The 41,364-nt window shown below is 72.6% G+C and carries 29 protein-coding genes, 4 tRNA genes and 3 pseudogenes; 14 read left to right on the top strand and 22 right to left on the bottom strand.

The window, feature by feature from the left end:
- Nucleotides 1–46: 46 nt before the first annotated feature.
- The 8 genes from ACFWA9_RS20335 to ACFWA9_RS20300 form a co-directional block, all read right to left on the bottom strand.
- On the bottom strand, nt 47–3,817 hold the full coding sequence (locus ACFWA9_RS20335; protein WP_380388672.1) for a hypothetical protein: 3,771 nt from the start codon (nt 3,815–3,817) through the stop codon (nt 47–49).
- Nucleotides 3,818–4,558: 741 nt separating this feature from the next.
- Nucleotides 4,559–4,638, bottom strand: a tRNA-Tyr gene (locus ACFWA9_RS20330).
- A 1-nt stretch (nt 4,639) separates the two neighbouring features.
- Nucleotides 4,640–4,734 (bottom strand) — tRNA-Ser (locus tag ACFWA9_RS20325).
- A gap of 22 nt (nt 4,735–4,756) precedes the next feature.
- Nucleotides 4,757–4,841: transfer RNA gene (locus ACFWA9_RS20320), tRNA-Ser, on the bottom strand.
- 10 nt (nt 4,842–4,851) lie between these two features.
- Nucleotides 4,852–4,924: transfer RNA gene (locus ACFWA9_RS20315), tRNA-Gln, on the bottom strand.
- Between the two features lie 757 nt (nt 4,925–5,681).
- The gene (locus tag ACFWA9_RS20310) at nt 5,682–6,806 is read right to left on the bottom strand and encodes a hypothetical protein (RefSeq protein WP_380388670.1); all 1,125 of its coding nucleotides are present in this window, start codon (nt 6,804–6,806) and stop codon (nt 5,682–5,684) included.
- A gap of 649 nt (nt 6,807–7,455) precedes the next feature.
- A complete protein-coding gene (locus ACFWA9_RS20305) occupies nt 7,456–8,067 on the bottom strand; it encodes an SMI1/KNR4 family protein (protein ID WP_380388668.1) in 612 nt (203 codons plus the stop codon).
- Nucleotides 8,068–8,390: 323 nt separating this feature from the next.
- Nucleotides 8,391–9,098 (bottom strand): hypothetical protein, encoded by a 708-nt coding sequence (locus ACFWA9_RS20300; RefSeq protein WP_380388667.1) that lies wholly within the window; start codon nt 9,096–9,098, stop codon nt 8,391–8,393.
- A gap of 209 nt (nt 9,099–9,307) precedes the next feature.
- Between ACFWA9_RS20300 and ACFWA9_RS20295 the strand changes: the two are divergent.
- Nucleotides 9,308–9,870, top strand: a pseudogene (locus ACFWA9_RS20295) (IS5 family transposase); the annotation flags it as partial.
- A gap of 30 nt (nt 9,871–9,900) precedes the next feature.
- Here ACFWA9_RS20295 and ACFWA9_RS20290 read toward each other — a convergent pair.
- Nucleotides 9,901–10,311 (bottom strand): RidA family protein, encoded by a 411-nt coding sequence (locus ACFWA9_RS20290; protein WP_352294406.1) that lies wholly within the window; start codon nt 10,309–10,311, stop codon nt 9,901–9,903.
- 383 nt (nt 10,312–10,694) lie between these two features.
- On the opposite strand from ACFWA9_RS20290, the gene ACFWA9_RS20285 reads away from it, so the two are divergent.
- The 3 genes from ACFWA9_RS20285 to ACFWA9_RS20275 all read left to right on the top strand — a co-directional run bounded on the left by ACFWA9_RS20285 (nt 10,695) and on the right by ACFWA9_RS20275 (nt 19,880).
- Nucleotides 10,695–11,756, top strand: a complete 1,062-nt coding sequence (locus ACFWA9_RS20285; RefSeq protein ID WP_380388665.1) for a cupin domain-containing protein — start codon at nt 10,695–10,697, stop codon at nt 11,754–11,756.
- Between the two features lie 151 nt (nt 11,757–11,907).
- On the top strand, nt 11,908–16,839 hold the full coding sequence (locus tag ACFWA9_RS20280) for a hypothetical protein (RefSeq protein ID WP_380388664.1): 4,932 nt from the start codon (nt 11,908–11,910) through the stop codon (nt 16,837–16,839).
- Complete coding sequence (locus ACFWA9_RS20275; RefSeq protein WP_380388662.1) at nt 16,836–19,880, top strand: hypothetical protein; 3,045 nt, start codon at nt 16,836–16,838, stop codon at nt 19,878–19,880. The genes ACFWA9_RS20280 and ACFWA9_RS20275 overlap by 4 nt, the downstream gene beginning before the upstream one ends.
- A 79-nt stretch (nt 19,881–19,959) precedes the next feature.
- On the opposite strand, the gene ACFWA9_RS20270 is transcribed toward ACFWA9_RS20275, so the two are convergent.
- The 3 genes from ACFWA9_RS20270 to ACFWA9_RS20260 all read right to left on the bottom strand — a co-directional run bounded on the left by ACFWA9_RS20270 (nt 19,960) and on the right by ACFWA9_RS20260 (nt 20,938).
- The gene (locus ACFWA9_RS20270) at nt 19,960–20,211 is read right to left on the bottom strand and encodes a pyrimidine/purine nucleoside phosphorylase (protein WP_380388660.1); all 252 of its coding nucleotides are present in this window, start codon (nt 20,209–20,211) and stop codon (nt 19,960–19,962) included.
- A 216-nt stretch (nt 20,212–20,427) separates the two neighbouring features.
- A complete protein-coding gene (locus ACFWA9_RS20265; protein WP_380388658.1) occupies nt 20,428–20,571 on the bottom strand; it encodes a hypothetical protein in 144 nt (47 codons plus the stop codon).
- A gap of 64 nt (nt 20,572–20,635) precedes the next feature.
- Entirely contained in the window at nt 20,636–20,938 is a 303-nt protein-coding gene (locus tag ACFWA9_RS20260; RefSeq protein WP_380388656.1) for a hypothetical protein, read from the bottom strand.
- 457 nt (nt 20,939–21,395) lie between these two features.
- Between ACFWA9_RS20260 and ACFWA9_RS20255 the strand changes: the two genes are divergently transcribed.
- From ACFWA9_RS20255 to ACFWA9_RS20215, 9 genes are all read left to right on the top strand, one after another.
- A complete protein-coding gene (locus ACFWA9_RS20255; protein ID WP_380388654.1) occupies nt 21,396–21,536 on the top strand; it encodes a hypothetical protein in 141 nt (46 codons plus the stop codon).
- A gap of 217 nt (nt 21,537–21,753) precedes the next feature.
- Nucleotides 21,754–22,185 carry a hypothetical protein gene (locus ACFWA9_RS20250; RefSeq protein WP_352294418.1) on the top strand — a complete coding sequence of 144 codons (432 nt, stop codon included), beginning with the start codon at nt 21,754–21,756 and terminating at the stop codon, nt 22,183–22,185.
- A gap of 40 nt (nt 22,186–22,225) precedes the next feature.
- Nucleotides 22,226–22,741, top strand: coding sequence for a hypothetical protein (locus tag ACFWA9_RS20245; protein WP_380388652.1), 516 nt, complete (start codon nt 22,226–22,228; stop codon nt 22,739–22,741).
- 43 nt (nt 22,742–22,784) lie between these two features.
- Nucleotides 22,785–24,665, top strand: coding sequence for a BTAD domain-containing putative transcriptional regulator (locus ACFWA9_RS20240; RefSeq protein ID WP_380388650.1), 1,881 nt, complete (start codon nt 22,785–22,787; stop codon nt 24,663–24,665).
- Between the two features lie 81 nt (nt 24,666–24,746).
- Complete coding sequence (locus ACFWA9_RS20235) at nt 24,747–26,210, top strand: hypothetical protein (protein WP_380388648.1); 1,464 nt, start codon at nt 24,747–24,749, stop codon at nt 26,208–26,210.
- An 85-nt stretch (nt 26,211–26,295) separates the two neighbouring features.
- Complete coding sequence (locus ACFWA9_RS20230; RefSeq protein ID WP_380388646.1) at nt 26,296–28,326, top strand: glycoside hydrolase domain-containing protein; 2,031 nt, start codon at nt 26,296–26,298, stop codon at nt 28,324–28,326.
- 1,113 nt (nt 28,327–29,439) lie between these two features.
- The gene (locus ACFWA9_RS20225) at nt 29,440–29,652 is read left to right on the top strand and encodes a DUF6199 family natural product biosynthesis protein (RefSeq protein WP_380388644.1); all 213 of its coding nucleotides are present in this window, start codon (nt 29,440–29,442) and stop codon (nt 29,650–29,652) included.
- A complete protein-coding gene (locus ACFWA9_RS20220) occupies nt 29,649–29,861 on the top strand; it encodes a hypothetical protein (RefSeq protein WP_380388642.1) in 213 nt (70 codons plus the stop codon). The genes ACFWA9_RS20225 and ACFWA9_RS20220 overlap by 4 nt, the downstream gene beginning before the upstream one ends.
- Before the next feature lie 449 nt (nt 29,862–30,310).
- Nucleotides 30,311–31,504 carry a mechanosensitive ion channel family protein gene (locus ACFWA9_RS20215; RefSeq protein ID WP_352294430.1) on the top strand — a complete coding sequence of 398 codons (1,194 nt, stop codon included), beginning with the start codon at nt 30,311–30,313 and terminating at the stop codon, nt 31,502–31,504.
- Nucleotides 31,505–31,729: 225 nt separating this feature from the next.
- Here the strand turns inward: ACFWA9_RS20215 and ACFWA9_RS20210 are convergent, their stop codons facing one another.
- The 10 genes and pseudogenes from ACFWA9_RS20210 to ACFWA9_RS20165 form a co-directional block, all read right to left on the bottom strand.
- Nucleotides 31,730–32,425 (bottom strand): FadR/GntR family transcriptional regulator, encoded by a 696-nt coding sequence (locus ACFWA9_RS20210; RefSeq protein ID WP_329485073.1) that lies wholly within the window; start codon nt 32,423–32,425, stop codon nt 31,730–31,732.
- Nucleotides 32,426–32,565: 140 nt separating this feature from the next.
- Nucleotides 32,566–33,447, bottom strand: a complete 882-nt coding sequence (locus tag ACFWA9_RS20205) for an amidohydrolase family protein (RefSeq protein WP_352294432.1) — start codon at nt 33,445–33,447, stop codon at nt 32,566–32,568.
- Entirely contained in the window at nt 33,444–33,755 is a 312-nt protein-coding gene (locus ACFWA9_RS20200; protein WP_329485071.1) for an L-rhamnose mutarotase, read from the bottom strand. The genes ACFWA9_RS20205 and ACFWA9_RS20200 overlap by 4 nt, the downstream gene beginning before the upstream one ends.
- A complete protein-coding gene (locus ACFWA9_RS20195; protein ID WP_380388639.1) occupies nt 33,752–34,408 on the bottom strand; it encodes a lactate utilization protein C in 657 nt (218 codons plus the stop codon). Before ACFWA9_RS20195 ends, ACFWA9_RS20200 begins: the two co-directional genes overlap by 4 nt.
- Nucleotides 34,405–35,856, bottom strand: a pseudogene (locus ACFWA9_RS20190) (lactate utilization protein B). The gene ACFWA9_RS20195 and the pseudogene ACFWA9_RS20190 overlap by 4 nt, the downstream one beginning before the upstream one ends.
- Nucleotides 35,853–36,593, bottom strand: a complete 741-nt coding sequence (locus tag ACFWA9_RS20185) for a (Fe-S)-binding protein (protein ID WP_380388637.1) — start codon at nt 36,591–36,593, stop codon at nt 35,853–35,855. Before ACFWA9_RS20185 ends, ACFWA9_RS20190 begins: the two are co-directional and overlap by 4 nt.
- Nucleotides 36,593–37,591 (bottom strand): aldo/keto reductase, encoded by a 999-nt coding sequence (locus ACFWA9_RS20180; RefSeq protein WP_380388635.1) that lies wholly within the window; start codon nt 37,589–37,591, stop codon nt 36,593–36,595. The genes ACFWA9_RS20185 and ACFWA9_RS20180 overlap by 1 nt, the downstream gene beginning before the upstream one ends.
- Nucleotides 37,588–38,349 carry an SDR family NAD(P)-dependent oxidoreductase gene (locus ACFWA9_RS20175; protein ID WP_380388633.1) on the bottom strand — a complete coding sequence of 254 codons (762 nt, stop codon included), beginning with the start codon at nt 38,347–38,349 and terminating at the stop codon, nt 37,588–37,590. Before ACFWA9_RS20175 ends, ACFWA9_RS20180 begins: the two co-directional genes overlap by 4 nt.
- Nucleotides 38,346–39,689: an L-fuconate dehydratase gene (locus ACFWA9_RS20170; protein ID WP_329485064.1), complete on the bottom strand. Its 1,344-nt coding sequence runs from the start codon at nt 39,687–39,689 to the stop codon at nt 38,346–38,348. Before ACFWA9_RS20170 ends, ACFWA9_RS20175 begins: the two co-directional genes overlap by 4 nt.
- 11 nt (nt 39,690–39,700) lie before the next feature.
- Entirely contained in the window at nt 39,701–40,552 is an 852-nt protein-coding gene (locus ACFWA9_RS20165) for a fumarylacetoacetate hydrolase family protein (RefSeq protein WP_352294444.1), read from the bottom strand.
- A 510-nt stretch (nt 40,553–41,062) separates the two neighbouring features.
- Between ACFWA9_RS20165 and ACFWA9_RS20160 the strand changes: the two are divergent.
- Nucleotides 41,063–41,364: pseudogene (locus ACFWA9_RS20160) on the top strand (sugar ABC transporter substrate-binding protein); the annotation flags it as partial.

The following is a 41,364-nucleotide window of genomic DNA, read 5'->3' as shown; positions in this document are numbered from 1 at the left end:
CCGCCCGGAGGCCCGGGCGGCGCGCCAGCGATTACGTGACGACAGGTCAGGCCGAGAAGGAGCCGATCAGGTCGGCGACGACGTGGGTGGCGCCCCACTGGTTGGCGAAGGACACCCTCCCGTCCACCACCGGAACCATCACCAGCGTGGAGACCACCTCTCCCGGCCGGTAGTTGATGTTCGAGGCGTCCGGGCGGCCCGTCCCGTGCGGGTAGACCGTCAGGAAGCTCGTGTCGGTCGGCCACACGACGGTGACGTTCAGCAGTACCGAGGTCACCCCGGTCAGCGGCACGCCCTCGACCCCGGCCACCTTCAGACTGACCACGTCGCCGTCCCCGCCCAGGGCGCCGGCGCGGGCGCCGGTGCCGTCACGGGTGTCCAGCAGCCGCACGAGGTTCGACGGCGAGAACGTCGCGCCCGTCTCGCCGTAGTACCCGACGATGTCGACCCCCAGGTCCACCTCGCCCCAAGCGTTGTACAGGTCGACCTTGCCGTCCGCCCCGACCGGGACGGTCACCAGGTTCGACGCGTTCTGCCCCGCCGCGAAGTTGACGCCCGACGCGTCCGGCACCGGCTCACCGTGCGGATAGACGGTGAGGTAGCCGGTCCGGGTCGGGTCGACGGCCGTCACGCTCATCACGACCGCCGTCACGCCGCGGGCCGGGACGCCGGCGACCCCGGTCACCTTCAGCGGCACCACGCCGCCCCAGCCGACCCGGCCGGCGGGCGCGCCAACACCCGAGACGGTGTTCAGGATCCGTGTCGGGTCGACCGGGCTGAGCAGCGAGCCCGCGCCCCCGTCGGTGTAGTACCCGACGACGTCCACACCGAGGTCGACCTCGCCCCAGGCGTTGCGCAGATCTACCTTGCCCTTGGCCAGCGGGACCGTCACCAGGTTGGTGACGTTCTGGCCGGCGGCGAAGCTGACCGTCGGCAGGTCCGGCACCGACTGGCCGCTCGGGTACACCGAGATGGCGCTGTCGCGGGTGGGGTTGACGGCCGTCACGTTCATCACGACCGCCGTCGCACCGTTGGCGGGGACCCCGCCCGCACCGGCGACCTGCAGGGACACCACGCCGCCCTGATCGACCCGGCCGGCGGGCGCGCCGACGCCGAGTACGGTGTTGAGGATCCGTGACGGCGGCACCGGGACGAACCTGCCCTTGGTCGGCACCGGGGCGGGAGTCACCGTGAAGGCCTTGGTCAGGGTGGGCCCGCCGCTCCCGGCGCCGTCCAGCACCACGTCGTACGTCCCCGGCTGGAGCGCCGCGGTGGAGGCCAGGGCGTGCAGTTCCGTCCCGCCCGGGTTCACTGAGAGCGGCTTCATGGGGTACTGGGAGTCGCCCCCGCTACCGGTCAGCCGGAGCTTGGTGCCCAGGGTGAGGCCGTACCCGCGCACGGTGACCTGCACCTGCGTCCCGGCGGTGCCGGTGGCGGGGCTGATCGAGTTCAGCGCGAGGATGTTCGGCTGGCCTCCGCAGGCGCCCGAACGGCGGTCGCACGTCCCCTGGAAGCTGTACTCGACGGGCGTCGCGGCCTTGCCGGGGGAGACCACGAGGAGGGCCTGTCCGGCGGCGGCGCCGAGGTTGGCCCGGCACTGGCCGGCGAACTCGCCGTAGTTGACGTCGCACCAGTAGCTGGGGTTGGACTCCTCCCATGCCTGTGGCCCCAGCAGGTCCAGGAGCGGCTGTTCCATCGACGGTGCGGAGGACGTCCCGGCGACGTTGAAGGCCTGCGACGGCTGCATGTCGACCACCGCGCAGTACGCCGGCGAGGACTCCGTGAGCACCCCGCCGCGCAGGGAGAAGCCCGCCACCGAGACCGGGTGGGCGGTGCACTCCGGCGCCCACCCGGCCGCTGTACCGACCTTCCAGGTGTCCACGTCGCTGTGGATCGGGGCACCCTTGTAGCCGGCCGCGAGCACGACCAGCGTGTACGAGGTCGAGCCGGTGACCTTGCAGTAGTAGCCGAACTGCACGCAGACGGTCCGGCCGCTGGCGTCGGCCACCTGGAGCTGCACGGTGGCGTCGTACCGGCCGGCGGTCGACCGGGCGCTCAGCCAGAGCTTGTCGGTGGCGGCGGCGTCGAGCCGGATGCAGCGGGCGTCCAGCGTCGCGTTCAGGTCCAGTGGGAGTGACCGGCCGCCGACCGTGGTGGCGTTCGGGGTGAGGCAGGTCGCGGTCGGTGAGATGTCCCGCCGGGCCACCTTGTAGGTCTCACCGTGGGCACCGGCCAGCAGCATCGTGTAGGGCGCCCCGGCGTTGAAGGCGCAGCTGAAGGCCACGCCCTCGCAGACCACGTCGCCCTGCGGGTCGACCACCTTCAGCGAGGCTCCGCCCGTGTTGGTGGTGTTCGTGTAGTCGATGCTCTCGGCGGTGCTGTGCTGGTCGACGGGCAGAGCGAAGCAGGTCTGTGGCAGGGCCTGGGTGGTTGTGACCTCCGTGCCCCAGCCGCCGTCGAAGGCGCTGCGCGGCCAGGCCGTGCAGCCGGCCGTCTCGCCGGTGCGGTGTACCAGCAACTGGAAGGCCTGGTCGGGCGCGCCGTTCGGCAGGACGCGGAACGGCGCCGTTCCGGTCAGCTTGCAGACCGTGGCGCCGTACGCGAACGGGTTCTCGCACTGCTTGACGCCGGCCGCGTCGAGCACCGTGAAGTTGGCCCCGGCCACGTCCCCGGGGGGCCGGTTGAGCAGGTAGAGGCCGGTGCCGGTGGCGGTGGGAAGGATGAGACAGGGGGCCTGGCCCGATGCGCCGACGGTGCCGGCGACGGGACCGGACACCATTCCCGTGTCGCCGGCCGCGGTGCAGCCCCGGGTCTCCCTGTCCGAGCGAAGGACCATGCCGAAGGCCTGGCCGACGGCGGTACCCGGGTCGACCACCCAGGTGTAGTCGCCGGGGGACAGCTCGCAGTTCGCCCCCGGCGCGCAGCTGACGTTCAGCCAGGTCCGGTCGGGTGCGAACAGCTCACCGGTGAGGCGGCGGCCGTCGGTGGTGAATGCCGCGAAGGCGTACGGTGCCTGCTCGGTGATGCGCAGCGTGCGGCAGCGAGCGACCGGGCTCGGGTCCGGGGAGGTACCGAAGGACTGCGGCTCCACGACCGCGCAGTCCTGCGTGCTGGCGAGCCGCGCCATGGTGAGGTCGTACGTCTGCGCGGAGCCGTAGCCGTCCTGCGCCATGATCCGGAACGGGGCCTGACCGGCCGTCGTGCAGTCCAGCCGGGAGGAGTCCCAGTTGCTGGTGCCGGAGCAAATCCGGCGGCCCGTGGCGTCGTAGACGGACCGGGTCACGTGGTAGTCCGCGACGTGGGTGCGCAACTGGTCCCCGACCGCGAGATCGGCGGCGAGGAAGCAGTCGCCGGCGGATCCGGTCGGCAGCGAGCCGTGGAAGACGGTCGGTGCGGCGAGTGAGAGGTCGTCGGCGCTCACCGCCCGGCAGGCACCGGGCGCCAGGAGCGTCCGGTACGAGACCGAGAGGCCGACCGGGAAGGAGTACTCCTCGCTGACCCGCAGTGTGTAGGTGCCCGCCTGCGTCGTGGCGCAGCTCAGCATCGCTCCGTACTGGGAGTCGCTCAGCCTGTCGCAGGCCACCTCGGCGCCGTCCGGCCCGAGCAGGGCCTTGCTCAGCGAGCCCGAGGTCGCGAGGACCCGGACGAACAGCAGGTCGGGGGCCTGGGGCAGCGTGAACGAGAACGACACCGGCGTCGTGGGTTCGAGAGTGCAGGCGGCGACCGCACCGGCGGTGAGGGTCGTCGGGCACTGGCCGCTCGGGTCGGCCTGTTTCAGCTCCCGGGCGGCGGCCTGGGCCTCGGCCTGCGGGTCCACCGTCGGCAGGGCTGTCGGGCCCTCGGTGGGTGCCGCGTTCGGAGCGGTCGGGCTGGGCGCCGTCGGGTCCGGAGCGGTCGGGCTCCTGCCGGCGCTCGCCTGTGGCGCCGCGGTGGCTGTCGGCGGCGCCACAGCGGCTGCGGGACCGCTCTGGCCCACCAGTGCGACCAGAACGGCGAACAACAGGGCGGCCGGTGCGGTAGGGCCCGCACTTCTCCGTCCCCGTCGCGTGTGGCTGCCCGATGGCAGCAGTTTCATGGTTCCCCCCTCGTCCGATGCCCCCGATTCCTGTGATGATCACCGGAGTTCGTGGGCAGGCGGATTCTAGCCAGCGGTGCAGCCGTTCGACTACGCGCGGGTGCACGGAGGCACCGGCGAGTGGACCTTTCCGGTGGCACCCCGTCCGTCGTCTGCCGCGTTGTCCGCCTCACCGGCCTGCGGGCTGGGGGTGGAGGGCAGGGCGGCGGGCGGAGCACTCCTCACGCCCTGAACCGCCGCGGTCCCCACGCTCCGCACCGCGGCCCCGGAAGCGCCGACCGAATTCCTCAGAGAACGCTGCGTTCCGTCGCGGCCGCACTTCTCGCCCGACGGGTCCACGGACCAGTGGCGGGCCGGGCGTGCGTGAGCCGAGTGGAGCGACTGTGGGTGTGAGCGACTCGGGCGTACACCGTCCGGCACGGGTCCCCGGCGGTGGGGTGGTGTCCCTGCTTCCGGCCTCGCTCCGGGGACGTCGACGGAAGGTGGGCGAGGACGGATTCGAACCGTCACAGCCGAAGCGGGGGTGTTACAGACCCGTGGGCTCTCCCATGCCCAGCTCGCCCTTGGCGGAGGAAGTGGGGGTCGAACCCACACGGGTGCTCGCGCACCCCAACGGTTTTCAAGACCGAGGCTGGCGCCACTCGTCGGCTGGCTCCTCCAGTGAACCGCTCGGGTGTCGCGCGGAGAGTGCGCGGATCGAACGCGCGCGGGCGTGAACCCGACGACGGCTTAGCAAGCCGCTGCCTTACCACTCGGCCAACCCTCCAGGACCTGCGCTGCCGGACGAGGATTCGAACCCCGAACCTCCTGAACCAGAGTCAGGCGTGCTGCCAGTTGCACCATCCGGCACTACGAGGCGACATGAGAAGAGCCGCCCTGGCGGGGGAGAGCCCCCGAGGACGGCCAGGCACTTCGGGTGCCGGTCTACCGCGCGGAGGGATCTCCCTGGCTCTGCTGCGAGCTTGAGGAACGCTGATACGACTGGCTGCTGCTCATGACGTACGTTCCTCTCCGGGTGATGTCTGGCTGATGCGCCTACTCTGCGGCACGGCCGAGCGTGCGAGCAACCGGATTCTTGACCCGAAGGATTGTGGCCAGGTCGGACGTGGTGCCCGAGAACGGCGGCCCCGTCCGGCCATTGGTGCTCCGCACGGCAATGCGGAGGCCGCGGAGGTAGTCGGTTCGGCCGGCCCTGCCCGAGGGCGAGTTCGTTCGACAAGCCCGCTCGCCCCGGCACCGATGCCCCCAGCCTCCCCCCGTCGACGCTTACCTCTTCCACACCCCGTGGCACAGCCAGCACCTACCCGACGACACCACCGGCCTCCACCGCCCGGACCATGCTCTGCGCCTCGCAGTCGACCACCTGGACACGGTCCGCGAGGACGACCGCTTCGGCTTCCTCGTCCTGCCGACCGAGACTCTCGCCCGAGCGGTTGCACGACCTGGTCTGCCCATGGACCGAGGCCGGCCGACGGGGTGCCCGCTCGACGCGGCTGCCGGCCTGCCTTGTCCTCGGCGAGGTCCGCGGCCTTGTCATTCTCGAATGGGCCGATGTCCCAGGTACCCATGACGATCTCCTCGCGACCCGGGCGCCTTGCCCGGAGGTTCATGGAGTGGCGGGCGTGACCTCAGTGGGTGCGCGGTCCCGGGCTTCCCCGAGCAGCCGTTCCATGTGTGCGGTGCGGGCCAGTCCGGGGCAGAGTCGGTGGGCGCGGCGGAGGGCGTCCTGGGCCCGGTCGAACTGTCCGGCGTGGGTGAGTGCGCCGGCGAGTGTGCATGCCGCCTCGGCCCGCCAGAGGCGTTCGGGGTGTCGGTTCTGCTGGCGTCTGGCGGTGGTGACGGCGTCGTCGGTCCGGTCCTCGAAGCGTGCGAGGTCGGCGCTGGCGGGAACCATGAGGTCGACCTTGGCCTTGGGGGCGTCGATCGCGTCCATCGCGCTGCTCAGGCGGGGCAGGTAGCTCTCACGCGGGAGCGTCCCCGCGTCCGCCGCGCCGGCGATTGCGCTGCTGACCAGCAGGATTTCGCTGTGGCGGCCGTCGGACCAGCCCTGTGCTGTGGCCGCGCGGCCCCACTGCTCCGCCTCGGCGTAGCGGCCCTCGGCGAGGGCGAGCAGTCCGCGGTCCAGATCCGGCCGGTCCTGCTCGGTCAGTTCCGGTACGGCGGCGCGCAGGTCCGCGACACGACCCTGGAGGACGGCGGTCGTGGCCCGGACGTCGGCGGAGGAGCTGAGCGGGAGCGACGACGGCTTGAAGGGGACCACGAGGAGGATTCGGCCGGTGCCCAAGGGGCCGCGCAGGGTGGATGCCACCCGTACGAGTGTCGCGCCGATCGCGGCCGCGCCCACGGGCCAGGCGCTCGTGCCCAGGAGCCAGGCCCCGGCCGCGAGTTGGAGGACGACCGACAGGGCGGTTCCGAGCCACACGCGCAGCCTCGCCAGCGGGGCCCGGCACGCGAACCAGGCGACGTCCAGCGGTCCCGGGATCTTCCTCAACTGGACGAGGGTCTCGCCGATCACGACTTCGGCCAGGATCTGGCCGCGCCCGAGACTGACGTAGGCGATCTTCTTGCTCTGCAGGCGGGCGGTGGCCAGGACCCATGCCTGGGTGGCCAGCGCGGACAGCACCAGGCCCGCCAGGGCGAGAAGCTGGACCCGCAGGGTGGCGGGCCTGTCGTCGGCGAACAGGGCGGTGGCCGACAGGGCGGCGAGCGTGGACCAGAGGACGTTCTTCACGGCGACAGCCTCCGGCACCAGGCGGCCGCTGTGAAGATCACGTGACCCACCTGTGATCACGAATTTCCGCAGGTCCGAACGCCGAGACCGGGGCCGCCCAGCCCGGGATCCGTAGACAAGAGCAGGAGACTCAAGTCCTCCAGCCGGGTGGCGCCATCGGAAGGCGGTCGGTCAGACCCGGGCACTGCCCTGTGCCACCGGATCGATACGGCTCCAGGACCGCCCTGTTCGACGCCGAGGCCGAGGCGCTGCCGCGGTTCGACCGACCCAACCCAACCCGGCCCGGACCGACGACGCGCACGGCCATCTACGAGCCCGAGGACCTCCTCGGGTGCCGTCGGCCTGCTCAACTGATCCCGCCGGCGGTCGCGAGAGTTCAACCCGGGAGGCATGTCAGAGAGCCGAGCAAGAAGGCTTGCCTGCTGGCCGATCAGGCAACCCCGGCCGTGCTGCGGCTGGTGCCCTCTCGTCTGCGGCTCCCCGTCCCCTGCGGCGACCTCGTGCTCCTGTCCATGCGTCATAACGCGATGACCGTCGCTTTCGGCAACGGGCGGCAAGGCTTCACCGGGCCAGCAGCGTCGTTCACAACCATGCCGTGAGTGCGGGTCCAGTGGCGTATCGCCTCGTCCTCCGGTTGGGGCGCGTCGCGCTAGGCTCGCACGGGCGCGCCGGGGCCACGCCAGTCACCGGTGGTGATTCCTTCCAACTCGTCCGCCGCCTGCTGGAAGAAGGCGGACAGCGACGCGTAGACGCCTTCGTCGGGCAGGTCGTACTCGGCCCACCTGCCGACCGTCCCGTTGGCCGTATCCAGGAACGTCCCGTAGAGGCCGTCGCGCTCCGCCGTGATCGGCACCCACTCCGGGCGCCACGACGGGCAGTCCGGATCGTCGGAGGGTTCCATTCGCTCCACGGCGAGCCGGTGGAGGTAGACCCGCTCGATGTCCGCCAAGCCGAGCAGGAGATGACCGCCGGGAACGGGTACGTCGCAGCCCCGCTCCACCAGGGTCTCGCGGGGCTCGCCCCGCCAGCCGGTGTCCAGGTCGTGTGCGAGGAGCCATTGCCGCAGCTCCGGCGGCAGTGCCAGACCCATGCGCACCTCGGCCCGGCCGATGGCCTCCGAGTCCCCCGGCCCGCCGAGGACGGCGACGACCCCGGGGTCGTAGCGTTCGAGCCACGCGGTGAACCGTGCCCAGGCCGCCCGCAAGTCTCCTGAACCGTCCACCTGAGTTCCCTTCAGTTGCATCGACAGCTGATCACGCATGGGAAGACCGTAGACGAAGCCACCGACAAGGACGTTCGGCCTGGAACAAGGCTGAGCAAGCGACCGGGCAGAACTGCCTCCCGGCGTCGGGCGTCCCACCGGCCGGAACGGGGTGGGTCAGTGCCGGACGCCGGCAGCCGTTGACACCGCGGCAATCCGACGGTAGGCGCCAACGGTCGACTGTGAGGCGACTTGTATCACCAGCCACACAGGGTTGCCCTGTTTGCCGATCTTGATCTTCAACGTTGCGCGGCGAGATGGGCTTGGAGCGTGGGTTCGCGTTTGTGGCTCAGCCCACATGCTCTCGCCCTGGTGGAACGGCTTCAAATAGCAGGCCCCGGGTTGCGCGGCCGAGGTGCGGGCTGGTCCGGCATGGGCTTCCACGGCTGCACGGCCGGGTCCGGGTCCGAGGACGGTGAGGCGCCCATGGCACGAAGGCGCGCGAGGTTGGCGGCCTGTCGTTCCTTCTCGGCCGTACTGCCGTACGGCATGGAGGGGGCTCGGGGCGGCGGTGCGGGGTAGCGGCCGGCTGCCAGCCTCAAGCCGTGACCGCACTGATCCTGGGTCTGGATGATGTGCGAACGGGACGGCGGCTCAGGCCAGATGGTGATCTCGTAGTCCTCGACGGGTTCGCTGACAACGCTGTCGGGTGCGGTGTCCCGGCCGCGGGCCTTGACGAGGAGGCGGTACCAGCCCGGGCCCTGCGCGCTTAGAACGGGAAGTCCGGGCACCGGGCCGTCGGACAGCGAGTCGACGCGCAGATTCCCGCGCGGGGCGTGGACGCTGGCCTCGACGACCTCGCTCCAGCGTGGGTCCGGGCCTTTCCCGTCGTCGGGGCGGGCGGTGAGAACGGTGACGTACGCACACGCCGGCCCGGTGTGGATACCGGTGTGGATACGGGCACCTGAGGTCATGGTGATGACCAGACCGTTGGAGTAGTCGTCTTCAGGGCCGACCGGGATAAGGCCGGTGTCCAGCAGGCCGAAGGATCGATCGGAAACGTGCACGAGGACCGGGGTGGCGGTCGGCACGGGGCGCTCCTCTCGCAACTGGCTCCAGATGAGGGATTCAGCGGGCCACCCGCCGGACTGTGGGCCCGAACCGTGCCAAGGCTTCGGACCGGGCCCTCGGGGCGGGTCAGGCTACAACCCGCGCCGTGAAGGGTCGCCGTCAAGTACCCGCTCCCACCGGTAGAACTGCGACATGGTTCCGCCCTGTGAGTTCTGGTTGTTCACCGTGGAACTCCACCTCCTGCCGGGCCCACCGGCATGCCGCCGGGGCCCGCAGAACAGCGCCGCGAGTGCGGGGAAAGGCGCACGCGCTGTTCTGCGGGCCCCGGGGCAGCCTGGCCTGCAAGATCCACCTCGCGAGTGAAGGCGGGCGCCGCCCTCTGGCCATGTTGATCACTCCAGGCCAGTGGGGCGCCGCCCCACAGTTCGTCCCGGTCGTGCAACGCATTCGGGTCAGTCGCCTGGGCGGCCGGCATCCGCGGACCCGGCCCGACCACCTCGGCAGCGACAAGGCGTACTCGTCCCGCCGCATCCGTCGCGACTTGTGACGACGCCAGATCAAGCACACCATCCCCGAACCGAAGAACCAGCGGGCCAACCGCCGACGCCGCGGCAGCAGGGCGTCCGGCCCGCCGCCTTCGACAAGGCGATTCCCAAGCGCAGGAACGAAGTTGAATGGACGATCAGCGCGTTGAAGAACTTCCGGGCGGTGGCCACGGGGTTCGACAAGAGGGCCCACATCTTTCACGGCACCGTGACCGGCGCGGCAATGCGCCTGTGGCTTGGCTCCTGAACTCGCCGAAGAGCCTGTAAGTACCCAGGATCACCGGACGAGTCCGATGGCCTCAATCTCGATCATCCACTCAGGGTTGGCGAGTGAGGAGACCTCCACGAACGACTCCGCGAGGTGGGGCTTGTCCGGGAAGTGCTCCGCGCGCAACTTGGCGAAGATGTCCTGCTGCGCGATGTCGGTGACGAACACGGTCGCCTTGACTACCTCGCCGAGGCTGGAGCCCGCGTTGGTGAGGACAGTCGACAGATTCGCGAGCGCCTGACGGGCTTGCGTCTCGAAGTCCCCCGCGCCGACCGTGGCCCCCTGGGCATCAATCGGCGCCTGCCCCGACGTGAAGACCAAGTTCCCGACTCGGACGCCGAGCGATATACCGGCCGACTCGTACCAGTCGGGTTCCGCGGAGACACGCACGCGCTCGGCGGCAGGCTGTGTAACGGACATGCTGACACTCCCTCAAAGCTGCACACATATGGAGCCGGGCAGTTGTGCTCACCCCGGCTTGATCGACAGCCGAGAGATCCTGGGATTCATTCCCGAGGGCTCGCAAGTTCGCCTCCGCACAGCTCCGGATCCTCCTCGATGCCGATCGCTTACAGCAGGTCGATCTCCTTCAGCGCCCGACCCCGTTCCGCGTCGTCCGGCCGGGAGGCGATTCCCTGGCCGCTCATGACCGCAGCCGGGGGAACCACGACGACAACGACGTCAACGACTCGGGAAAGGCGGATTGGTACAACTACCCCAACACCAACGTGTTCCGGGACGACAATGACTGACATCCCCACGACCGGCCCGGCACGAGTGCCACAGACGAGGAGCCACGCGATATGGCGACAGCAACCGGCGAACAGGCGACGCGGACGCGTGGCGGGAGGCTCGTGTCCGCGCTCTCCTGGATGCTCGATCCGGTCGAGCGGGAGACCTTCGAAGAGGAGTTCTGGGAGAGTCGGAGCCTGCACGTCAGTCACGCGGATCCGCACTACTTCTCCGAACTCCTGACCCTGGACGACGTGGACCGACTGCTCGCGCTGGTCGACGCCAATCTGGACACCGTTCGGATCATCAGGGACGGTCAGGAGATCTCGGTCTCCGAACTGGTCGCGTCGAACGGTTCCACCGGCCGGACCACCGCGGTCGAAGCCGTGTACCAGCACTACCGCACCGGATCCACGATCGTGCTGAATTCCCTGGACCGACGGTGGGAGCCGTTGGGCCGGTTCGCGGCGGAACTCGGCGCGGAGATCAGCGCGCGGCCCCAGATGAACGTCTATCTCACCCCGGGAGGCAACGAGCGGGGGTTCGCCCCCCACTACGACACCCACGACGTGTTCATCCTTCAGGTCCACGGGTCCAAGCGGTGGTCGTTGTACGGGAGCGCGCACGAGTTGCCGCTGCGGAGCCAGCCGTACAACCATGCCGATCCGCTGCCGGAGGAGGCCGAACAGGAGCTGGAGCTGACGGCCGGGGACCTGCTCTACCTCCCGCGCGGCACGGTCCATGCGGGGACCTCGATGGACTCCGCCTCGGTCCACGTCACCATCGGTGTCCACCCGTTGCTGTGGGCATCGGTCCTCCAGGACGCGGTCGGGCAGGTGCTCGCCGACGACGTCCGGTTCCGGACCGCGCTCCCGCTGGGCTTCGCCAGGAGCGGCCCCCTCCAGCGGCGGACCGAGGACACCCTCGGTGAGCTGGTCGAGCTGCTGGCGTCGAGGCTCGCGCCGGCGACCATGACGGCCGAGGCCGTGAAGCACGCCGCCGCCATCGGGCCGACCAGCCTGCGTCACCATCTGAGCGACCTGGAGGCGCTCTCCTCCCTCCGGCCCACCACCACCGCGAAGAGTCCGCCTCTCAAGGTCGAGCGCATCGCCTACGGCCCGGGGCGCGCGTGACCCGCCGTGGCCGGGCGGGATCCGCCCTCCCAGGGGGTTGCATTGCCGCGAGGGCGGGTCGACGCTGGAAGGGAACCCGTCGGGCAGGCCCGATCGCACCGCGCCCCGGCCGGTCGGCGGCCGGGGCCCGATCAGCAGAGTGAGAGCCACCATGACCGCGCTGGTGGACGTGTTACGCGCCGCACATCTGATCACGCAGCTCCCGCTCCCCGCGGGCGGGGAACTGTCGGCCCTCTCGGCCACCACCGCCTCCACGGCAGCGCCCTTCGACGTCGAGCTGACGATCGGCGGCTTCCGCGGGACCGTCCACGGAGTGACCGCGAGCGGCGGCCCGGCCTCGGCCCGGCTCACCCTCCCGCTCACCGGGGTCGTGTTCGCCGGGCAGGCCGACGGAACGGCGCTGTCCCTCACGGTGGCCGGTCCTGCCGTCGCCACGGTGGACATCGACCCGAAGGGCGTCCACTGGGCGCTCACCGGGCCGGTCGACGGGACCGCGACGCTCACCCCGGCCCCGGCCGTCGTACACGCGGCGCCGGGCGGCACCACCGTGTCGCTCGGGCTGACCACGGCGGCGCTGCGCATCGCCGACGGCGCGCCCGCGTTCGAGCTGGCCGGCACCGTCACGGTCGGCGGCCTGCCGTCGGCCGGGCCGGTGCCGCTGGACTTCGCGCTGACCGTCGGCCGGCCGGGCTTCGCCGGCGGCGTGAACGCGACGACGGGCCCGGTGGACTACAGCCTCTGCTGGAGCGGAGCCGGCGGGCCGTTCCCCGACTCGATCGACGTCAGCACGCCGTTCAACCCGCCGCCGACCGTCGTCGCGGGCGTCGCGCCGGCCACCGCCGGCCGGTCGGTGGTCCGGGCCCGGTTGGTGCACGACGCCGGCGGCTACCACGGGACGGTCGCGGTGGAGTCCGGCGAGGACGGCGTGCTGTGGGACGCCGACCCCTATCTCGCGGCCGCGGCGGTGCTGGTCACCGCCACCGTCGGTGGCACGGCGCCGGTGGCGAAGGACCACGACGTCGCCGGTCTCGCCGCGCTGGCCGCCGAGGCCCGGCTTCTCGTCGGGGGCACCGGGGCCGGCACCGGGATCCTCCCCGAGGGCGCCGGGAGCCACGGCCGGACCACGGTGACCGCGGTCCGGTTCGACCCCGCCACCCCCGGCCTCGCCAGGATCGACTACCGCGCGGAACTCGACTGCCGGATCCGGTCGACGATCCTGACGGCGGGCACCGTGTCGCCCATGCGGGTCGCGGTCCGCGACGCCCTCCTGGAGTACGGCTCCGGCGCGCCCCTGCTGAGCTTCGAGGGCGCGTCGATCGACGTCTGCGACACCGGGCGCTGGGAGGTGTCCCAGCCCTCCGGCCTGCTCCAGGTGACCGGCGTGCGCTCCGGCCACGGCTCGTCCTTCTTCGAACTGGACCTCCGCCTGACCTTCGACCTCGGCCCGGTCCACTCGGCCGGCGGCGTCCTGCGGGTCTCGCTCGACGACCACCGGGTGTCGCTCCAGGGGTTCTCGCTGTCCCTGGACGTGCCGGATCTGGTCTCCGGCGAGGGCCGGATCGCCTTCGGCGACGACGGGGCCTTCTCCGCGACGCTGCGGGTCGGGATCACCCCGCTGAACCTCGCCGCCGACGCCGGGCTGACCACCGAATCGCTGGACGGCACCCGCTCGATCCTCGCGGTGCTGGGAGTGACCCTGCCGGCGCCGGTGCCGCTCGCCGACAGCGGGCTGGGCCTGTTCGGCATCGAGGCGGTCCTCGGGCTCAACCGCGTCCCGACGATCGGCGGGACTGTCGAGCAGCGGCTGGACTGGCAGCCGGACGCGGCGCACACCGTCAAGCGGCTCGGAACGCACCTGTTCGGGGCCGGTGTCGCCGTCGGCACCCTGCCCGACCTCGGCCTGGCGTTCTCCGCGCTCGGCCGGGTCGTCGTACGCACCCCCGACCTCGGCCTGCTCGTCGCCCTCGACGCCACCGTCCTCTCCACGCCCCGCGACGTGACCCGGGAACCCGACACCACCACGACCGCCCGGCTGACCGGCCTGCTGTCCGTCGGCGCCGAGGAGCTCTACGCGGGCGTTGCCGGCCACTACCGCGTCCCGCCCGACGACCCCGAGCACCCCGGGGCGTGGCACCTGCTCCAGGTCGACGTCCCCGCGGAGGCCCGCTACGTCCGGGGGGCCGGTGACAGCGACTGGTTCGTCCATCTCGGGGCCGCGCCCGGTTACGGCACGCCGGTCCGGGCGACGCTGCTGCCCGAACTCTTCGCGGTCGGGGCCGAGGCCTTCCTGATGCTGCGGGGCAACGGGTTCCCGAAGCCGCTGCCGGGGCTGCCGGCCACCCCGGCCGCGGGGTTCGCGGCCGCGGCCGGGTTCTCCTTCCGTGCCAAGTACGGTGTGCCGCCGGTGTGGGCCGAGCTGTCGGCCGGCGCGGTGGCCGCGGTCGCCAGCGCGCCGGTGTTCGTGGCCGGCGCGGCGGACGTCCGCGGCTCGCTGCACCTGGGGCCGTTCAGCCTCGGCCTGAACAGCACCCTGACGCTGCGACTGGGCCCCGGTGAAGCGAAGTTCGCCGAGCTCAAAGCCTGTGGATCGATCGACCTGTGGCTGTTCGAGCTCAGCGGCTGTGTGCACCTGACGTTCGGTGACAGCGAACTGGTCGAGCCCGATCCACCGGCGGACCCGCTGGTCTCGGCGACCGTGGCCGACTTCGCCGGGGCCGCCGCCACCGACGGCACGATGACCCCGACCTCGGACGGCGCGCCCGCGATGTGGCCCGACGGCGTCCTCCTGCTCGGCTTCGCGCCCGGCCCCGCCTACACCGGACCGCCCGGCGAACCGTTCCACCGGGCCCTCGACCAGACCTCCGCCCCACCCGGCCCCGGCACCGGAGCCGCCCCGGACGGCACGATAGGATCACCCGGCTACCCCGGCCACTGGACGCTGACCGGCCTGACCCTCCAGCGGCTGGACAACGGCGTCGGCGTGCCCCTGACCTCCCGACTGCCCGCCTGCTGGCAGCTTCCGCCCGGCGTGGCGCCGAACACGCCGACCACCGGCCGGGTGCTGGCCCTGCTGACCGACGAACCGGCGCTCTGGACGCGGCACCTGCTCAATGGCGGTGCGAAGGACCTCGCTGACCCGGTCGCGCGGTTCCGGCGCGACTGCGCCGGCGACTGGTCCGCGGCCCCCGGCTGGGCCGTGGGCGGCCGGGCCGTCCCGGACGGCGTCTCCTGGCGGCTCCCGTCACTCGCCGACGGGCCGTCCACGCCGGGGCCGACCCCCGCGACCACCGCCACCGTCCGGGCCACCGCGAGCACCGTGGTCACGGCGCTGGCACCGTTGGACCCCGTCCCGGCCGTCCCCTCGTCGGCGCCGGTGCTGGCGCCGGGCACCGCCCTGGTCCCGGGCGGGCCGCCCGACACCGGCCCGGTGCCCGTCTCCTTCCCGTCGACGTTCCCGCCGACCGAGTTCCCCGGCCTGCTGCCGCTCGCCGACCTGGTGGTCGTCCCGTTCGAGGGCGAGGGCCCGCGGCCGGCCCGGACGACCCTCGCCCTGGACTCGCCGCTGGTGCCGCGGGAGCGGACCGGCGTCGCGCCGACGCTAGTCCTCCGGTACACCGCGGAGTCCTTCCGGGGCGTCGAGGTCTTCACCGAGCGGCCGGGCAACCGGGCCCGGGTGGAGTGGACGCTGACGGACACCCAGAAGACGTCCGGCGGTCTCCTGGGTGTCTTCGAGTACCGGCCCGGCGACGGCTCTCCCGCGCCCGTGGCCACCGTGACGGTCCGCCACGGGCTGGTCCCGGCCGCCCGCCCAGTCGGTCCGCTGCTGGCCGTGGTGGCGATCGGCGGCGTCACCACCGTGGCCGCCGACGCCGTCGACCACGCCCGGGCCGCCGGCAAGGCCTCGATCGCCGAACGGAAGAAGTCACGCGCCCTCGCGCTCGGCAACCTGTTCGTCGAGGACGCCACCTACCGGCTGGACGTCACCTGGGCGGGCTCGCTCGACGGCAGCCCGCAGACCTCCGGCGGTACCGAGAGCCGCTGCTTCCGGATCGCCAAGCACCAGGCGACGCGCCCGTCGGAGGCTACGCTCCACAGCGACGTCAGCACCTTCCACCCGGCCATGCTGGGCCGGTACCTCAAGGGCTACTCGGCCGGCGGGGACGCCCCGGTGTTCTACGAGGACCGGCTCGTCGCCACCTTCTCCACCGACACGGTCTCCACCGTCGCCCGCCTGTACGGCTACCTCATCGGTCTCGAAGTCGCCCGGACCGACCCGCCGCCCAGCTGGGCGCAGCCGCAGGACCCGCCGCCCAGCTGGGCGCAGAACCAGGACCCGCGCCTCAAGCAGCTGCTGACCGGTGGCCTGGCCCCGTCGGCGCGGTTCGGGCTGATGGATCCGGCCGATCGGCACGGCGTGACCGACACCGTCCTGTCGGCCTGCGCATGGCCCGTCACCGCCGCCGATCTGGCGGTGCAGGCGGTCCTGGTCCCCGACGCCTGCTACGACCTGGCCGCCGTGGCCGAACTCCGAACGGACACGGCCCAGCCCGACCGGGTGCGGACCCCCCTGCCGCACGTCTCCTTCCGGACCAGCCACTGGGCCGACGCGCCCGGAATGTTCGAGGACCTCGGCTTCGGCGGCCCGGTGGACGCCGTGCAGCACCTCGTCGTCCACACCGCCCCCACCGACCCGGGCGAGGACAGCGACGGCGCCCTGCGCGCCGCCCTCGACCGGGCCGGTGCCGACCCGGGCCCACTGGACACCTGGGCCCGCACCACCGTGCTGTGGGTGCCCGACGGCGCGGGCGGACACGCCGTCGGCGGGGTGCTGCTGGAGGCCGCCGAACCCCTGGTGCGCGCGGGTCGGCTGAAGGACCCCGTCCTCACCGGGTTCGTCACCCGCACCGACCGCGCCACCACCGCGGCGCTGTGCGTGCCGCCCGCCCCCGTCCCGGCCGGTCCGCTCACCCTCACCTGGCAGGAACGCGCACCGGAGAAGGCCGACTGGGTCAGCCACTTGGCGACCCTCGTTCTCCCCGCGCCTGCCACGGTGCCGACGCTCGCCCTGGAGGTGTGGCCATGACCACGGGACCGGCCTGGGTCAGCCCCGCGCTGCTCGCCGCGGAGTGCGTGAGCGTCCCGCAGGACGAGGCGAGCGGCGCGGGGCTGCCGCCCGGCGTGCACCTGCGGGTGTTCCCCTCCCCGCTGATCGGCTTCCCGGTCTGCCCGTTCACCGTCTGGCGGGCCGGGAGCGCGACGCTGTCCGCCGACCCCTTGCCCGCGGAGTTGCCCGACGGCTCCCGGTGCTTCACCGGCACGGGCGCGCAGGGCCTGCTGGTCGGCGCGTGGGGCGGCCCCGACCGCACCGTCACCCTCGTGGACGCCGCCGGACGCCCGGGGCCCGGGTGCACCGGGCGGCCCCCGTTCACCCGCCGCCCGTTCGTGGCCCGGGTGCCGCTGCCGGGGCTGCGCTACCAGGGGCCGGGCACCGACCTGGGCCTGGCGTCCTACCGGTCCGGGCCGCGGGTCGAGGGCGCGGTGGTCACACCCCCGGCCTGGCTGGGCGCCCCGCCGGTCGACGCGATCGGCGCCGCTCTGCCGGAGGGCCTCTGGTGGTGCGGTGCCGATCGCGCGTACCACTCCGCGGACAGCGAGGCCCGGGTGCGCCGCGGGGTTCCCGACAGCGCCGCGCCGCCGTACGACCCGGCGCCGGAGGACCCGGTGGAGCGCGCCGCCGCCGCGGCCCGGCACCTGGAGGCCGACATCGGCAGACTCTGGGCGCGGGACGCCCATGCGTCACCGCCCTCGCTCGCGCCGCTCACCTCGCTGTCGCTGTCCGGCGCGGGCGCTGACCAGAAGGAGGTCACGGTCGACGCCGACCTCTCGCTCCCGCTCTGGGCGGCCGCCACCGACCCGGCCGTGGCCCGCTGGTGGGGCTTCGCCACCACCCTGGACGCGGACCCGGTGCCGCTCGTCGGCCGGGAGCTGGTCGGCTGCTTCGCCGTCGCCGCGCTCTTCGCGATCGCGCCGACGGAGCGCAACGCCCTGCTGCTGCGGCTGCTGCCGGACGCGGCGGATCCGATGGAGCAGGCGTTCAGAAAGGCCCTGTACCAGGCCCACACGGCGAAGGACCTGCTCGGAAAGGCCAAGGAACTGGAGGCGGGCGGACAACGGCTGGTCAGCCTCTGGACGATCGCCGTCGCGACGCCGCCCCCCGACCCGCCCGACCCGCCCGAGGTCGACGCCGTGGCCGACCTCACCCGGTGGAACCCGGCCCAGGACGCGGCCGGCGCACCCGACGGCACCCGGACGGTCTCCCTCACCGTACGGAACGCCGTGGCCGGCCCGCTCGCGGTCAGGCGCGAGCCCGGCACGTGGCTCAACCCGGTAACCGACGACACCGGGCCCGATCGGCAACCGATCATCGCGGCGTCCGCCGGACCGGGCACCGGGGCCGCCCTCGTCACCGACACCGACTGCCCGGCGGGCAGCGCGCGCTGGCTGGTCGCCACGGCCGACCCGTGGGGCCGCTGGTCGGACTTCGGCAGCTCGGGCGACGTCCAGCAGCCCACCCGGCCCGACCCGGCCGTTCCCGCGGCCGCCCTCGACTACGCCCAGGCACTCGCCGTCCCCACCGACGACGCCCCCGCGAGCCCGGGCACCGTCACCGTCCGGGCGACCCTCAACGCACCCCTGGCCGGCGGCGCCCCGATCAGCTCGGTAGAAGCCGAACTCACCGGCACGCCAAGCCCGTTCATCCTGCGCAAGCTGGCCGACGGGCTGTGGACGGCCGACGTCGCCGCACCGCCGACCACCCCCGGTACCAGCCTGGAGCTCTCCTGCACCGTCACCGCCACCTACCAGGACGGCACCACGACCTCCACGCCCGCCGGCCTGACCGTCCACGACCCGCGCCCCTACACCAGCCCCCTGCGCGGCGAGGTGATCCTCTTCAGCGGCGACCGCCGGCCGGACGGCTTCGCCGAGCTGGACCTCTGGACCGACCGGCCGGCCGGCGCTCCGGCCGGCACCACCTGGCGGCTGTACACGGGCGAGGAACAGAGCCCGGGCACCGCCGGAGCCGCCGGACAACCCCGCTGGCAGCGCGCCGAGAGGCTCCGGGACGACACCGCCGCCGGACAGACCCCGATGGCCCGGGCCACCGAGGCGACGGTGACCGAGACCGACGGACGGCTGCGGATCCGCTGCCCGCTCCCCGGGCGGCTGGAGTCGCTGCGGGCCCTGCAGCTCGCACCGGTGAGCGCCGCCGGGCTGGAGGCGCCCCGGGACCGGCGGGGCGGCTGCGTCGTCGCCGTCCCCCTGACCGACGCGCCCCCCGCCCCGCTGCTCACCGCCGCCCTCGACCCGGACGGCCGCACCGTCCGGCTGAGGGTGTCGGTCGCCTTCCCCGGTGACCGGTCGGCCGGCGGGGGGACCGCGCCGCCGATCGCCCGACGGCTCGGTCCGGGCGGGGAGGCCGCCCCGCTCGTCCGGGTGCGCCGGTCCGCAGCCGGTGGCGCGCCCGCCGCCTGGCCGGTGCTCGCCACGGTCGACATGCGCCCGGAGCCGCCCGACAACCCGGCCGACGGCTGGCGGTGGACCGGCGAACTCGCCGACACCCTGCCGCCCGGCACCCCGGCCTGGGCGCCGCTGCGCTACACCTGCCAGGCGGCCTGGCCCGCCGAGCCCACCTACCGGCCGGGCGCCGAGCCGGTCGCCGGCGCGTTCGCCCAGACCTTCGGGGCGCCCGCCACGGTCGCCCGGCCGGGTGTGTGGAGCCCGCCCTCCGAGCCCCGCGGGGTAGCCGCGCCCCAGCCGCTCCCGGCCGTCGTACCCGTCTACACCACGCACGGCGACGGCACCGCGAGTCTCGCCGTCACGGTGCCGGCCACGCACCCGGCCGCGGCGCCCTGGACGCTGTCCGCCGCCACCACGGCGGCCGGGCCGGCTGACCCGACTGGCCCGACGCCGTCCACCCCGCCGTCCATCGCCGGTGCCGGGCCCGAACTGCGCCTCGACGCCCTTCCCGGCCAACCGCCGCCGGAGCAGTGGCTGGTGGCCCTCACCACCCCGGACGGCCGCACCCTCCCCATGGTCACCGGCACCGGCGCCGCGCCGGCCTGACGCCGCCGCGACGGGCGTGTTCCCCCCGTGCCCGGCGCGGCGCCCGTGCTGGGCGCACCGGCGGGCCGCGCGGCCGGAATCAGTCGCGGTACTCGCAGAGGTAGGCGGTCTCGACGTCGGCCTTGACCTGGAACGCGCTGTCGGCCGGTACGTCGAACCGCTCGCTGGCCTCGAACGTCTCCCACTGCTCGGAGCCGGGCAGCCGGACGGTCAGGGCGCCGGAGACCACGTGCATGATCTCGCGCTTCGCGGTGCCGAACCCGTACGCGCCGGGCGCCATGACGCCGACGGTCGCCGGCCCGTCCGCGGCGGTGAAGGCGATCGACGTCACCGTGCCGTCGAACTACTCGTTGACCTTGAACATGGGCGTCCTCTGGGGGATGAGCAGGGGGGGACCGGCCCGCCCGTAGCGGGCCGGTCCGCGGGTGGGGGGAAGGGTAGCGGTGGGGAGTTCGTCGTTGGGGACCGGTCCGAATGACGGTCTGCCGGTCGGGGCCGAGCCGCTTCGGCCGGGCGGGGCCCGCGGTGGTCACGCGGGGGTGGGACGTCACTGCCAGACGCGGTAGACCGCCTCCCGTGCCTGGCCGAGGTACTGGTGGTAGGTGCCCAGGTGCCAGGCCGCCCACGAGGCCCAGCCCCGGCCGGTGCCGCCGTTGTCGATCTTGAAGGCCTTTCGTGCCGACCGGCCCATGTCCTGCCAGCTCTCGGCGGTGACGATCCCGGCGTCGTGGCCGTGGACCTCGGGGTACCAGTGCTCATTGATCTGCCGGGCACCGAGCTCCTTGGGGCCCGGGTCGGGGTCGGTGGGGGAGGTCGGTGTGGACGGCCAGCCGGTCGCAGCCGGACTCGGCCATGGCGATAGCCGCCGCGGAGATCGCGTCGTCGTTGCGGCCCTCGCCGGACTTGTCCTTCGCGAAGCCCGCCCACTGGGCCTCGCGGGCGTAGGCGTCGATGCCGCTCTGGTCACCGGCGGCGTCGGCGGTGAAGGTGGTCGAGGTGAGGCTGAGGGCCAGGACGGCGACCGAACCGGTCAGCAGAGCGCGGGTCTCGCGCAGCACGGGGGTTCTCCCTTTCGGTGCCGGCCCGGAATCGGGCCGGCACAGGGAAGGACGCTGGGCAGCGCGCGTAGACAGGCCGTCAACAAGTGATGGACGGCCGGGTCGTCCAGGGCGATGCCACCGGCCGCGAGCCCGGCGATCCACCCCTCCGGCACGCTGGCGACCGGCACGGCGACCACAGGGCCGACGGGTTGGCGACCGGCGGCCGCGCTGCTCCCTCGCGGCCGCTGGGCGAGCGGGCCGGGAGCCTCATCGATGACAAGCCGCTCAGGGTGAACGGAACGATCACCTCCGCGATCCCCCGAAAGCGCGGCAGGGACTACCAGGTCACCTACCGGGTGGGCGATCGCGACTACTCGACGGCAACCCTCGGCCTCAAGCGCGTCGCACATCCGGCCGTCGGGGTGAGCGCCCCGCTGGAGGTGGCCGCCGGCGACCCGGCGACAGCGCGCGTGGTGTGGGCGACCCCTACCCGGACGAGGACCTGCCCGCCACCTGCCTGCTCGCCCCACTGGGCGCCGCGGCCGCCCTGCTGATCCTGTTCCGGTGCGCTCTCCTCGGCGCCCGGCGCGGCAGCAAGCCGGCCACACCCGCCTGAGCTCGTTGTTCAACCCCACTGGTCAGTCGACCTGCTGATCCGCGGTTCTTCCCGGGACAGCGAAGGTGGCCGTTCTCCACGCTTCGAGATGTCGAGTCACGAAGAAGCCGGAGAACGGCCGCTGCCCATGCGGCGGACTCCGCGTACGGAAGGAGCCCCGACGGCTCGGGGTCTCAAATCGATTGCCTCGGTACCCGGCACGGTGTGATATGTGGGTATGAGCAGAATGGCGCAGGTCATCGTGTTGGCGCGGTACGAGGACGAGGTGATGGAGCCGCTGACGCGGCCGGACGAGGCCCGCACCTGGCACGGCTGCTTCGTGCGGATTCCCTGGTTTGTTGGGGGTTGGCACATCGAGTTCGAGCGGTGGAACCGGCGCCGCGGGGTACTCAAGGACCTGGAGTCCCTGCCGTGGAACGAGCCCGCCTGCGTGCAGGTCATGCTCCACGACGAGGACGACGACCTGTTCGGTCTGTGGATGTTCCGCGACGGGGTCCTCGTCGAGGTGGGCATCCCCGGCACCCAGCGGGTGCACATTGCTGCCCCGCCGTGGGAAGTGGACCCCGGCTTCCTGGTCCAGACCGGCCTGGGCAGGGGCGAGGACCGGCACTCACCAGAGCACGTACAAGACCCGCGGTCGTGCTGGTGACCCGGTCCCGACCGGGGCCGGGCAGTCGCTGAAGTCGCCATTGCTGATCCTGCCCGGGGCTGGACGGGTTTCATCTGCCTCCGAACATGATCGACCGGACAGGCCCTGGCTAGAAGAACACGGCCCATGGCTCGACGGCGAAGGTGAAATCCCCATCACCCACGGCACGTTGGTCCGCCTCCCGGTCGAGCACCGGCCTGGCGAACGCGAAGCGAAGCCGCTGTGGCTGTGCTCCTCGGCCACCGGCATCGACACCGCACACGTGGACCGGATACGGCGCACCTTCCTGCGCGGATTCGACATTGAGCCCGCGTTTCGCCTGCTCAAGGGCGCCCTCGGCTGGATCGCGCCGCACTTCCGCGCACCGGACACCGCCGACCTGTGGACCCGGCTGGTCGTCGTCGCCCACACCCAGTCTCGCCTGGCCCGCCCGCTGGCCGCAGACCTGCGCCGCGCCTGGCGTGCGTGCAGCCAGGGTGGTGATCCTCACACGAGAACGCGTTGCCGCTCCGGCGGCCGCCGGGATACCAAGGAGGTTGGTATCATTGACCCGTGACGGAGAGGCAGCCACCGCCTTGCGCTTTGCGATCCTCGGCCCTTTGGAACTCCGTCAGGAAACCACCGCTACCGCCTTCCAGGGCGCGCGAACCGGGGCGCTGCTCGCCGCTCTGCTGGTCGATCCCAACCGGCCCCTCTCGGTGCACCGTCTCGCCTCCGCCGTCTGGGACGGTGCCGCGCCCGCCTCGGCGGCCTCGTCCCTGGCCAACCACGTCGCCCGGCTGCGACGACTGCTCGGCCCGGACGGGCGGACCCGGCTGCGCACCGTACCGCCTGGCTACGAGCTCACCGTCGGCCCGGGCGAACTCGACGCCGCCGAGTTCTCGGGCGAACTCCGGCAGGCCCGTGCGGCCCGGCTCAAGGGGGACTGGCAGCAGGTGGCCGACCGCACAGGGGCCGCGCTCGGTCTGTGGCGCGGTACCCCGCTGAGCAACCTGGGCCCGCTCGGCCCGGACCTGCGGGCCGAGGTTCACCGCCTCGGCGAGGCCCGACTGGAGGCCCTGGAGTGGTACCACGAGGCCGAGTTGGAACTCGGTCGCCACCAGGGCCTGGTCTCCGGGCTCACTCGGCTGGCCCACGAGCACCCGCTCCGCGAGACCTTCCACGGCCAGCTGATGCGGGCCCTGCACCGGAGCGGCCTGCGCGCCGAGGCCCTGGCGGCCTACCAGGGACTGCGCTCCGCCCTGGTGGACCAGCTCGGGATCGACCCCGGACCCGCCCTCCAGCGGATCCATCAGGAGGTCCTCCAGACCAGCGGCACCATACCCCGCCCGCGGCGGTCCGCCGCGGCGGAGGCACCCGCCGAATCACGCCACAGCCGGACACGGCCCTCCCAAATTCCACCGTGCCCCTCGCACTTCACCGGACGCGAATCCGAGGTCGCGGGCCTGTGCGCGGCCCTCACCACACCTGCCGAGCAGGGGAGGGTCGCTGTGGTGAGCGGCATGGCCGGCGCCGGCAAGACGGCCCTCGCGCTGCGCACCGCCCAGCTCCTGCAGGAGCAATTCCCCGACGGACAGTTGTACGTCAACCTGCTCGGCTCCACGACCGGCCGGTGGCCGCTCCACCCTGCGCAGGCGCTCGCCGCCCTGCTGCACGACCTCGGCCACCCGCCGGGGCGGATCCCGGAGGACGTCGACGCCGCGGCCGCACTGCTGCGCAGCACGCTCGTAGAGCGCCGCGCCCTGCTCGTCCTGGACAGCGCGGCCTGCGCGGCCCAGGTCCGCCCCCTGCTGCCCTCCGGCCCCGGGTGCGCCGTCCTCGTCACGAGCCGGCTCTCACTGACGGCGCTGGACAGCGCGGCCAAGCTCCGGCTGGGACCGCTTCCGTTGCCGGACGCCCTCGACCTCATCGGCCGTGCGTCCGGCCGTGCGCACGGCGAGCTGGACTCGCCCGCAGCAGCACGGCTGGTGGAACTCTGCACGCGGCTCCCGCTCGCCCTGCGGATCGCGGCGGCCCGGCTGGCGGCCCGCCGCGCCCTGGGTATCACCGCGCTGGTCGAGGAGCTCACCCTGCTCGACGAGCGCCTGGACGGGCTGGAGCACGACGACCTCAGCGTGCGGCAGTCGCTGCGCGTCACCTATGACTGGCTCTGCGAAAACGGCCGTCCGCTGGACAACGCCGCCGCCGCCGCCCTGTTGCGGATGGGCTCGGTCGACCTGCCGGCCTACACCGCACCGGCGGTCGCCCGTCTGCTGGACACCGACGACAACCACGCCGACCGGGTGCTCAACCGGCTCGCCGAGGTGGCCCTGGCGGAGGAATGTGGCCGCGGCCGCTACACGACGCACGAACTGGTCCGGGCCTTCGCCCGCGAGCTCGCCCGGGAGCGCGCGGCAGTCGCGGGCGCCGGTTCGAGCACCGTCCTGGCCGTGCCCGGCGCCCTGGCGGCCACTGTACCGGCGGGCGTGATCGCGCGGTGATCGGGCGGTGATCGGGCTCTCGGAGGATCACGGTGTGCGCCCCCAGAGGCGCTTCCCGATTCTCCGAGGAGCCGACACTCCATGCTCAAGCTCATCTTCGCCCGTCCGTTCTCCCGCTCCACCGTCGGGGGAGTCGCGTCGATCGTGATCGGCGCGTCCCTGCTCGCCGCCACCCCGGCGGCCGCCGATACGGTCGTCTCCTACGGTGAGCAGGTCACCTCAACCGGCTCCATCGGCCGCTGGGCGGCGCCGGGCGGCCCGGTGACCCGGCAGCAGGCGATCGCCCGGGCTCAGGACTGGGCCGACCAGCGGGTGCCGTACAGTCCGAACGGCCTCACCCCGCCCTACGGCTGGTGGGCCGACGAGGCCACCGGCGGCCGCTACCGTGAGGACTGCTCGGGGCTCATCTCGATGGCCTGGCAGCTCACCAGCAGCCTGACCACGAGCAGCCTGCCGAACGTGTCCACCAAGGTCACCGACAAGTCCACCCTCCTGCCGGGCGACGCCCTCAACGACGATGGCGACGGACACGCGGTGCTGTTCGCGGGTTGGATCGACAAGTCCGCAGGGACGTTCAAGTACTACGCCGAGCACCGGCGGGGCGTGCCCACCTCGCTGGAGCAGGCCAACGTCTACAGCGGCTCCATCGACGGCCACCCGGCGGGCAACTACGTGGGGCTGCGGTACAAGAAGATCACCGGCTCCGGCGGCACCGGCACCATGCGGGTGGATACGGTGGCCGGCGGCAGCGTTTACGACAATCAGCGGAACTCGGACGGTTCCTGGGACGGGGTGGCACTGCTGGACGGCAACGGCGGTATCACCCAGGTCGCCACCGCGGCGCTCACCGACGGTACGTTCCATGTCCAGACCCTGGCCGGCGGCAAGGTCTTCGACAACCAGCGCAACCGCGACGGCTCGTGGACGGGCGCGAACCTGGTGGACGGCAGCGGCGGCATCTCGGCCGTCTCCTCCGTCGGGCTGACCGACGGGACCCTGCACGTCCAGACCCTGGCCGGCGGCAAGGTCTTCGACAACCAGCGCAACCGCGACGGCTCGTGGACGGGCGCGAACCTGGTGGACGGCAGCGGCAGCATCTCGGCCGTCTCCTCCGCGCGCCTCAGCGACGGGACCCTGCACGTCCAGACCATCGCTGACGGCAAGGTCTTCGACAACCAGCGCAACCCCGACGGCACTTGGACCGGCGCCAACCTCCTCGACGGCAACGGCCACATCGCCGCCGTCTCCGCCGCCGGCCTCCCCGACGGGACCCTCCACGTCCAGACCGTCGTCAGCGGCAACGTGTACGACAACCAGCGCAACACCGACGGCACTTGGACCGGCGCCAACACCCTCGACCAGAACGGCCACATCGCCGCCGTCTCCGCCGCCGGCCTCCCCGACGGGACCCTCCACGTCCAGACCCTCGTCAGCGGCAACGTGTACGACAACCAGCGCAACACCGACGGCTCCTGGACCGGCGCCAACACCCTCGACCAGAACGGCGCCATCACCGCCGTCTCCGCCGCCGGCCTCGGATCCTGACCACACCTCACGCCCGCTGACGATCGGCCGGTCCGGCACGGGCCGACCGGCCGATCGTCCTGCGCCACCAGATGGGAAATCCACTGTGCTGAACCGATCCCTCCAACTCCCCGTCAGGGCACTCGCGGTCTTCGGCGTCTGCGCGGCGATGGCCGGCCCGGCGGCGGGTGCCGCCGCGGCCGCCGGCCCAGCCACGACATCCGTGACCTACCAGGGACACCGGTTCCAGGTGCCCGCCGACTGGCCCGTCGTCGACCTCCGGGAGAATCCGTCCGCCTGTGTGCGCTTCGACCGCCACGCCGTCTACCTCGGTACGCCCGGGGCGGCCCAGGACTGCCCGAGTCGGCTCACCGGCCGGACGGAGGCGCTGCTGATCGAGCCGAAGGCCGATACCGGCATCACCACGGGCACCACCGACAACCCGTCGGCCCGCGAACTCTCCGCGACCGCGCCGGGCATCAGGGTCACCGCCGGCTACGCCGCCGACCCAGCCCGAATGCAGGACATCCTGCGGCGAGCAGGCCTGCACCCGGCCGCCTCGGGCCGGACCACGAGCCCCACCGCCGCACCGGCGCTCGCCCCCGCCCTCACACCGGCCGCCCTCCCGAGAACCATCACCGACTTCGTCGGCAAGGGGTTCGAGACCTGCGCCGCACCGAGTTCGGGCGCCATGGACACGTGGATCAACGCGTCGCCCTACCGGGCAGTGGGGATCTACATCGGTGGCGCCCGGAGCTGCGCCCAGCCGAACCTGACGGCCGGGTGGGTCCAGCACCAAGCCTCGGCCGGCTGGCGGTTCATGCCGATCTACGCGGGCGTCCAGGCTTGGAGCATCAGCAATCCGGCCGCCCAGGGCGCGGCCTCCGCGGACGAGGCGATCGCCCAGGCTGCCGCACTCGGGTTCGGCCCAGGCTCGACGCTCTACGACGACATGGAGAACTACGACTCCTCCCGCTACAGCGGTGCCGTGCTCAGCTACCTCGCGGCCTGGACCGAGCGGCTTCACGCCCGCGGCTACCTCTCCGGCGTCTACTCCAGCGCCTCCTCCGGCATCGCCGACCTGGCGCGGAACGCTGCCCGGTACACCATGCCGGACGTGATCTGGACCGCCCGCTGGAACGAGAACCCGGACACCAGCGATCCCGTCGTCCCCGCCTCGCTCTGGGCCAACCACCAGCGGATCCATCAGTACCGGGGCGACAAGTCGGAGAGCTACGGCGGTGTGACGATGAACATCGACGCCGACTACCTCGACGTCGGCGTCTCCCGCGGTCCGAAGCCCACCACCGTGATGCGGGTGGATACGGTGGCCGGCGGCAGCGTTTACGACAATCAGCGGAACTCGGACGGTTCCTGGGACGGGGTGGCACTGCTGGACGGCAACGGCGGTATCACCCAGGTCGCCACCGCGGCGCTCACCGACGGTACGTTCCATGTCCAGACCCTGGCCGGCGGCAAGGTCTTCGACAATCAGCGCAACCGCGACGGCTCGTGGACGGGCGCGAACCTGGTGGATGGCAGCGGCGGCATCTCGGCCGTCTCCTCCGTCGGGCTGACCGACGGGACGTTGCACGTCCAGACCGTCGCTGACGGCAAGGTCTTCGACAACCAGCGCAATTCCGATGGGAGCTGGACCGGCGCCAATCTGGTGGACGGCAGCGGCAGCATCTCGGCCGTCTCCTCCGCGCGCCTCAGCGACGGGACCCTGCACGTCCAGACCATCGCTGACGGCAAGGTCTTCGACAACCAGCGCAACCGCGACGGCACTTGGACCGGCGCCAACCTCCTCGACGGCAACGGCCACATCGCCGCCGTCTCGGCCGCCGGCCTCCCCGACGGGACCCTCCACGTCCAGACCCTCGTCAGCGGCAACGTGTACGACAACCAGCGCAACACCGACGGCACTTGGACCGGCGCCAACACCCTCGACCAGAACGGGCACATCGCCGCCGTCTCCGCCGCCGGCCTCGCCGACGGGACCCTGCACGTCCAGACCGTCGTCAGCGGCAACGTGTACGACAACCAGCGCAACCGCGACGGCTCCTGGACCGGCGCCAGCCTGCTGGACGGCAATGGCGACATCTCCGCGCTCTCCGCCGCAGCGGTCACCAGCTGATCCACTTCCTCGGCCGGTCAGTACCCCGGGTGCTGAGCAGGCTACCCGTGCGTCCGAGGGCCAACAGGCGGCCTGCGTGGCCTCGCGGCTCCGATGTATCGCGAACCGGAGTGGATGGCCGCGTCCGTACGTCGTCGCACCGGCACTCGCGTGGCCGTGAGGAAAGCTGCTCCGCGGCAACTCACGCGAACCGCCCGGGACGAGAGGGGTCAGTCATCCGCGGACGACTGACCCCTTTCCACGAAGTCCGGCGGGGCAGAGACCATGGGCGAGCGAACGGGAACATGGCCGAGCGTTCCTGCCACTCACTGTGCCCGGGCGGGGGCTGCGGGGCACCTGGCTGGTGCTGACCCGGGCCGTCTCGGCGGTCCTTGGCACCGGAAGGTAGGCCTGGGAGACGGTCAATCAAGAGGAGCCGGGGCCGTCCTGTGCGGTTGGCGTCGGCCTGCTGAGAGCGCTGAACCGACGGTTGATACGCCGCTCAGACGGCCGGTCAAGTTCTCGCCCGCAAACGGTTCGCTCAGGTCCAGGGCATGTGGACGGCCGTCCCGCAGTAGAGCGGCGGTCGAAACTTGTTGCCCTTGCTGCGGTTGGAGGCGGCGGAGACGGCGATCAGCTGGGAGTGGGTAAGGTCGGTGGCGTAGGCGCGGGGCTTGGCGGTGGTCGAGGTGTCGGCTCCGATTGGCGGGGAGCGTCATTTCGGGCGTGCGATATTCCTTCGCTGAAGCCTCGGCGGAACCGTGTATCGGCCAGGCTCCACGTCGCCGGCCACCGGGTCGGTCACGGGGGCAGGGGGGACGACGTGACCACGGAGCGGGACGAGCCCGCCGGCGGAGGCGGTCGACCGGGGACGCGGTTGCCCTGGTCGGCCGTCTGGTAGGGGACCGAGGGAGGAGCCAGCCGGTGGTGCCGTCCGAGGTCGGTGCGGGGCGGGGGTCAGTGTGAGCCCGGAGCCGATGTCGCCGCCGAGGTCGCCCACCGCGATGCCGGACAGCCGGGTGGTGGCGCACCGCGGGTTGCAGACCCTGGTTCAGGCGAGGCTGTGAGGGCAGCCGCTGGATGAGCGGGTGTCAGGTGAGAGGAACGCCCGCGGTGGCCAGACGAGGAGGACGGATGTTCATCATGGTGGCGTGCGCGGTGTTCGCGATGGGGCTTCTTCAGGTACTGCGGCCACAGCTCCTGTGGGGGATGAACCGGCGGCTCCAGCGGGGGTGGGTGAAGGACCCTGATGCCGGTGAGCCCACGCCCAGGGGTTACCTGATGCAGCGTGTGGTCGGGATCGCGTTCCTCGCCATTGCCGTATGGATGCTGGTCTCCCACCTGTGACGACGAAGCGCAACACCGTGGAGCGTGCGATCAACAGCTTGCTGCGGGCCCGCCGCGACCTGGTCGGCGCGGGCGTGGAGGAACTGCTGCGGGTGAACCTCTCCATCGGTGGCGCCCCTTCCCCGGCTCGGACTCTCGGACGTGCGGCTCGGGAGGTCGACGTCAAACGGGAGGAGTTGGTCCTGGTGCTTGCCGAGGACGCGAACTGACCACAGCAGCCTCCTGCTCGCCGCGCCTGCGGGGATGGCCCCGCGGCGGCGGCCGCACACCGGCACGCACGCCCCGGGTCTCAGCACCGCCGCGGAGCGGCGGGCGGGTCGTCCCCGGCGGGCCGAGCGCTCGAGCTGGCGCCGGCGTAGCGACCTTCCGCCGACCGTTTCCCATGGCAAGGGGGAGCCCCCGGGCCCGACCGGCGCTCGGTTCTGGTGATCGTCGGCCGTTCGTCGGGCGGGCAGGGCGCGGTCGACCGGCTGCACGTCGGGCTGCTCGTAGCTGCGGCCTGCCCATGGGGCAGGATGGCAGTCCGTTCGGAATGCGTACATCCGCTCCGACGTGGCTATGAACAGAACGATCTGACAGGCAACAGGGTGACGACACAACACATACAGCGGCCGGCGACGGCCCGTTCCCTCCCTCCCCACGCAGTGGAAGCGGCGCGGTGACCCGGGACCTGGTCCTGCACGACTGGGTGGTGGCCGGCATCACGCTGGCCTCCGGCTGCACGGCCGGTCTCCTGCTGCGGGCCCTGATGAAATGGCTGGGCAAACACGCGACCAGGACCAAATGGAGCGGTGACGACGTCATCGTCGACGCGCTGCGCACCATCGTTCCCTGGGCAGCCGTGCTCGCCGGGGTCGCGGTGGCCGCTTCGGCGCTTCCGCTCACCGCGCGGACTGGGGGACTGGTCGATCAGTCGCTGATGGCCGTGTTCATCGTCATCGCGACGCTCAGCGCGGCCCGGGTGGTGGCCGGGCTGGTGCAGTCCGTGGCCGCCTCTCGAACGGGTGTCGCGGCATCCGCGTCCATCTTCGTCAACATCACCCGGATCGTGGTGCTGTCGATGGGCGTCCTCGTGGCCCTGGAGACCCTCGGGGTGTCCATCGCCCCGCTGGTCACCGCCCTCGGCGTGGGCGGTCTCGCGGTCGCGCTGGCGTTGCAGGACACCCTCGCCAACCTCTTCGCGGGTGTGCACATCCTCGCTTCCAAGACGGTCCAGCCGGGTGACTACATCCGGCTCACCAGCGGGGAGGAGGGGTACGTCGTCGACATCAACTGGCGCAACAGCGTGGTGCGCAACCTGTCGAACAACCTGGTGATCATCCCCAACGGCCGCCTGGCGCGGACGAACATGACGAACTACTCGCAGCCCGAGCAGAAGCTGTCGATCCTGGTCCAGGTCGGGGTCGGATACGACAGCGACCTGGAGCACGTGGAGAGAGTCACCCTCGACGTCGTCGACAGTGTGATGGCTGACATCAGCGGCGGCGTGCCCGACCACGAGGCCGCCGTCCGCTTCCACACCTTCGCGGACTCAAGGATCAACTTCACGGTGATCCTGGGTGTCGGCGAGTTCAGCGACCAGTACCGGATCAAGCACGAGTTCATCAAGCGCCTCCACCAGCGGTACCGGACGGAAGGCATCTCGATCCCCGCGCCTACGCGGACGGTCTCGCTCCAGCAGGACGGGACGGGCGCCCCGTCCTACCTCCCCCCGGTGCCGCACCAGCGGGACCCGTCACGTGGCGACGGCGGCCTCCTCCGGCTTGAGGGGGTGCAGGAGGACGTGGACTCGCTCGTCGCCGATCCGGTGGTGCGGCGCCCGGTGCTCGGCCGTGAGGTGCTCGACCAGTAGGTCCTCCACCCCGGAGTCTGCGGCGAGGACCGTACGGGCCGGCAACCGCGCAAGGGCGATCCGTTCACCACCGGGGAACGACGCCAGGCACTCGCCGGCAGCCGTGACAGGCCCGTGGTGGACGGCTCTGTTCGCAGGACGGACACGCCTGTCGCACGGGCCCGCGTGGGGTGGCCGGCGGATCGGCGGACAGGGGGATCGGCGGCCGGGCGGATCGGCGGCCCGTCAGCCGAGTGCGGACCCGGGGGCGCCGAGGATGTTGCGTAGCCACTGCTCGACGCCGGCCACGTGGATCGTGGCCCAGGCGTGCGCGACGTCGGGGCGACGGCCGGCGATGGCGTCGAAGATGGCGCGGTGCTGCTCGCGGGTCCGGGCGACGGCGCCCTCCTCGGTGAGGCCGCGCCAGGTCCGGGCCCGCGCGGTCGGGCCGGACAGCCCGTCGATGAGCGAGCAGAGCACGGAGTTGCCCGAGCCTGCCGCGATCCGGCGGTGGAACTCGACGTCGTTGTCGATCAGCTCCTCCAGCGCCGAGTCGTCGCGCAGGCCTTCCAGCACCTCGCCCAGGGCGGTGATGTCCTGCTCGGACATCACTCGGGCGGCCATGGCCGCGGCGGCGGGCTCCAGGATGCGGCGGACCTCCAGGAAGTCCAGCACCGTGTCGTCCTGGTGGAAGTCGAGGACGAAGCCGAGCGCGTCCAGCAGCAGGTGCGGCTCAAGGCTGGTCACGTATGTGCCGTCGCCCTGGCGCACGTCCAGCACCCTGATCAGCGAGAGCGCCTTGACCGCCTCGCGTAGGGAGTTGCGTGACAGGCCGAGCCGCTCGGCGAGGTCGGCCTCCTTGGGCAGCCGCGCGCCCGGCCGCAGCTCACCGCTGACGATCATGGCCTTGATCTTCTCGATCGCCTCGTCGGTGACGGGCACGGTGTTGCCTCCCTGGTCCTGATCGTCACAGCATAGTCACCCCGCCCCTCCCGGCCCGGGGTCCGTCGGCCGCGGCAGGGTGGCACCTGCGGCCGGTGTCACGGGCGGCCGGTGTCACGGGCGGCGGCGCGGGCCCCGGTTCAGGTGGCGGTGACGCCCGGAACGGGTACGTCGAGGCCGTAGACCAGGACCGCGTTGCGCCGGAACACCGCGTCCCGCTCGCCCGGGCTCAGCCCGGCCACGAGCTGCTCGGCGGTCCGCACGACGTCGGAGTAGCCGGCCCGAAGGGTGCACACCGGCCAGTCGGAACCGAAGAGCAGCCGCCGCGGGCCGAAGGCGTCGAGGACGGTGTCGGCGTACGGCCCGAGGTGCTCGCTCCCCCAGCGGCCGGGCGCGGCCTCGGTGACCAGGCCGGACAGCTTGCACACGGTGTTGGGCAGGGCGGCCAGACGGCGTACGTGCCCCGCCCAGGGTTCGAGCGCCCCGGTGGCGATCGGCGGCTTGCCCAGGTGGTCGAGGACGAACGTCAGACCGGGCATCCGGGCGGCCGCGGCGGTGGCGGCGGGCAGCTGGTGCGGCCTGACGACCAGGTCGTAGGCGAGGCCCGCCCCGGCGACCGCGCGTAGCCCGCGGTGCACGTCGGGCCGCAGCAGCCAGCCCGGGTCGGGCTCCTCCTGGACCTGGTGCCGGATGCCCACCAGCCGGTCGCCGCCTGGTCGTTCACGCAGGGCGGCGAGCGCGTCGGCGACGTCGGGGGCGGTGAGGTCGGTCCAGCCGACGACGCCGGCGACCAGGCCGCCGCCGGCGGCGAGGGCCAGCAGCTCGGAGGTCTCCCCGGGGACGCAGACGGTCTGGACGACGACGGTGGCGCTCACACCGGCGGCGCGGGCCCGCGGAGCCAGGTCCTCGACGTGGAAGGAGCGGGCGAGCGGGGCGAGGGCCGCACCGGTGATCCAGGGCTGGGGCCTCGCCGCGAGGTTCCAGAGGTGGTGGTGCGCGTCGACGGTCCCGGGGCCGGTCACAGCTCCCACACCGCCCGGAGCCCGGCCGCGGCACCGCCCTCACCGTAGTCGTGCGCGACGTCGAGGAGTTCGCCCATCCGCGCCTGCCAGGCGACGTTGACCGGAAGGCGCTCCAGTTCGCCGAGCAGCCGGGCGTAGTCCTCGCATTCGAGCAGGTGGAACAGCTCGCAGCCGCTGCGCCAGATGGTCCAGGAGTTGACGCCGGCGGCGCGGATGGCGGCGGTGAGTTCGGCGGGCACCGCGCGGTGGGCGGCCTCGTACTCCTCGATCCGGTCCTCGCGGACGCGGGTGTGCAGGGCGATCCTCATGACGGCTCCGGGTCCGGTCGGGTGGGGTCGACGATGATGACGTGCAGGGTGCGGGGGCCGTGCACGCCCTCGACCCGGTCGAGTTCGATGTCGCTGGTGGCGGACGGGCCCGAGACGAAGGTCAGCGGGAGCGTCGGATCGAGGCGGGCGAGGGCCTCGGGGACGTCGTCGGCGATCTGGCCGGCCCGGATGACGCACAGGTGGTAGTCGGGGACCAGGGTGAGCGCACGGCGGCCCTGGCCGGGGCCGGTGTCCAGGACGACGGTCCCGGTGACGGCGATGCCGGCGGCGGCGAGGGTGACGGCGCCGTCCAGGGCGTCCAGCTCGGGAACGTCCAGCGGTTCCGGGTGCCACTGCCAGTCGCCGGGCGGCAGCAGCTCGACGGGGAAGCCGTCGGGCAGCGCCAGACGGACGGCGGCGCGGGCGGTGAGGGCGGCGGCGATGGCGGCCGGCAGGCCCGCCCGGTCGGTGCGGGTGACGGTGGCGCGGTAGTCGGCGACCCGCTCGGCGAACAGGGCGACGACGTCCTCGCCCGGTTCGGTGTGGCGGCGGCGGTAGGCCCGGGGCACCGGGACGTCGTCCGGGTCCTCGCCGGCGGGGACGTCGGCGAGGGCGGCCCGGATGCGGCCGAGGACTGTTTCACGGCTGCTCATCGTTCGCCTTCCCGGTTCTTGCGCCACCAGGTCCGGAAGGACTCGGCCGGGGGCACGGGGGTGTCGCGGGTGTCGGACCAGCCGCGCAGCGGGCCCGGCAGCCGGCCGATGCGGCCGTGGCGGGCGAGGGCCCGGCCACCGAGGGCGGCGGCCTTCTGGGCGGCGCCGAGCAGTCGTGGGGAGCCGAGGACGGCGGCGGCCGCCCTCATGGCCGGCGCCTCCGCACCGCCCGTCCCGCTCTCGACGACCTCGGCCCGCAGGTGGACGAGCACCTCCGGGATGTCGATCTTCACGGGGCAGGCGTCGTAGCAGGCCCCGCAGAGGGTGGAGGCGAACGGCAGGCTCGCGGCGTTCTCGACGCCGACGAGCTAGGGGGTGAGGACGGCACCGATCGGGCCCGGGTAGACGGAGCCGTAGGCGTGGCCGCCGGTGCGCTCGAAGACCGGGCAGACGTTGAGGCAGGCGGAGCAGCGGATGCACGCCAAGGCCTGCCGTCCGACCCGGTCGGCGAGGGTGTCGGTGCGGCCGTTGTCGAGCAGGACCAGGTGGAAGGTCCGCGGGCCGTCGCCGTCGGTGGTGCCGGTCCAGGTGGAGGTGTAGGGGTTCATCCGCTCGCCGGTGGAGGAGCGCGGCAGCAGCTGGAGGAAGACCTCCAGGTCGGACCAGGTGGGGACGACCTTTTCGAGGCCCATGACGGTGATCAGCGTCTCGGGGAGGGTCAGGCACATCCGGCCGTTGCCCTCGGACTCCACGACGACGACCGTACCGGTGTCGGCGACGGCGAAGTTGGCCCCCGAGACGGCCACCTTGGCGGTGAGGAACCTGCTCCGCAGATGGCGGCGGGCCGCCTCCGCGAGGTCCGCCGGTTCGTCGGTCAGGCCCTCGGGAGCGGGCCGCCCCCAGTGGCGCATCTCGGCGGCGAACAGGTCGCGGATCTCGGTGCGGTTCCGGTGGATCGCGGGGACGAGGATGTGCGAGGGCCGGTCGTCGCCGAGTTGGACGATCAGCTCGGCCAGGTCGGTCTCGTAGGCGGTGATGCCGGCTTCGGTCAGGTGTTCGTTCAGCCCGATCTCCTGGGTGGCCATCGACTTCACCTTCACCACCTCGCGCTCGCCGGTCGCGAGCACCAGTTCGGTGACGATGCGGTTGGCCTCGGCCGCGTCGGCGGCCCAGTGCACGATGCCGCCCGCCACGGTGACGGATGCCTCCAACTGCACCAGGTAGCGGTCCAGGTGCCGCGAGGTGCGCCTCTTGATCGCGGCGCCGGCGTCCCGCAGCTGCTCCCAGTCGTCGAGTTCGGAGGCGACCGCGAGCCGCTTGTCGCGGATGGTGGCGGTGGCGCGCCTGAGGTTGGCGCGCAGTTGGGTGTCCTTCAGCGCCCCGCGGGCGGCGTCGGGGAAGGAGGGGGCGCCCAGCCAGACGACGCCGCGGTCACGGTGGTCGCTCACGGCGCGGCTCCTTCGGTGGTGGCGAGGATCTCGGCCAGGTGCATGGTGCGCACGGCGGCGCGCCGGCGGGACAGTCCGCCCCCGATGTGCATCAGACAGGAGTTGTCGGCGGCGCACAGCACCTCGGCCCCGCTGTCGAGCACCGCGTCGCCCTTGTCGGCGAGCATCGCGGCCGAGGTGTCGGCGTTCTTGACGGCGAAGGTGCCGCCGAAGCCGCAGCACGAGTCGGCCGCGGGGAGGTCGACCAGGTCGAGGCCCTCGACCTCGCGCAGCAGGCGCGAGGGGCGGTCCCCGAGCCGGAGGCCGCGCAGCGAGTGACAGGTGGGGTGGTAGGCGACCCGGTGCGGGAAGCGGGCCCCGACGTCCGTGACGCCCAGGACGTCGATGAGCAGCTCGGTGAACTCGTGCACCCGGGGTACCAGGTCCTCGACCTGCCGCTGGAGGCCGGGGTTCCCGTACTTCCGGGCCAGCAGGGGATGGTGGTCGCGGACCATGCCGGCGCAGGAGGCGGAGGGGGTGACCACGGCGTCGTAGTCGGCGAAGGCCCGGGCGAAGCGGGCCACCAGCGGTACGGCCTCGGGGCGGTAGCCGGTGTTGAAGTGCAGCTGCCCGCAGCAGGTCTGGTCCCGCGGGAACTCGACGGTGTGCCCGAGGCGTTCGAGGAGGGTCAGCACGGCCCGGCCGGTGCCGGGGTACAGGGTGTCGTTGAAGCAGGTGATGAACAGGGCGATGCGCATCAGCTCTCCCGCGCCGGGGTGGGGACGTCCGCCGGCAGTAGACCACGCTCCTTGAGGTCCGCCCAGAGCGCCGCCGGAACCGGGTGGTCGAGCAGCGCGGCGGCGTCCCGGACCTCCTCGGCGCTGCGGGTGCCGACCAGCACGCTCGCGACGGCCGGGTGCCCGAACGGGAACCGCAGGGCGGCGGCGCGCAGCGGTACGCCGTGCTCCGCGCAGACGGCCTTGAGCGCGGTGGCGCGGGCGAGCAGCTCGGCGGGGGCCGCGGTGTAGTCGAAGGTCGCGCCGGGGCGCGGGTCGGCGAGCAGGCCCGAGTTGAAGACGCCACCGACGACGACGCCGACGCCGCGCCGGTGGGCCAGCGGCAGCAGTTCGGCCAGTCCGCGCTGGTCGAGCAGACTGTAGCGGCCGGCCAGCAGGACGACGTCGAGGTCCGTCTCGCGGGTGAACCGGGCCAGCATCCCGGCCTGGTTCATACCGACCCCGATCGCCCCGAGGACGCCTTCGGCGCGCAGGCGTTCCAGCTCGGGGTAGGCCTCGGCGAGCGCCTGCTCGGCGTGGTCGTCGGGGTCGTGCAGGTAGGCGACGTCGATCCGGTCCAGGCCGAGGCGTCGGAGGCTGTCCTCGATGGAACGGCGCACGCCGCCGGCGCTGAAGTCCCAGACGCGGCGGTGGGTGGCGGGGACGGCGAAGCCGTCGGCCAGGTCGTCGCCCCCACCGGCGGGGGTCGGCTCCAGCAGCCGGCCGACCTTCGTGGACAGCGTGTACTCGCCCCGGGGCAGGGTGCGCAGCACGGCGCCGAGCCGGCGCTCGGACAGGCCCAGACCGTAGTGCGGGGCGGTGTCGAAGTACCGTACGCCGCACTCCCAGGCGGCGGTGACGGCCTGTTCCGCGCGGTCGTCGCCGACCGCGGTGAACAGGTTGCCGATTCCGGCGGCGCCGAAGCCGAGCTCGGTGACCTGGACCGGCGTGCGGCCGAGGGGGCGGCGGCGCGGCTTCACGGGCGGGGCTCCGGTCGCAGCCGCAGGCCGGCCATGCCGCCGTCGACCGCCAGGGCCGTGCCGGTGACGCTCGCGGCCGCCGGGGAGGCGAGGTAGGCGATGGCGGCGGCCACCTCCTCGGCGGCCACCAGACGCCCGGTCGGCTGACGGCCGTTCAGCGCGAGGCGTTCGGCGGCCGGGTCGTCGGCGGCGCCCAGCAGTCGCGCGACCCACGGGGTGTCGACGGTACCGGGGTTGACGCAGTTGACCCGGATGCCCTCGCGGACGTGGTCGGCGGCCATCGCGAGGGTGAGCGAGAGGACGGCGCCCTTGCTCGCCGAGTAGAGCGCGCGCCGCGGAAGGCCGGCGGTGGCGGCGATGGAGCAGGTGTTGACCACGGAGGCGTGCACCGAGCGGCGCAGGTGGGGCAGGGCGGCGCGGGTGGTGCGGACGATGCCGAGCACGTTGACGTCCAGGACGCGGTGCCACTGCTCGTCGGGGTTGTCCTCCAGCGTCCCGACCGCGCCGACGCCTGCGTTGTTGACCAGGATGTCGATCCCGCCGAGCGCCCGGGCCGCCGCCTGGACGGCCGAGCGCACCGAGCGGTCGTCAGCGACGTCGGCGGTGAAGCCGCGCAGCGGGGGGCGGGCGTCGGTCGGGTCGAGGTCCAGGACGGCGACGTCCGCTCCGCGCTCGCCGAGCAGTCGGGCGGTGGCCAGGCCGATGCCGGAGGCTCCGCCGGTGACCAGGGCGGTGAGCCCGTCGAGGTCGGAGGTCATGCCCGGCCCCCCTGCGCCGCCGGCTCCGACGGTTCCGCGGCCCAGAACGCGCCGCCCGGGTAGGTGTAGGTGTCGATGGTGGCCCGGTGCATCGTCGCGGAGAACCCGGGCGTGGTGGGGGCCCGGTAGCGACCGTTCTCGATCACCACCGGATCGAGGAAGTGCTGGTGGAGGTGGTCGACGAACTCGATGACACGGTCCTCGTCCGTGCCGGACAGCGCGACGTAGTCGAACATCGACAGGTGCTGGACGAGTTCGCACAGTCCGACGCCGCCGGCGTGCGGGCAGACCGGGACCCCGAACTTGGCGGCGAGCAGCAGGATGGCGAGGTTCTCGTTGACGCCGGCCACCCGGGCGGAGTCCAGCTGGAGGACGTCGATGGCGCCGGACTGGAGCAGCTGCTTGAAGATGATCCGGTTCTGCACGTGCTCACCGGTGGCGACCTTGATCGGGTGGACCCCCCGCCGGATGGCGGCGTGGCCGAGCACGTCGTCCGGACTGGTGGGTTCCTCGATCCAGTACGGGTCGAACTCGCCCAGGGCGTTGGTCCATTCGATCGCCTCGTCGACGTTCCAGCGCTGGTTGGCGTCGATCGCCATCCGGATGTCCGGCCCGACCGCCTCGCGGGCGGCGCGGCAGCGGCGGGTGTCGTCCGCCAGGTCGGCGCCGACCTTCAGTTTGATCTGGGTGAAGCCGTCGGCGACCGCCTGCTTGGCGAGGCGGGTGAGCTTCTCGTCGCTGTAGCCGAGCCAGCCGGGCGAGGTGGTGTAGGCGGGGTAGCCGCGGCGCAGCAGCTCGGTGGCCCGCGCCGGTGCGCCGCGCTTGCCGTTGCGCAGGAGTTCCAGCGCCTCGTCGGGAGTCAGCGCGTCCGTGAGGTAGCGGAAGTCGATCTGAGAGACCAGCCACGCCGGGTCCGCGTCGGCCAGCAGCTGCCACAGCGGCTTGCCCTCGCGCTTGGCGGCGAGGTCCCACACGGCGTTGACGACGGCGCCGACGGCCATGTGCATCACGCCCTTCTCGGGGCCGAGCCAGCGCAGTTGGCTGTCACCGATCAGGTCGCGGTACAGCGAGCCGGGGTCCGCGCACAGCCCGGTGACGGGGCGTCCGACGACGTGTTCGCGCAGCGCGTCGATCGCGGCGACCTGGACGTCGTTGCCGCGCCCGATGGTGAAGGCGAAGCCGTGGCCCTCGTGGCCGTCCGCGCCGGTGCGCAGGACGACGTAGGCGGCGGAGTAGTCGGGGTCGGGATTCATGGCGTCGGACCCGTCGAGTTCCCGCGAGGTGGGGAAGCGGATGTCGTAGGTGTCGACGGCGGTGATCCGCGCTGTGGTTGCGGACAACTCGGTGCCTTTCACGCGTGGGAGAAGGTCTGGCGCTGCGTGCCGAGGCCGTCGATGCCGAGTTCGACCGTGTCGCCGGCGCGCAGGTAGGGAGTGCCGGGCAGGCCCAGCGCGACGCCGGCCGGGGTGCCGGTGTTGATGACGTCGCCGGGCCGCAGGACCATGTACTGGCTCAGGTACCAGACCAGGTAGGGCACGTCGAAGACCATGTCCTTGGTGTCGCCGTCCTGCCGCACCTCGCCGTTGACGGCCAGGCGCAGGCCGAGCGCCCGCACGTCGCCGACCTCGTCCGGGGTGACCAGCCACGGACCCAGTGGATTGAACGTCTCGCAGGACTTCCCGAGGTCCCACTGGGCGGAGTAGTCGAGTTGGAACTCCCGCTCGGAGACGTCGTTGCTGATCGCGTAACCGGCGATGTGGTCCGCCACGTCTTCCGGGCTCGCCAGGTAACGGGCCTCCCGCCCGATGACGACCGCGAGTTCGACCTCCCAGTCGGTCCTGGTCGAGCCCCGGGGGATCAGCACCCGGTCGTAGGGGCCGACCACGGTGGAGGCGTCCTTCAGGAAGACCACCGGACGGTCCGGGACGGCCGCCCCGGTCTCCTCCGCGTGATCGCGGTAGTTGAGGCCGATGCAGACGACCTTGCCGGGGCGGGCGACGGGGGCGCCGGTCCGCAGGCCGGCCGGGTCGAGGGGCGTCAGCTCCCCGGCGGCCAGGGCCGCCCGGGCGCGGTCGATCCCGCCCGAGGCGAGGAACGCCCCGTCGATGTCACCGGTCAGGGCCGAGAGCGCGAACACCCGCCCGTCCTCGCCCAGGACCGCCGGAACCTCTTTCCCCGCCGGCCCGATCCGCAGGAACCTCATGCTGTCTCTCCCAGGTCACTCCGGAGGCCGTGGCTCTCCATGGGCCGATACATCGGATGAATCAGTGATGCCCAGACGATACGGAGCGACCTCGCATATCGCAAGAAGTCCTCCGATGTCTTCCTGGCGACACCGGGTGAGGCTCCGTCAGAAGCTCCCAAACCTCGCAGCTCAGAGCCGATATGATGGTACGTCGTGACACATCCGGGAAACTCGGATGTCACGGTTGTGAATCATCCGAGGTTTCCTCTTGTCAGTCAGCTGTCAGGCTCATAAGGTCCTCCGTATCGCAAGGCATCCCATGACTACGGGACGCGCGCTCCGGTGTCGTCTGCCGCCCCGATCGCCGCGACCAGGAACCGGCTCCCCTCCCGGACCAGGGCCGGAGAAGGCGGCCGGCTTCCCCTCCCGCCTCGCCTCACCGGGACGGGCTTCGCACCCCTCCCGCCGCGCCGGTTCCCCTCACCGCCGTGGAGGACCCGGCCAATCCCAGCCAAGGAGATCTGCACCATGAAGTTCCGCTCCTCCGGAACCGCGGCCACGCTCGCCGCCGTCGTCGTCCTGGCGGGGTTCGCCACTGCCTGCAACCGCGGTAGCGCCTCGGACTCCTCCGCCGGCGGCAAGCCGGCGATCGGCGTCGACCTGCCGCGTGCGGACTCCGACTTCTGGAACTCCTACGCGCAGTACGTCAAGCAGGACGCCTCCGCCCAGGGCCTGAACACCCTGCCGGTGAGCAACTCGCAGAACGACGTCACCAAGCTGGTCGCCAACGTCCAGGTCTTCCAGAACACGGGCGCCAAGGCCGTCGTCAT

The organism is Kitasatospora sp. NPDC059973 (assembly GCF_042737525.1).
Classification (GTDB): Bacteria; Actinomycetota; Actinomycetes; order Streptomycetales; family Streptomycetaceae; genus Kitasatospora.
Note: the sequence above shows the minus strand (reverse complement) of the source record. Positions and strands in the feature narration are given on the sequence as shown.

What these genes read in the sequence shown, in the direction of transcription:
- ACFWA9_RS20305 (WP_380388668.1), bottom strand. Translation starts at nt 8,067, where the DNA reads ATGCGTGATCAGCTGTCGATGCAACTGAAGGGAACTCAGGTGGACGGT.
- ACFWA9_RS20225 (WP_380388644.1), top strand. Translation starts at nt 29,440, where the DNA reads ATGTTCATCATGGTGGCGTGCGCGGTGTTCGCGATGGGGCTTCTTCAG.
- ACFWA9_RS20185 (WP_380388637.1), bottom strand. Translation starts at nt 36,593, where the DNA reads ATGCGCATCGCCCTGTTCATCACCTGCTTCAACGACACCCTGTACCCC.
- ACFWA9_RS20195 (WP_380388639.1), bottom strand. Translation starts at nt 34,408, where the DNA reads ATGAGCAGCCGTGAAACAGTCCTCGGCCGCATCCGGGCCGCCCTCGCC.
- ACFWA9_RS20175 (WP_380388633.1), bottom strand. Translation starts at nt 38,349, where the DNA reads ATGACCTCCGACCTCGACGGGCTCACCGCCCTGGTCACCGGCGGAGCC.
- ACFWA9_RS20280 (WP_380388664.1), top strand. Translation starts at nt 11,908, where the DNA reads ATGACCGCGCTGGTGGACGTGTTACGCGCCGCACATCTGATCACGCAG.
- ACFWA9_RS20275 (WP_380388662.1), top strand. Translation starts at nt 16,836, where the DNA reads ATGACCACGGGACCGGCCTGGGTCAGCCCCGCGCTGCTCGCCGCGGAG.
- ACFWA9_RS20235 (WP_380388648.1), top strand. Translation starts at nt 24,747, where the DNA reads ATGCTCAAGCTCATCTTCGCCCGTCCGTTCTCCCGCTCCACCGTCGGG.
- ACFWA9_RS20265 (WP_380388658.1), bottom strand. Translation starts at nt 20,571, where the DNA reads ATGGGCCGGTCGGCACGAAAGGCCTTCAAGATCGACAACGGCGGCACC.
- ACFWA9_RS20250 (WP_352294418.1), top strand. Translation starts at nt 21,754, where the DNA reads ATGAGCAGAATGGCGCAGGTCATCGTGTTGGCGCGGTACGAGGACGAG.
- ACFWA9_RS20200 (WP_329485071.1), bottom strand. Translation starts at nt 33,755, where the DNA reads ATGAGGATCGCCCTGCACACCCGCGTCCGCGAGGACCGGATCGAGGAG.
- ACFWA9_RS20165 (WP_352294444.1), bottom strand. Translation starts at nt 40,552, where the DNA reads ATGAGGTTCCTGCGGATCGGGCCGGCGGGGAAAGAGGTTCCGGCGGTC.
- ACFWA9_RS20290 (WP_352294406.1), bottom strand. Translation starts at nt 10,311, where the DNA reads ATGTCCGTTACACAGCCTGCCGCCGAGCGCGTGCGTGTCTCCGCGGAA.
- ACFWA9_RS20285 (WP_380388665.1), top strand. Translation starts at nt 10,695, where the DNA reads ATGGCGACAGCAACCGGCGAACAGGCGACGCGGACGCGTGGCGGGAGG.